Genomic DNA, 57671 nt, shown 5'->3' with positions numbered 1-57671 from the left:
GCCGAGCTCGCCAACCGCGTTGCGACTGCAGCACCCGATGCGCACAACGCCACGCCGGCGATTGCCGCTGCGATGTCGATGAACGCCGCCGCGGCCGCGCCTGCTTCATCGCGCACCGACGACCGCTTCACTCAAGCCGCGAATGCGAACGGCGCGATTGTGATTCCCGGTCCAGGGGACGCCGTCGTCGCACCCGCGATCCGGCGCGCGAGTTTCAACCCCGCCACGACGAACCAGACTGCGATCGATACGCCGCGCATGATGCGTGTGAACGTGCCGGCTTCGCGTGACGTGATTCCGGTGATCGTGACGCCGGCGCAGACTCGGCCGCAGCCGGGTGTGCGGCAGGCGGCGCCGGTTGCTTTCAATCCGCCGCGGGCGCCGACAGCGAGCATCGTCAAAGCGTCGGCGGCAGCAGCAGTTGCGACCCAAGGCGCGGCACAACCCGGCAGCGCCGCCGCAGCCCCCGCGCAGGAAGACGGCGAAGCGATCCGCAGCGCCGCGCTCGCGTATCTGCAACAGCAGTCCGCCGGCCTGCCCGGCAAGATCGAAATCACAGTGGCGCCAGTATTCCCGCGCGGCCTCGCCGCCTGCGCCACGCTTGCTCCGTTCATGCCGACGGGCATGCGCCTGTGGGGCCGCACGACCGTCGGTGTGCGCTGCGCCGGCGAGCGGCCGTGGACGCTCTATCTGCAGGCGAAGATCGCGATCCACGCGACCTACTATCTGGCGGCACGCGCGCTCGCGCCCGGCGACGTACTGAGCGCCGCCGATCTCGTCGCGCGCGACGGCGACCTCACCTCGCTGCCGATGGCCGTAGTCACCGATCCGTCACAGGCAGTCGGCGCAGCCGCGCTGACGCGCGTCGCGGCCGGCTTGCCGCTGCGCCAGGACATGTTGCGCAGTGCATCGTCGGTGACGATCGGGCAAACGGTTCGGGTGGTCGCGCAGGGCCAGGGTTTCGCGATTTCCGCCGAGGGCAGCGCGATGAACAACGCGGCGCCGGGCCAGCAGGTGCGGGTGAAGACGGCCGGAGGGCAGATCATCAGCGGAATCGTCAAGGATGGCTCGACAGTGGAGATCCAGCTATGAACGGCCGCACGGGCCGCCGCGCGGAACTGCAGACGGCGTGCGCCGGTTGCGCTAAAGTTTTGACTCGTGCATGCCGTTATCACGATCAAATCGTTCAGGAAGCCAATCGTGAAAGTCGATTCCACCACCAGCACCAATCTGCAGACGTTGAAAGACGGTCTGTCGCGTACCCAGCAGGGCGAAGCCACGCCGACCGGCGCGGGCGCGCAGGGCACGGCCGCCGCCCCGCAGGCATCGACCGGCGATGCGAACGTCAACCTGTCGGGACTGTCGGCGCATCTGCGCAGCCTGGCGGCGTCGGGTTCGGCGGATATCGATACGGCACATGTCGAGTCGGTTCGTCAGGCGATCAAGAACGGCACGCTCACCATCGATTCCAGCAAGATTGCGGACGGCGTGCTGAACACGGCGCGCGATCTGTTGCAGAACAAGACGCCGTCTACGGGCAGTTAAGCACTGCGTCGTCCGACGACGCAGCGGCGGCCCGTGCCGCCGCCGTGAAGGTTTCCCCTATCCCGGCCCGCGTGTCTCACGCGGGCCGTTTTGCGTTTACCGCGCGTCGGTTGTGCGCGCCCACGCCCTCTCATTCTGTTAGCGAGTTGCGATGAAAGACGCCCTCCTTGCCAGCCTGATCGACGAGCACGCAGCCGTCGAAGCGTTCGCCTCGGTGCTTGCGCTCGAAGAACAGGCGCTCACGGTTGCACAACCGCTCGAACTGCTGCCGCCTGTCGTCGAGCAGAAAACCACGTTGATCGGCAAGCTCGCCGAGCTGGAAACAGCCCGCGATGCGCTGCTTGCGGAAATGGGTTTTCCGGCGGGCTCGCGTGGGGTGGAACTGGCCGCGGATGGCGATACGCAGATTGCAGCTCAATGGTCGCTGTTGCGTCAGGCGGCGCAGCGGGCCTGGCACGCCAACACCACCAATGGCACATTGATCCGCATGCGGATGGACTACAACCAGCGGGCGCTCGCGGCGCTGCAGGTTGTCGTGCCGGAGAAGCCGGCGTTTTATGGGCCGGATGGGCGGATTCCAGCGTATGGGGTTTAGGGGAGTGCGCTGACGGTTGGTTGGGATGGGTGGTTAGTCGTCAGGCTTCGTCAGGCTTATTGATTGGTGTTGATTCGGCTCGTCTTTGGACGGGCCGTTTTCGTTTACATGCACGCATGCCATTTCAACGATCGAGTGAAGACGCGATGCCAGCACACTGGCGCCGGATCCACCCGACAAGCCACCCTATTTCCGGGGATACAAAAAACATTACTCCTTGTGTTTTTTGGGGATACAATAATTTGCATGGAAATAACGTTCGACCCAGCCTGGAGAAACCCCGCCTTCGAAGAGCCCGCGCTCGCATTCGAAGACGCCGCTCTCGTTTTCGAGGGGCGGACTTTGGATTGGGTTGATGACCGCTTCGACTACCCCGAAGAACGGATCATCACAGTCGGTCACCTGGCGGATCGCATAGTGATCGTGATATGGATTCAACGCGGCGAAGCTCGCCACGTGATCTCAATGAGGAAAGCAAATGAACGCGAGAAAAAGCGGTTTACAAAGCGACTTGGCCAAGATGGACGCGAAGGGCATCGGCCGATCCGACTATGACGAAATCCCGGAGCTTGGTGATGAATTCTTCCAGGAAGCGGACGAACATCGCGCGGGCGTGCTCGTAAAACGAGGGCGCGGCCGACCGGCAGGTTCGAACAAGATTCAGATGAATCTGCGCATCGACATTGACGTGATCGAAGCTTATAAGGCGCAGGGGGAAGGCTGGCAAACGCGCATGAATGACGCGCTGCGCGATTGGGCGAAGTCGCACGGCATGATGCGTTAGTCAGGTTGTCGGCACTGCTTTGAGTAGCGTTTTCTCGCGAAGCTTCGGACAAAGACAAACATGAGCGCCACCCTTGATGAAATAAGAGCCTTTCATGCAAAGCTGATGGCCGCCGCCAGCAACTCCGACGATCCTCGTCTCGAGCGAGTCTTCGAACTTGTTCCTCGCCATGCGTTCCTTCCGCCAGGTCCGTGGAAGATCATGGTGAACACACGCTACTGCGAGACCCCCAGCGACGATCCCGCCTACGTTTACCAAAATCATGTGGTGGCACTCGATGCGGGAAAGGGCATCAACAATGGAGAGCCTTTTCTGCATGCTGCGTGGATCGGCGCGACCAATCCACGGCCCGGCGACAGGATATGCCACATCGGCACAGGCACCGGTTTTTATACCGCCATCCTTTCCGTCCTGGCATCGCCGGGAGGCAGCGTCGAAGCTTTTGAAATCGATGCAGCTCTGTCAAAAGCAGCACGACAAAATCTTGAACCGTACGAGGGTGTCCGCGTCACGCATGGAGATGCAACACAGATCGACGTGCCCCCGGCAGATCTAATCTATGTGAATGCAGGCGTTCTTGCGCCCCCGCAGTCGTGGTTACAAGCGTTGCGCCCGGGAGGCCGCATGATTTTCCCCTGGCGCCCCGCAAACGATGTCGGACTCGCCATGCTGATCACGCGAACCGAGGGTGGTTTTGATGCCAAGCCTCTTATGACCGCGTGGTTCATTCCTTGTGTCGGCGGAGCCTTGACGAATGATCGCTTTGCGACAGAGCCCGATTCCCGCGCGGCATGGTCAGTCCGATCTGTGTGGCTAACGTCCGAGCGAGCACCAGATGAAACAGCCGTCGCTAAATACAAACACGTCTGGTTTTCCTCGGCATCGGCTGCCTGATTCCGGCATGAACGCTGCGGCCGCGCCTTTACCGTTTGCCAGACAGCCTCTGGTCGGCCATTTATTGTCCCCTGTCGACACGGATACAACCGCGATCATTGCTAGCAGTCCGGCCGGCACTCTACAAAACTAGCGCGTCGAAAACACCGAAATACCGCCGTTCGGAAATCCCGCCGCACCGGGCTGAAACGGCACATACACCTGCCCAAGCGTGCTGTCGATCGCAACAGAGTGCGCCCCCGTGCCCACCGGAATCTTGACGAGCACCTGCCGTGACGTGCCATCTATAACAGCCATCTGTGGGCTGAATCCTGACGCGGCGGCGATACCACTCGTGACGTAGTGCCGGGCCGGCAGAAAATAACGATTGGAAGCCGGATCGTAACCCACCTGGTCCACCCCGCCAAACGGCAGGCTCGCTTGAATTGCGCCACTCGTACGATCGAGGATCAACGTGATGAGCGGGTCGCCAGCCGGCGGATCGCATCCAATGAGCACGTCATTATTCGGGCCAAGCACGATACCCGCCGGTGCGCACTTCCCGAGCGGAAACGACTTGCTGACAGAAGGATTTCCCGCCACCACAGAGCTGGCCGTGATGACATCAAGCTCGCCTTCGGGATTGGCGGCGGTTCCGTCGTTGTTGATCAAGAAGCTCTTCGAAGCAGGATCATAGGCGCACGCTTCGAGCCCGGACGAACCGTTGAAAGAGAGCTTTGTCACCACCGTTTGCGTCAGCGTCGAAATTAACGTGACGAACGGCGGTGAATCTCCGGGGTTCGCGAACATCGCGAGATGATCGTCAGGATCGTAGCAACCCTCATCGACGCGCGATCCGGAATTACTGATAGCAATTGTGTTGACCGTCTTTTGCGCAGCCGTATCGATCACTTTGACCGAGTCCACGTCACCGACATAGATCGTGTTCGTCCCGGTGATACCTACAATTCCATCGGGACCAGACTCGTTTGTCGTGGCACCGGCACCGATAAACGGCCCCACGATCTGTGCGGTCAACGTATTCGATTGAGTGTCTACGACATCGACTGCCTTGTTATTGCGGTCGGAGAGAAAGTACTTGCCGGCCTCGACGTAGCCAATGTCAAAACTGAATGGCGGACTCGAAGCATTGGGCACGGCGATGTTCGTCAGCAGCTTCGGTGGTGTCGGTGCGCTGATGTCGTCTCCCCCTCCGCAGCCAGTCAATGCGGTTACGGCGAGCAGCATCAAGGTAATCAGGCGCTTTTCCATGTCTTCGTCTCCATTTCGTTTATTGGTCTGACCGTCGGTACATGGAGCGGCGTGAGTCCTCAAGCTTCTTCCGCGCTCGATCGGCGACTATCAACCAACGATTCCTTAAGAAACCTTAAGAAATCGCCATCTGATCCGCTTTACGGCTCACACAATGGCGGTGCGATGGAGAATCGAAAAGTAAAACTTATTTATGGTCCGCATTGAGTTAACGCTATACGTGTAATGAAATTGAATTTCCCATAGACGTACGGCGCGCAATCTTGCACTGCGTGTTTTAGCTACGCTGTGCGACGTCGCAGCGTTTAGTACGCAGGAGATTGAACCAGGAAGATTGATGTGACTGACTACTGCCTGTCGACGTGGAAACATTCGAAGGCAGCATATCGAGTACTAACCTGTACGACAGATTATTGATTGACGAGTCATTCGCCAGGCGCGGGAACACCTGCTTATTGCACAACGACGCGGCTTAGCTACCCCTCACCCCGCCTCCGCATTCGCCCACGCCATCTCCCGCAACCGCGTGCGCAACCGCGCCACCGCCTGGCTGTGCAACTGACACACCCGTGACTCGCTCACCTCCATCACCGCCCCAATCTCACGCAGGTTCATCCCGCGTTCGTAGTAAAGCGACATCAGCAGCTTCTCGCGTTCGGGCAATCGATCGATGGCCTCGATCAACGCCGTGCGCAAACTGTCGTCGAGCAACGCCGACAGCGGGTCCGAATGATCGACGCAATAGCGATCGAGAAACGGTTCATCCTCAGCGGAACGATCGAAGTCTTCGTAGTAAATCAGCTGGCTGCCGTGCAGGTCCTGCAGCATCGACTGGTATTCGTCGAGCGGCATGTTCAGGTGATCGGCGATCTCCGCCTCGCTGGCCGAGTGGCCCAGGCGTTGTTCCACGCGATGCACTGCCGCCTCGACTTCGCGCGACGTACGGCGCAGGCTGCGCGGCAGCCAGTCGTTGCTGCGCAGCTCGTCGAGCATCGCGCCACGAATCCGCTGGCTCGCGTAGGTTTCGAACTGCGCGCCCTGATCCTCCTTGTAACGGCCCGCCGCATCGAGCAAGCCGATCATGCCGGCCTGGATCAGATCGTCGAGATCGACACTCGCCGGCATCCTCGCGACGAGCTGCAGACCGAGCCGCCGCACGAGCGGCGCATATTTGGTCAGGACGTCGGCCTGGGAGATCTTTCCCTGCGCGTTGTACATCGTGCTCCCCTTGTCCGTGGCGCCTTCAGGCGTGCTGCGCGGACGGTTGGTCGGCGTGTTGCGCCGCTGTTACGGTCGCGCTCGCCAGCCACGGCGCGCGCGACGACATCGCTGGCCGCATCGGCCAGTACTGCAATTGCGCGGCAAGGTGCCGGTAGCCGCGCGCCGCCGGCGTCGATGGAAATGCATCGACCACGCAGCGCGACAGTTCGAGCGCCCGCACGATCCGCACATCGGCGGCGATGCAGCCGGCCGCTTCCAGCGCCACCGACAGATAACGCCCCGCCACACCCGCAAGGTTTTCGAACGCAGTGCGCGCATCGTCGATGCTTTGCACGTGATTCACGACCACGCGAAACTGCGCGATCGCATGTGCGTAGTGCAGTCGCTTCATGCACGCATAGGTCTCAGTGATCGCCTGAGCGGCAACCCGCATCACGATCATCACGTCGTGCGCCTGCAGCGCCAGCGCCGACAACGCGCCCTGGCGATCGAGCTGCGCATCGATCAGCACGATGTCGGCGGAACCCTCGAGCACCGCGGCAAGCTGCGACGGCGTGCAGCCCTCGCGATTCGCACGCGATGCAGCCAGCACGCCGAAGCCCAGTGGATGTCGCATTACCGCGCGCTCAAGCGGTAACTCGCCGCGCGCAACGTCGATAAAACTGCCTGCACTGCGTATCCCACCGAGGCCAGCGCTAACCGAGCCCGCACCCAGACACTCGTCGATCACGAGCACGTCCTTGCCCTGCTCGGCGAGTGCCGTCGCGAGATTGAGGACCGTCGTCGTGGCCCCCGCGCGCGGCGAGCCGCCGGTCACCGAAATCACCCGCGCGCCGCCGCGGGCGAGCAGTCGCCGCAGCCCTTCCGCCTGATCGGGCACACGTTTATCCAAAGCGGACCTCGTGCATGTCGGCCGTCGAACGCGCGGACAGCGCCGACAGCAGCGGCGGAATGTCGTCGTCCTGCGGCACGAAAGGCGAACTGTCGCGCGGAATGCAGAACGCGCTCTTGATCAGGAATTTCTTCGTTGCGACGTAGAGGTTCTCCGGCACCTTCTGTCCCGTCGACACGTAATGCACCGGCAAGCGGTAGCGAATCACCGTATCGAGCGTGCTGCCCAGGTTGGTCGCTTCATCGAGCTTGGTCAGGATGCAACCGGCGAGCGGTTGCTGATCCGGCGCGCTCTGATACGCCTGCACGACTTCGTTCAGCGTGTCGCCGTGGCAGGTCGCGTTCAGCAGCAGCAGGCGCTGCACCGGTTGTCCGGCACGGCACAGCATCGCGATCTGGTCGGAGACCTGCCGGTCGCGCTGGCTCATACCGATCGTGTCGATCAACACAATGTGCTTGTTGCGCAGCTCGGACAGTGCGAGTTGCAGATCGGCGCTGTCCTTCACCGCATGCACCGACACGCCGAGAATCCGGCCGAAAATCCGCAGTTGCTCGTGACCGCCGATCCGGTAGCTATCGGTGGTGAGCAACGCGACCTTGCTCGCGCCGAAGCGCATCACGCAGCGCGCGGCGAGCTTCGCGGTCGTCGTCGTCTTGCCGACTCCAGTCGGTCCCATCAGCGCGAACACGCCGCCGCGCTCCATCAGCTCGTCTTCGTTTTCCATCACCGGCAGGTTCGTCGCGAGTACCGAGCGCACCCAGTTCATGCCGGCTTCCATGCCGTCGGTCTCCGGCATGTTGTCGATCATCATCTGCACGAGTTGCGCCGAGAAGCCGGCGGCGAACAGGTGCTTGGTCAGCGCGGCGTGCGTCGGCCCGCGGCGCTGGCGGTCCGCCCACAGCAGGCCGGTGAACTGTTCTTCCATCATGCCGCGCATCGACGCGAGTTCGTGCATCACGGTGTCGTTGACGATCTGCTCGACGCGTCGATTGATCGCCTCGGTCATCGATGCTGCCGTGCCGGCGGGGAGCGTGGCCGATGCGGTGGATGCAGTCGATGCAGCGGATGGGTTCGACGCACGGCGTGCTTCGTCAGCGGGCGCCGCAGCCTGCGTATTGGCACGTTGCGCAGCGCGGCGCGCGGCCAGCTGTGCGCCTTCGCGAGCCCATTCCGGTGTGTCCGCACGCGATGTTTCGGGGGTCTGCAGTTCGCCCGGTGCGCCCAGACCCTTCGCCATCGCGACCGCCGGTGTCATCGCGCCATGGCCGGCCTGAACGGCGACCTTGCGCGCGTGGTCGATCAGCCAGGGGTTCGATTCGGCGAGCGTGCGCGGTGCGGCAGCAGCAGCGTCCTTGCTACGCGTAGATTCACCGCGCGCGGCCGGCTCTCGCGTTGCCGCAGCGGCCAGCTCTTCGGCGCCGTTGTTCGACATACGCTCGGTGCCCGCTTCTGGGCTCGCGCCAAATACCGACGAGAACACATCCGGCATGCCGCTCGCGTACGGGTTCGCCACTGCGGCGCCTGGTGTCGTGCCATGGGTCACTGCCGCACGCGGAGCCGATGCCGCTGCGGCAGCCGGTGCTGTAGCGCCAGGCTTGATCGAAGCCAGTTCGCTGTCGGCCAGCGCGACGATCTCGACGGTGCCGTCGTCGACCGTGCGATTCGACAGCACGACGGCGTCCGGACCCAGCGCCTCGCGCACGAGACGCAGCGCGTCGCGGGTGGTGGCGCCGATAAATTTTCGGATGTTCAAGCTGGACTCCCGGCGAGATGAACGGAGCGGCCACGTACCCTCACATACCGCTACCCATGACAACGATTATTGCCAAAGGCGTCGAGCGACGATCGATGGATAAGGGAGGGGAAAGGCGGGCAATTCGACTGATCGGCGGCGGCAGCGGCAGCAACGCCGCCACCGCGCTCAGCCGTGCGCGCCGATCAGGTTGACGACCTTGATAGTCCGGGTGTCGGGCACTTCCGCGTACGACAGCACCTTCAGCTGCGGCAGGCTGCGGCGCAGGAAGCGCGCGAGCATCGCGCGCAGCGAATGCTGGACGAGCAGCACCGGTGCGAGCCCGAGGTTCTGCTGGCGTGTCATCGCCTTCTGCGTTTCGGTGAGCAGCGTGTGAGCAAGGCCCGGTTCGAGGCCGGGGTTCGCACCGGTCGCGAGCGCCTGCGACAGCACCCGTTCGAGGTTCGAATCGAGGCCCATCACCTGCATGTCGCCGCTACCGGGGAACCACTGCTGCGTGATCGCGCGACCCAGCGCGAGTCGCACGACCGCCGTCAGATCGTGAGCGTCGGGCATTTTCGCTGCGTGCTCGGCGAGCGCTTCGAGGATCGTGCGCATGTCACGGATCGGCACACCCTCTTCCAGCAGGCTTTGCAGCACCTTCTGCAGCGTGGTCAGCGAGATCGTCTTCGGCACGAGGTCTTCGACAAGCGACGGCGTGTCTTTCGACATCCGCTCGATCAGCGCCTGCACTTCCTGGCGGCCCAGCAGTTCGGATGCGTGCGTGACGACCAGATGGTTCAGATGCGTGGCGACGACGGTGCTCGAATCGACGACCGTGTAGCCGTACACCTGCGCCTGTTCGCGCATGTTCGTATCGATCCAGATGGCGGGCAGGCCGAACGCTGGGTCTTGCGTCGGCGTGCCGGGCAGCGCCGCGGTAACCTGGCCTGGATTGATCGCGAGCCACTGGCCCGGATACGCCTCGCCGATGCCGACCTCGACACCCTTCAGCGCGATCCGGTAGCCGTTGGGGCGCAATTCCAGGTTGTCGCGGATATGGATCACCGGCGGCAGGAAGCCAATTTCCTGCGCGAATTTCTTGCGGATGCTCTTGATCCGCTTGAGCAGTTCGCCGTCGGAGTTCTTGTCGACGAGCGGGATCAGCCGGTAGCCCACTTCGAGACCGAGCGTGTCGATCAGCGTCACGTCTTCCCAGCTCGCTTCGCTGTTTTCGACCGGCGTCATCGCAGCCGGTATGACATCCACCAGCGCCGATGCGCTCTTGCGGTCCACCGCGCGCTTGCTCATCACGCGGCCAAGCTGGATCGCGCCGCCGCCAAGCAGCAGGAACGCGAAGTGCGGCATGCCGGGAATCAGGCCCATCAGCACGAGAATGCTGCCGGTGATCATCAGCACGCGCGGGTTCGTGAACAGCTGGCCGGTGAGCTGCGTGCCGATGTCTTCGTTGGTCGCGACGCGCGACACGATCACGCCGGCCGCCGTCGAAATGACCAGCGACGGAATCTGCGCAACGAGGCCATCGCCGATCGTGAGCAGCGTGTAGGTCTTGCCCGCCGACGCGAAGTCCATGCCGTGCTGCGCCATCCCGACGATCAACCCGCCGAGAATATTGATCACCATGATCAGCAGCCCGGCGATCGCATCGCCGCGCACGAACTTGCTCGCCCCATCCATCGAACCGTAGAACTCGGCTTCCTGCGCGACTTCGAGGCGGCGCTTGCGGGCCTGTTCTTCGTTGACGAGACCGGCGTTGAGGTCGGCGTCGATGGCCATCTGCTTGCCGGGCATCGCATCGAGCGTGAAGCGCGCCGACACTTCGGCGATCCGGCCGGCGCCCTTCGTGATCACCATGAAGTTGATCACCATCAGGATGATGAACACGACGATACCGACCGCGAAATTACCGCCCACGAGGAAGTGCCCGAACGCCTCGATCACCTGCCCGGCCGCGTCGGGACCGGTGTGACCTTCGAGCAGCACGACGCGCGTCGAGGCGACGTTCAGCGACAGTCGCAGCAGCGTCGAGAACAGCAGCACGCTCGGGAACGCGGCGAAATCGAGCGGCTTCATCGTGTACATGCTGACGAGCAGCACCATCACCGACAGCGCGATGTTGAACGTGAACAGCAGATCGAGCAGGAACGGCGGCAACGGCAGGATCATCATGCCGAGGATCATGCAGATCAGCACCGGCCCGGCGAGCGCCCGCAGGTTGGTACCGGCCAGCACGTCGGGCCGCCGCGAGAGGAAACCGGCGCGGGTGTTCATGCGCGGCCTCCGCGTCGAGCGTTGTCTTCGTCTTCTTTAGCGAGCGCTTCGGCGGCTTCTTCGGCGGCTTCGTCGTCGGAGATCGCGCCCTTGTCGAGATCGGCAGGCACGTCGAAGCTCGTCGGCACCGACGGTGCGATCCCGCCTTCGGTATTGAAGCGGCGCAGCTGGTAGACCCACGCTAGCACCTCCGCGACCGCGCCGTATAGCGCACCTGGAATCTCGCGGTTCAAATCGACGTTGTGATAGAGCGCCCGCGCGAGCGGCGGCGCTTCGAGCAGCGGCACGTTGTGTTCGGCGGCGATCTCGCGGATGCGCAGCGCGACGAGATTCACACCCTTCGCCACCACCTTCGGCGCGCGCATCTCGCCGTCGGTGTACTTCAGCGCGACCGCGAAGTGCGTCGGGTTCGTCACGACGACGTCGGCCTTCGGCACCTCGGACATCATCCGGCGGCGGGCCAGCGCGCGCGCCTGCGAACGGATGCGCCCCTTCACCAGCGGGTCGCCTTCGTTCTCGCGGTGTTCGCGCTTCACTTCATCCTTGGTCATGCGGAGTTTTTTCTGGAACTGCCAGAGTTGATACGGCACGTCGAGCGCGGCCACGAGCAACATGCCCGCCACCGTCATGGCGCAACACACGGCGATCAGATGACCCGCGTTGGCGAGCGCCACATCGAGCGGCTGCGTGCAGAGCGCGATCACCTCGTCGCGCCGCTGCCAGACCGCTATGCCGCCCACCAGCCCCACCACCAGCGTCTTCGCCAGCGACAACCCAAGCTGGATCGGACCATTGATCGAGAAAATACGGCCAAGGCCGGCGAGCGGATTCAAGCGGCCGAAATTGGGTTCGAGCGATTTGCTCGAGATCAGCCAGCCGCCCAGCGCCATCGGTGCGAACAATGCTGCGGCACCGGTCAGTCCGAGCACCGGCGCGAGCGCGTACAGGCCCTCGCGGCCCGCCACGGCCGCGCCGCTCATCATCTGGTGCGAATCGAAAACGGCCGTGTGGTCGAACGTGAACGAGTTGCGCAGCATTGCGCGCAGATGTGTGGCGATCGGCCCGGCCATGCCCCACACGCCAAAGAAACCCGCCGACAGCAGCGCGAACGAAGCCAGCTCACGCGAGCGCGCGACCTGTCCTTCCTCGCGGGCCTTGTCGACCCGCCGGGGAGTGGCTGCTTCGGTTTTTTCGAGGTCGCTGTCCTCTGCCACCAGGCTCTCCAGACGAGACGGCACGATGCCGTTTTCCAGTGACAGCGATTATTCCCGCAGACGTCGAGACGCCATCGGCGGATAAGGACGGGGAAACGGGGGTATTTCGGAGGATGGGGAAGCGGCGCGGCGGGCGCGGGTTGTGGACACGGGTTGTGGACACTTCAGGCCGCGCGGCAGCAGTTGCCGCGCGCCAGATCGGGCTGGCGCGCTAGCTCAGGATTTCGACCCAGCGCGCCGGCCCGGACAACTCGTCGCCCAGGGTCAGCGCGCCGTCATACACCTAGAACGCGACGTACGGCGCCGCGCCGCCGGTCGCCGTGCGATCCATGCCGAAGAAGATCGTCCGGCCGTAGAAGAACGGCAAACCGAGATCGAGCTGGCCCAGGTTGCCGCTGCCAGCAAGATCGTTGAACGCGTAGTTGTTGCCGTTGCCGAACAGCGTCGCCGCATTGGTGACGTTCATCGTCACCGTACCGACTGCACCGTTCAAACCGACCAGGGTAGCCGTACGGGACGTCGGCGACGACGGGCAGTAGAAGCCGGTGTAGTTGCTATTGGTACACGGCGTCAGTGTCTGGTCGGACAGGAAGTACGCGTTCGAGCCCGAGTCGAGGAACGCCGTCACCGTATTGCCGTTGAACGTGCTGCTAACCATATTGCCGGCGCTATTCGTCGTAAACGTCTGGCTGGCCGTCAGCGTGTTGTTCGACTGCGTGCCGATACCGAACGTCAACGTGCCGGACGCCGATGACGCACCGGCGCCGGAGATAGACGGCATCTGCAGCACGACACCGTTGTTGTCGACCGGGAAATGCGGCACCGGGTTCGCGACCTGCTGCGTGGCCGGCAGCGTCGTCCGCGTGCAGTTAGCGCCGCTCGGGCACGCGTAATAGATGCTGTTGTTGGCGGAGGTTGCGCAGGTCGTGCCGCAATCGTTGGGCGCCACGCCGATACCGAGAATGCCGTTTGCGCCGAGGTTGCTCGCCGTATTTTGCGCCGGGCCATTGGCGCAGCCGGTGGCCGGCACCGTCGACGACGCGAGGTCACCGATGATCTGCACCGGGATGCTGCTGGCCGTCTCGCTGCCGATCGTCACATTCGCGGTCCGCACGGTGCCCCACGTGTAGCCGATCGCGAATTGCGCGCATTCGGCGATCTGCGAGCTGCCCACCGTCGTGACCGGCAGCCCACTGGACAACGACGAAGTGAGCGCCGAGCTGAGCACCCGCAACCCATATGAGCCCGTATCGACCTGGATGTTATTGATCGTCTGGCAGTTGCTGGTCGAACCCGGCGCGCACACCGTGACGCTGACGGTCGGAATGTTCACGACATTGGCCACACCCGAGTTGACGGTCAACGCAACCTGGTTACCTCCGACCGGTGTTATCGGCGTACCGCCACCGCCGCCGCTGCTACCTCCGCCACCGCCGCATCCGCCGATGCAGGCCGCAGCGATGGCCAGGCCCGCGGCCTGGACCCAGCGAACCCACTGCGTCTTGATCCGCACTGTCGATTGGACTGTCTGCACTGTCTGTCTCCCGCCGGTCACTGGATGTCGGAGCCGCTGACGCCAGCAGGCAGCGCCTGCGGCAGCCACGCGTTGCCTGCGAACGCGCCCATATGGCCGCCCGATTGCACGACGAGATTGTCGCTCTGCACCGACGCCGGTCCGCGGCCGCCGCGTGCGGCGCGCGCTGCCGTCAGGCCATCGACATACTGTGGGAAATAAGTGCCTAGCAGGCTGTTGAGATCGGGCATCTGCGGTCCGCTCCACGCGATCCCGAAGACCGTGCCCGCCTGCGACAGATACTCGCGCACGACCGTACCGCTGCCGAGCGTCGTCTCACGCACGGTGTACGACGCAACCGCAGTGGACGACACCGAAGACGAAGCTGCCGACGCCGCCGACGATGTGGAATGCATGACCCGCGTGCTAACGGTCGAACCGTCGGGCGGGGTCATGGGACTGCCGCCCAGCGCTGCGTGCGCGGCAGGAACGGCGGACAGCACAAGGCTGGTTCCGAGCGTCGTCACGATGACGGCGCGGAAAATACGGCTCGACATGGCCAGACTCCTCCTGATCGTCTGTCGCGGGGCCGTGTCATCGGCGCGTGCGCGACGTGAAAACCGCACCGGTCTCTCAGCCCCGGTGCGCGTGCCCGTAGTATGCCTGTGCCTGAGCGGATTACGCAGTAGTGCAGCGCGTCGGTAAGGAATCGTATGGACGTCAGAAGCCGAGGCTCGCGAGCAGATCGTCGACCTGCGCCTGATCCTGCATCACATCGGGCTTGCCTTCCGGATTGATCTGCGGACCGTTTACCAGCGTTTCGGTCGGACCGGCGGCGCCTGCGTGGTCTGCCGGGTGCGCCGCGACCAGCGCGGCGGCCGTCGCCGCGAACTGCTCGCGCCGTTCAGGTGCGATGTTCTCGACCAGCACACCGAGCAGTTGCTGCTCAATCAGATAGACCACGTCCATGATCTTCTTGATCACCTGGCCAGTAAGATCCTGAAAGTCCTGCGCGAGCATGATTTCCAGCAACTGCGCGTTGGTCGCGCCGGTCGACTCCGGCAACGCGCTCAGAAAGCCACGCGTATCGCTCATCAACGCGCGCACTTCATCGCGTTCGATCGGTGCGGCGTACCACTCGGCCCAGCGCGCATCGAGCTTGCCCGCATCGCGCTGCAGTTGCTCCTGAATCGGCTTGGCGACTTCGATCGCGGTCAGCACGCGCTCGGCGGCCTGTTCGGTCATCGTGGCGACGTACTTCAGACGGTCGCGTGCGTCCGGCACCGCTTCGGCCGCGCGCTCGACGTGCTTGTCGAGCCCCAGCTCGCGCATCGAGTCGCGCAGCGTGCGCGTGAGCTGCCCGATGCGGGCCAGGATGCGGTCGCTTGCGAAGTCGCCGCCGCTGTCTTCTTTCAGGTCGAAGCCTGACGCGTTGCTCGGCTGGTTCAAGTCAGCTCCCGGCTTTGGCCATCTTTTCGAGGATCTTGTTCACCTTCTCATCGAGCGTCGCCGCGGTGAACGGCTTCACGACATAGCCGCTCGCGCCGGCCTGCGCAGCCGCGATGATGTTTTCCTTTTTCGACTCGGCGGTCACCATCAGCACCGGCAGGTGCGCCAGGCCCGCATCGGCGCGGATCGCCTTCAACATCGCGAGGCCGTCGAGGTTCGGCATGTTCCAGTCGGAGATCACGAAGTCGTACGTGCCGCTGCGCAGACGGGCGAGGCCCGCCATGCCATCCTCGGCTTCGTCGACGTTGCCGTAACCGAGCTCCTTGAGCAGGTTGCGCACGATCCGGCGCATCGTCGGAAAGTCGTCCACGACCAGAATCTTCATTCCCTTATCCATAGCCATTCCCTTTCGCAAATCCAGTTCGTGCGGCACGCTGCCGCCGCTTCAATCGGCCCGCATCATACGCGCTGCACACGCTCGCCCATCGCAGCGAGACACGCCATCACGCGGCGGCTCATGTCGGTCAGCGCGGCGACTTCGTCGGCGGCGCCGAGCGCGATCGCTTCGCGCGGCATGCCGAAGACGATACAGCTCGCTTCGTCCTGGGCAAATGTGTACGCGCCCGCCTGTTTCATATCGAGCAGCCCGGCCGCACCGTCGCGGCCCATGCCGGTCAGGATCACACCGACCGCATTCTTGCCCGCATGCTGCGCGGCCGAGCGAAACAGCACATCCACCGACGGCCGATGCCGGTTCACTGGCGGCTCGTCCGACAGATGCGCGATGTAGTTCGCCCCGCTTCTCGCCAGCAGCAAATGCGCGTGGCCGGGCGCGATATACGCATGACCCGGCAGCACGCGTTCGCCGTGCTCTGCTTCTTTAACGGTAATCCGGCACAAACCATTGAGCCGCTGTGCAAAAGATTTCGTGAAACCGGGCGGCATATGCTGCGCGATCAGCACCGCGGGCGCATCGGGCGGCAACGGCAGCAGCACTTCGCGGATCGCTTCGGTACCGCCCGTCGATGCGCCAACGATGATCAGCTTCTCGGTACTCACCAGCGGATTGTTGAAGAGCGGCGCGAGTTTGGGCGCCTGTGCGGCGCTGGTTGCATCTGAGGGGTTCGTGCTTGCAGGCGTCTGCACCACGCGTTGCCGCACGCGCGCACGTGCCGCTGCACGCACCTTGTCGGCGAGTTTTTCCGCGTAGTCGAGCATGCCGTCGCGGATACCGACACGCGGTTTCGTGACGAAATCGACGGCACCGAGTTCGAGTGCGCGCAACGTGATTTCCGAACCGCGTTCGGTCAGCGACGACACCATTACCACCGGCATCGGCCGCAGACGCATCAGCTTTTCGAGGAAGTCGAGACCATCCATGCGCGGCATTTCAACATCGAGCGTCAGCACGTCCGGGTTGTGCTGCTTGATGAGTTCGCGCGCGACGAGCGGATCGGGCGCCGTCGCGACGACCGTCATGTCCGGCTGGCCGTTGATGATCTCCGTCATCAGGCTGCGAATCAGCGCCGAATCGTCGACGCACAGGACCTTGATCTTTTGCACAGCGCTCACGCCTCCTCGGCCGTTCTGGCGTTGCTGGATTGATCGGGCTTGCTACCGCTGCTGCCGAACAGTTCGATGCGCGGTTTGGTGGTGCTGCCCGGATTGCCGCTCTGAGTGCTGCCTGCTGCGTTGCCAAACAGTTCGACACGCGGTCGCGGTGCCGGGCTCGCAAATAGCTCGACGCGTTCGCGCGCCCGCGCGAGACGTTCGGCGCGTGCCTCGGCGGTCTGCCGCGCGAGTACCTGTTCGCGCTCGGCGACGCGCGCCTCCTGTTGCAGCCGCAGCTTCTTCACCATCACCTGGCCCGTGCGCGGCATGAACGCCACCTTGCGCGGATGCTCGCCCTGCAGGTCTTCGGCAAGAATTGGAATCTTCTCGAGTGCAAGGTAGCGGCGCACGAAGGCCGAATTGCGGTCGCCGATGTTCATCGTCGTCATGCCCGCCAGCACGGCCGCGCCGCCGAACACCTTCGCCTCCAGCCGTTCGCGCCGGCCGCCGGCCTTGATCATTTCGTTGATCAGCACTTCCATGGCGTAGGCGCCGTAGCGCATCGCATCCGAGGCAGCCTGCGCGACGTCGGCGCCGTCGTCGGGGAGCATGAAGTGATTCATTCCGCCGATGCCCGCGCTGCGATCCTGAATGCACGCAGCGACGCACGAGCCGAGCACGGTGACGAGCACCATGTCCTCGCCTGTCATGAAGAACTCGTTCGGCAGCAGCTTCACGCCGGGGCGCTTGAAATGGTTGTCGTAATAGAGGTTTGTCGCGATCGGCAGTGCGGTGCTCATGCGCTCACCCCGCTTGGTGCAGCATCGGCGGAACCTGCGGCGTGGTCCAGACGACGATGCGTAGCGGCCCGATGCGATGCACCGCCGTCGCGGGTCAATTCGTAGACGGTCTGGCCGCGCAGGCGGAACGCCTGGCTCACATAGGTGAAGTTCTCCGAGTGGCCGGCAAACAGCAAACCGCCCGGCTTCAACAGCGGCTCGAAGCGGGCCAGTACCTGCGCCTGCGTCGGTTTGTCGAAATAGATCATCACGTTGCGGCAGAAAATCGCATCGAACGGCGTGCGCAGTGCGTAATCGCGATCGGTGAGATTGAGCCGTTCGAAGCGAACCATCGCGCGCACTTCCGGGCGCACCTTCACGAGGCCCGCATGCGCGCCGGTGCCTTTCAGGAAGAAACGCTTGAGCCGCTCCGGCGCAAGATGCGTGACCTGCTCCAGCTGATACACCGCAGCCTCGGCCTTGGCGAGTACCTGCGTATCGACGTCGGTGGCGAGCACGCTCGCCTGGCGTGCGGCCTGTTCGCCGAGCGCTTCGATCAGCGTCATCGCAATCGAATACGGTTCCTCGCCGGTCGATGCGGCCGAACACCACACCGAGACCGGCGCCGGGCGCTGCATCGCGAAGTCGGCGAGGACCGGAAAGTGATGCGCTTCGCGGAAGAACGCGGTGAGGTTCGTCGTGAGTGCGTTGGTGAACGCCTCCCATTCGGCGGGATCGGTATCGGACTCCAGTAAGTCGAGGTATTGCCGGAAGTTGCCGAAGCCGCGCGCGCGCAGGCGTCGCGCGAGACGGCTGTACGCCATGTCGCGCTTGTGGTCGGACAGCGAGATGCCGGCGCGCAGATAAATCAGCTCGCGAATGCGTGCGAAATCCGCGGAGGTGAATTCGAAGTCGCGTGCGGACTCGGCGGTGCGCGGCGCTTCGCTGGGATCGGGGCGGGACGGTGTGCGCGTCAGTTTCATCGCGTGGTCCGCCTGCGTTGCGATGCGCGGACCACTACGCAAACCGCGCGCAGACGGCCGACTCCCGGCATGCTGTATGAGCATGCTTCGGTGAGCCGCCCATCATCGGGTGAGGTGCGTGGGGTCCGCATACCGCTTCATCCTGTCCTAGAACGTTTCCCAGTCTGCGTCTGCGCTGGCCGTCGAACCGGCCGGAGCCGGGCGCTTCAGTGTCTCCGCGGGCAGGCTCTTCGGTCTGAGCGCGGGCTCGCTACGCGATGCGCCGTCCGGTTTCGTCGATGCGGTTGTGCTCGCAAACGCAGCCGGTGCGCTTACCGGTTTCGCTGCGGTTCCGATTGCGTGCGTCGCGCTCGCTGCTGCCGATATCGCCGGCGTGCCCACATGGCTCGCCAACGCCGGACGCACGCCGCCGTGAGCCGGCCCAGTTACTGCGGCCACCGTGTGACTGCGAATGGCGCTTGTGGGGCGCAGCGTTCGTTCGCTCCCGCTCCCACCCACACGCCAGCCACCGACGACGGTCTGCAGTTGCCGCGTCTGCTCCTCGAGCGATGCAGCGGCAGCCGCGGCCTCTTCGACGAGCGCCGCGTTCTGCTGCGTCACTTCATCCATCTGCGTGACCGCGCGATTGACCTGCTCGATACCTGTCGATTGTTCTTCGGACGCGGCGCTGATCTCGCCCATGATGTCGGTGACCCGGCGCACGGCCTGCACGATCTCTTCCATCGTCGTGCCGGCACGACCGACGAGCGCGGAACCGCTCCGCACCTTGTCGACCGAATCGCCGATCAGCTCCTTGATCTCCTTCGCCGCGCTCGCGCTGCGTTGCGCGAGGCTGCGCACCTCGCCGGCCACCACGGCGAAGCCGCGTCCCTGTTCGCCGGCACGCGCCGCTTCCACTGCGGCATTCAGCGCGAGGATGTTCGTCTGGAACGCGATCCCTTCGATCACCCCGATGATGTCGACGACCTTGTTCGAACTCGACGCGATGTCCTGCATCGTATGCACGACCTGATTCACGACGTCACCGCCGCGCGTCGCGATATCCGACGCATTGACGGCGAGCTGGCTCGCCTGCCGCGCGTTCTCCGCGTTCTGCCGCACCGTGCCCGTCAGTTGCTCCATGCTCGACGCAGTCTCTTGCAGCGAGGCCGCCTGCTGCTCGGTACGCTGCGACAGGTCGGTGTTGCCCATCGCGATTTCGCGTGCGCCGGTGTCGATCGATTCGGTGCTCGTATGGACCGCTTTCACCATCGTCACGAGGCTTTCCTGCATCTGCTTGATTCCGCCGAACAGACGCCCGATCTCGTTGCGGCTGTACACGTCGACGCGCTGCGAGAGATCGCCGGCAGCGATTCGCTCGAAGCAGACAGTCGCGTCGTTCAGCGGTTGCACGATCAGTCCGCGCAGCGCAAAGCGGATCACGACGACCATCACCAGTGCGAACACCGTCACACCGATAATCAGCATCTTCATCAGCCCGATCTGCGCGGCGGTGTCGGACTGCTGCCGTTGCGCATGATCCTGTAATGCCTTGACGACCGGCGTCGCGGCGTTGTCGTAGTCGACAAACATCGGGCTGATCTTCGTGTCGGCGATCGCGTGGTAGCTGGTGGTGTCGCTGGCACGCAGCGCGACGAACTCCGGCTCGACGCCGTCGTGCAGCAGCGTCGCGCGACGCGCACTGACCGCATCGATCAGCGACTGATCGGCACCTCGGCGCGGCGTGGCGAGAAACGCCTGCCAGTTTTCATTCGATTTGCCGAGCAGATCCTGCCCGCGGTCGAGCGCGGTCTTGGCCTGCTCCATTTCACCGGCGGCGATCAGGCCGGTGACGCGATCGAGCGTCACGCGCGAGCGCAGCAGGTAAGACGACGCGTCGTTCAGCGAACGCATCGCGACCAGATCGCTGCCGGCGATCTGCTCGAGCGACTGGTTCGCGCGTTGCAGCGCGACCAGTCCGAGTGCGCCGACGGCAACCGTCAGCGCAACGAGAATGACGCCGACCGCGGTTAGCGTCGTGCGGATCGACCATCTGCCCAGCATCGTCGTTTCTCCTTTGTGTGTGTCTTATGCGTGCTTCAGCTGCGAGGTCTGCTTACTCGCTCAGTGCGTCGGTGAGCGCCATTTCGCGGCTCGTCATCAGCTTTTCGATGTCCATCAGGATCAGCATGCGGCCGTCGACCGTGCCGAGCCCCGTCAGATACTCGGTGTTCAGCGTCGCGCCGAATTCGGGCGCGGGCATGATCTGGTCGGCTGCGAGCGTCAACACATCGGACACGCCGTCGACCACCATGCCAAGCACGCGGTGCGCCACGTTCAGGATGATCACCACCGTCTGATGGTCGTACTCGACGCGGCCCAGATGAAACTTGATGCGCATGTCGACGATCGGCACGATGATGCCGCGCAGGTTGATCACGCCTTTGATGAATTCCGGCGCGTTCGCGATGCGCGTCACGTTGTCGTAGCCGCGAATCTCCTGCACCTTGAGAATGTCGATGCCGTATTCCTCGGCGCCGAGCGTGAAGACCAGAAATTCCTGACCGCCCGCGTCGGCCTGCTGCGCGTGCCGTCGGCTCGCTGCGCTGTTCGACTGGCTCGAATGAATGGATTGGACTTCTGCCACGTTAGCCCCCAAGCAGTTGGGAAAAATTGATTAAGGTTCGCTCTGTCGTTTTGCCGCTTTGTCGCTTTACTGCCGCATTCATGCGAGTGCGGCAAGGTCGCTATGTGCGCCATGCGCGGTGCGCTTCTCGCGGTTCAATGCGGCCACGTCCACGATCAGTGCGACGCTGCCGTCGCCGAGAATCGTGGCAGCGGAAATGCCATGCACCTTGCGGTAATTCGTTTCGAGGTTCTTCACGACGACCTGCTGCTGTCCGACCAGTTCGTCGATCAACATCGCGAAGCGACGCCCCTCCGCCTGCATGATCGTGACGATGCCCTGAGTCGGATCGGTGCGTGCGTCCTCGACGGTGAATACCGCATGCAGTGCGACGAGCGGCAGGTATTCGCCGCGCACGCGCACCACGCGTTCGCCGTTCGCGATCGTGTAGATATCTTCGGCGCGCGGCTGTAGCGACTCCATCACGAAGTTCAGCGGCAGGATGAAGATCTCGCTGCCGACCTTGACCGACATGCCGTCAAGAATTGCCAGCGTGAGCGGCAGCACGATCCGCGTCGTCGTGCCGCGGCCCGCGTACGACGTGATCTCGACGTGGCCGCCCATCGCCTGGATGTTGCGCTTCACGACGTCCATGCCGACGCCGCGACCCGATACGTCGGTGACCTGCTCCGCCGTCGAGAAGCCCGGCATGAAGATCAGGTTCCACACTTCCTCGTCGGTCATCGACTCGCTGACCTGCATGCCCTGCTTCATCGCCTTCGCGAGAATCTTGTCGCGGCGCAGACCGGCGCCGTCGTCGCTGACCTCGATCACGATGTTGCCGCCGTGATGCGCCGCCGACAGCACCAGTTGACCGGTGCCGTCCTTGCCTGCGGCGCGACGTGCCTCGACGGTTTCGATGCCGTGGTCGAGGCTGTTGCGCACGAGGTGCGTGAGCGGATCGATGATGCGTTCGATCAGACTCTTGTCCAGCTCGGTTGCCTGACCGAAGGTGACAAGCTCCACTTCCTTACCGAGCTTCGCCGCGAGATCGCGCACAAGACGCGGGAAACGGCTGAAGACGTAATCCATCGGCATCATGCGGATCGACATCACCGCTTCCTGCAAGTCGCGCGCGTTGCGCTCGAGCTGCGCCATGCCGTTGAACAGGCGGTCGTGCAATGCCGGGTCGAAGGTGCTGGTGGTTTCGGCGAGCATCGCCTGGGTGATCACCAGTTCGCCGACGAGGTTGATCAACTGATCGACCTTCTCTACGCCGACGCGGATCGAGCTGCCTTCGGCGCTCGAAGCTGCGGCGGGGCGGGCGGCTTTGCGGTCGGGTTCTGCGGAAGCTGTTGTGTTGGTGGCTGCGGCCGGCGCGCTTGCTTGAGTCGCTGCTGCCGCGGCTACGGCGAGCATGGAGGCGACTGCGGCTTCGGTCGTAGCGGCCGGCGCGGCAACCGGTGCCGGTTCATCGCGCACAGCCTGCGGCGCGATAGCGGTGCTATCGGTTGCATCGGCCGCCGGCGGCGACGTGACAGCGGCGGGCGTTCCAGGTTCGCCCAACTGCACGTCGTCCGCCGGCATTTCGCCGCGACCGATCGTGATCTGACTCTCGTCGATCACGAAGCAGCACACAGCGACGATGTCGTCGGAGGGGACGTCAGTGTCGAGCCACAACGCAAGTTCGCTGCCGCTCTTCACCTGTCCGACGATACTCCCCAGGTTGCCGAGTTCTTCGATCAACAATGCCTGGTCCTTCTCCCCCACGCCCCGCAGCGTAATTTTCAAATGCGATCCGGCTGGTGTGTCTGCTGGCACGGCGGTAGACGATCCGCCGGCTCCGTTGTAGACGGCATTGATATCCGTGTTGTCACCTTGCGCTCCGGGCGACATTTCTGTCGTGGTCGAGGCCGGTGCTTCGACCCACGCTCCCGCCCATTCGCCAGCGGCTTCTAGCGCCTGGTCGACGACGTGTTGCGGCGCGTTCGCACCGTCCTCGGCGACGGGCTGTGCCGCTGCGTTTAGCGCGGACGGGTCCACGGCAGTTGCATCGACCGCAGCAGACTCAGACTGTGCATCGCCCTCGCGACTCTCCGCGTACAACCGGTCGAGCTTCGCGCAGATCGCCGCCGCCGTCGCCGCATCGGGCTCGGCGCTCGCGCGATAGGCCGCGAGCTGGCCCGACAACACGTCCTTGGTTTCGAGGAACGTGTCGATCATGTCCTTGCGCAGCACGAGTTCGTTATTGCGCGCGCGATCGAGCAGCGACTCGAGAATGTGCGTCGTCTCGGTGAGTGCGGTGAAACCGAAGGTCGCCGCGCCGCCCTTGATCGAATGCGCCGCGCGAAAGATCGCCGCGAGGTCTTCGGGGTCCGGATGCGCGATGTCCAGATCGAGCAGCAGTTGCTCCATCTGTGCGAGCAGTTCGTCGGCCTCGTCGAAGAACGTCTGATAGAACTGAGTGATGTCGAGTGTCATACGTGGCTCACCACGAGAAATCGTGTCTGGACTGTGCAGCGGTACCGTCGATGCGCATCACGCCTGCCCCGGTTCGGCGAGTGCCGCGACCAGTTCGGTCAGCAGGTCCGGGTCGAGCGGCTTTTCGATCCAGCCGGTCGCGCCGGCCGCACGCGCTGCCGCCTTGAACGGCTCGCCCGATTCGGTCGTTAGCAAGAGGATCGGTGTCGCGCGATAAGCCGGGTTGCCGCGCAATGCGGTAATCAGATCGAGACCGGTCTTGCCCGGCATGTGCTGATCGGTCAGCACGAGATCGAAGCGGATGGCGAGCGCATTCTCGAGGCCCTCGTTGCCGTCGGCGGCGAGCGTCACCTCATAGCCGGCCGTCGTCAGCGTCGCGGAGAGAATCTCCCGCATCGCGGCCGAATCGTCGATTGCCAGAATGTGCCTGATCATTGAAAACCCTCGCTGCACTTGCTTTTGTCTTGTTGCCGGGTGGTTGCCTCGTGCCCCGACGCGTCGTTATGCGTCGTTATGCGCCGTTACGTCACGGCCCCGCCGCTACCGGCGGCGGGATCTTCTGCAACAACGGCCGCGCAGAACCCGCTGCATCGTCGGACAACGTGGTGGTCGTCGTGTCGTCGCGCATCATGGCTTCCTCCGACTTCTTGTTCAGCACGATGATGCTGATCCGGCGGTTCTCCGGATCGAGCGGGTCGGCCTTGTTCAGGTTCTGCGTCGACGCGAGGCCGATCACGCGCAGCACCTTCGCTTCGTCCATCCCGCCGGCAATCAGCTCGCGCCGCGATGCATTCGCGCGATCCGCCGACAGCTCCCAGTTGCTGTAACCCTTCTCGCCGCCCGCATACGGCACGGCATCGGTGTGTCCCTGCACGACGATCCGGTTCGGCACGTCGTTCAGCGTGTGGCCGATTTCGCGCAGGATGTCGCGCATATACGGCTCGACCGTGTCGCGTGCGGTCGCGAACATCGGCCGCTTCTGCGAATCGACGATCTCGATGCGCAACCCGGTCAGCGTCGAATCGATACGGATCTGCTGCTTGAACTGGCGCAGCACCGGGTTCGCTTCGATCGCGGCCATCAGCTTCACCTGCAGATCGTGCAGACGCGCCTGCTCGCGCCGCTCGAGTTCGCCCTGCAGCGTGTTCAGCGCCTGGTCGTCAGCGCGGCTCTCGCTGCGATCGGCGCGCTTCGTCGTGCCATCGCTCGAACGCGTCACACCCCAGTTATCGCTCGTGATGTCGCGCCCGCCGCCCCGCACCACACTCGATTCCTCGGCACTGCGCACGCCGCCCCACAACGACACCTTGAGCGGCTGGTTGAAGTAATCGGCGATGCCTTTCAACTGTGCCGTGCTGGCCGAACTCAGCAGCCACATCAGCAGGAAGAACGCCATCATCGCGGTCATGAAGTCCGCGTAAGCGAGCTTCCACGCGCCGCCGTGATGGCCTTTCTTCGCCGGCGCCGAACGCCTGACGACGATTGCACGGTCTTTGTCTTTGCTCATCGCTTCCTCGGTCGCCTGGCGTCGCCGTTATCTGGCCTTAGCGGGCCTTACTTCGCCTTGACCCGGCGCACGTGCTCTTCCAGCTCGGTGAACGACGGGCGTTCGGTCGAGAAGAGCACCTTGCGGCCGAACTCGACGGCAATGGCCGGCGCGTAGCCGTTCAGGCTCGCGAGGATCGTTACCTTGATGCACTGGAACATCTTGGTCGACTCGGTCACGCGCTGTTCGGCGAGACTCGAAAGCGGACCGATCAAACCGTACGAAAGCAGGATGCCGAGGAACGTGCCGACCAGCGCCTGCGCGATCATCTCGCCGAGCACGGCGGGCGGTTTGTCGGCGGAGGCCATCGTGTGAACCACGCCCATGACCGCCGCGACGATCCCAAATGCCGGCATCGCATCGCCGACCTTGGCGAGCGCATGCGCCGGCGCCTCGCCTTCCGCGTGATGGGTTTCGATTTCCTCGTCCATCAGGCTTTCGATCTCGAACGCGTTCATGTTGCCGCCGACCATCAACCGCAAGTAGTCGGTCAGGAATTCGACGATGTGCCGGTCGGCCAGGATCTTCGGGTACTGCGTGAAGATCGGGCTCTGCTCCGGGTTATCGATGTCGGCTTCGAGCGTCAGCGTGCCTTCCTTACGGGCCTTCGCGAGCAGGACGTACAGGAGCGCCATCAGCTCCATATAGACGTCCTTGTTGTACTTCGAGCCCTTGAAGAGCGTCGGGAGCACACGCAGCGTGGCCCGGATCGTCTTCATCCCGTTGCCAAGGATGAACGCGCCGAGGCCCGCGCCCGCGATCATCAGTATTTCGACAGGCTGCAACAGCGCGCCGAGATGGCCGCCCGCCAGTGCATAGCCGCCGAAGACGGACAACAGCGTTACGAGTGTTCCCACGAAAATCAGCACTGCCGGGCCCTCACAAAAAAATCGACGTGGACCGTCGTTAATTGGGTTTACGGCAGCGGAGCGGAAAACTTTGGCCGAAAAGCCGTCGAGTGTGCCCGCTTGAGCGGTGGGTGCGCGGTGGCGTGGACAGGCGGGCGAGCCGCGCCGGATGACGCCTGTCCTGGGCGCCTCGGGCCTTTAGCGCATAGCCGCTGAGCCGACGCGCGGGAGCGCGGCAGCAGCGCGGGCGGAACGCGGGAATTCAGGCAGGGAACTTCACGCAACCAACGCCGGCACCGGCACCTCGCCCGCGCGCGCCTTCGCATCGGCGGATTTCCTCGTCTTGCCGGCCCGCGACGGCGGCTGGCACAGCCCGCAGACGAAGCCCTGCCGCGGATCGTGTGCGTGCGCCACGAAATGGCCACCGCAACGCGAGCACGCGGTGATCTGCAGCATGTCGGAATCGAAGAAGCGCACCAGCGTCCACGCCCGCGTGAGGCTTAGCACCGGCTCGTCGCCGTGCATCTGCACGTGCTCCAGATACAGCCGGTAGCTCTTGACGATCGACTCGATCGTCTTGCAGCCGCCGTGATCGGTCATGAACCGATAGATGTTGTAGAACAGCGAGGAATGGATGTTCGGCTGCCAGGTCATGAACCAGTCCGCCGAAAAAGGCAGCATGCCCTTGGGCGGCGAGACACCCTTCAGCTCCTTGTAGAGCTTGATGAGCCGGTCGCGCGACAGGCTGGTTTCGGCTTCGAGCAACTGCAGACGCGCGCCGAGTTCGATCAGTTCGATGGCGAGAGTAATCTCCCGCACCTCGAGCACTACGCTTTTATGTGCCATCCGCTCCGGTTCCCGCGTCCTGTGGGTTTCCTCGTGATGCAACAGCGGCATCAGCCAAGCTGTTCGACCGGCTGGCCGGCCATCAGGATCGCGGAGTGCGCCTGGGCGACGGCGCTGGTTTTGCCCTTGTCTGCGAGCGAGGTGAGGATCGCGTGATCGTCGAAGCGGAAGCGGCACAGCACCTGGTTCGACGCGGCAAGCTTGACGGTCTGGGCCAGCGACAGGCTGGCGAGCACATCGGCGAGCTGGTCGGAGATGCCCATCCGGAACATGCCGGTCTGCTTGTCCTCGCGCAGCAGGCGCTGGGCGAGCAGCAGATAAGACAGGTTCACTTCCCTGATCTCAGTCAGCATTTCACTGTTGGCGCTCATGATTCCCCCGAGTCGATCTGGCTGGTCAGGCCGTTCCGGAAACGTTTGCTCATTCGCGCGCATCGATCCACGCGGAATGGCCCGTTTATGGTCATGCATCAATTGTGGCTAAAGGGGAAGGGAACGAAAATCGGACAGACACCCCGGCAGGTGGCCGGAAAAATCCCTTAATGCTGTCAGAATTTTTCCTACAGACGAACGGCTGGGGGAAATGGAAGGCGGGCTGTTCTAAACAGTGCCGAATGGCACCTTCGGTGGGCTGGCCGAATTATAGAGGCTTTTCATCGACTCGTAATGCACTGCTGCTACCTCGCCGCAAACCCTTGCTGAGCACGCTTCTGCGCTTGATCCGATGCGGTGTGCGCCTTGCCGCACAAGGCTTTAAGGTCCATCGGAGAACCCGTTATGCATCATGTTTCTCGCTGTAACAACATTAAGCGTTTGAAAAATAGCTCGAATTGCGACGCTCGATCCCGATAATGAGACGTAAGGAGAAACCCCAACCGGTTTGATCGGGGCACCCCTCGGGCGGCGGCCTGCCGCGCCCTTCCGTCCGACGGGCACTCGCCTTGCTACGCTGCCTCGCAGCGTCCCACCCGCGAAGCCCCTGAACCTGGAGATTACGCATGCGAATCGCACAAATCGCGCCGCTATACGAAGCTGTTCCGCCGAAACTCTACGGCGGCACCGAGCGCGTCGTGTCCTACCTCACGGAGGCGCTGGTCGACCTCGGCCATGACGTGACGCTGTTCGCGAGCGGCGATTCGGTGACGTCGGCGCAACTGGAAGCGGCATGGCCGCGCGCGCTGCGACTCGACCCGACCATCCGCGATGCGATGGCTCCGCACATGCTGCTGCTCGAGCGCGTGCGCCGCGTTGCGCACGAGTTCGATGTGCTGCACTTCCATCTGGACTACCTGCCGTTCCCGCTGTTCACAACGCTCGACACGCCGTTCGTCACAACGCTGCACGGCCGTCTCGATCTACCCGAGTTGCAGCCGGTCTTCGCCGCGTTCTCCAATGTGCCGGTCGTATCGATTTCGGATTCGCAGCGCCTGCCGCTGCAACAGGCCAACTGGCTCAACACGATCTATCACGGCCTGCCCGACCAGCTGCTCACGCCGCAGGCTCACAAGAAACCCGAATACCTCGCGTTCCTCGGTCGCATCTGTCCGGAAAAACGCGTCGATACAGCTATCAAGATCGCTGCGCAAAGCGGTCTGCCGCTGAAGATCGCCGCCAAGGTGGACAAGGCCGATCAGGATTACTTCAAGGCGGAGATCGAGCCGTTGCTGTCGCAGGCGCATGTCGAATTCGTCGGCGAGATCAACGAAGCGCAGAAGCCGGAGTTCCTGTCGGGGGCGAAGGCGTTGCTGTTTCCGATCGACTGGTCGGAGCCGTTCGGGCTCGTGATGATCGAGTCGATGGCTTGCGGAACGCCGGTCATCGCGTTCAACCGCGGTTCGGTGCCCGAGGTGATCGATCACGGCGTGACCGGCTTTATCGTCGAGGATGTGCAGGGCGCCGTTGCTGCGTTGCAGCGCCTCGACGAGCTGTCGCGCAGCGCGATCCGCGCGCAATTCGAGCGGCGCTTTAGCGCGAAGACCATGGCGCAGAATTATGTCGATGGCTATACCGCGCTAATCGAAGCGGCTCGCCGCCCGGTACTGCGCCGCGTAGCGGCGGGCTAACCCGCAGAGGATTCATATTGCGTAAATCTGCAATGTGAATCGTTTGCGCGGACGCAAAAGTGGGTTAACCATCCCGGTCAAAAAAGGCCGCCCTTTACGGGCGGCTTTTTTATTTACCAATGGCATGAACCATTGCTGTGCACGTACCGCCGATTCGGCATGAATCGGGGTAAACGCCGCCATCGACGTCTATCCCGCATTCACCCTTGTCATTGCCTTCGGAACGCTTTCGTCAACCGGACGATTACGCTTGTTCGATCAAAAACCGGTCGCGATTTTTGCCTGCAATCCATTTAGGCGGCTTACCGCGGCCACTCCATGTACTGCCCGTTTTTGGGTCGTGATACTTCGGTGGAAGCGGTGCCTTTTTCGGCGGACGCCCCCGCCGGGCGGGTGCCGCGAAGCCGAGATCCTGGGCTGACAACCCGTACTCGACAATCTTGCGTTTGATTTCCGCAATCACATTGATCACTTCGGTGCGCCGGGCGTCATCCGCCTGGGCTTGCAGGCGGACGATCTGCGCCTTGAGATCCGCATATTGTGACATTCTGGTTCCCCCTTTGTAGCACTGAATGGCCGGAGATTAGCTGTAACTAAAGAAATTCGCAATGGACAATAATACTGCTATAACAGGATTACGTCTGATAATTATTAAAGGAACCCAAATTGTTAAATTGAAAAGAGTCTTGCCTTCAGTAATTGTTTCACTTCGTGGAGATTGACAATTGTTGACACCCGCGTCTGTTGCATTTGCCTAAAAATACGCGTTCCGCGGCCTGCATCGCTCATTCCGACGATGTCTCGCCTCTTACCGGTCTTTTTCAGGAGCCACATATGCCACTTTCCAAACGCCTTGCCGCCGAGTTCTTCGGCACCTTCTGGCTGGTACTCGGCGGTTGCGGTAGCGCCGTGCTAGCCGCCAGTTTCGCGGGACCCGTCCACGGTCTCGGCATCGGGTTTCTCGGAGTCGCGCTTGCCTTCGGCCTGACGGTCCTCACAATGGCCTTTGCGATCGGGCATATCTCGGGGTGTCACCTGAATCCTGCAGTCAGCGTCGGTTTGACCGTGGCCGGCCGTCTTCCGGTTCGCGACCTCGTCCCGTACATCGTCGCGCAGGTGATCGGCGCGATTGTCGGCGCGTTCGTGCTGTCGGTGATTGCCTCGGGCAAGCCGGGCTTCGATCTGGTCGCAAGCGGCTTTGCGACCAATGGCTACGGCGACCACTCACCGGGCCACTATTCGATGATGGCGGCGTTCGTCTGCGAAACGGTAATGACGGCATTCTTCCTGTTCGTGATTCTCGGCTCCACCGACCAGCGCGCGCCAGCCGGCCTCGCGCCGATCGCGATCGGGCTGTGTCTCACGCTGATCCACCTGATCTCGATCCCGGTGACCAACACGTCGGTCAACCCGGCGCGTTCGACGGGGCCTGCGTTGTTTGAGGGCGGGGCCGCCATCGATCAGTTGTGGCTCTTCTGGGTGGCGCCGATTATCGGCGCGATCATCGCGGGCGTGATCTATCCGCTCGTGGCCGGGCAGCAGCGTAACGCTCAGGCGTAACGCGGACGCTTCTTCGATTGAGCATGACAAAACGGGTGCTGAGGCGCCCGTTTTGCTTGCGATGGTGGGATTTCGTTTGCGTTCTCCGACCTGCAGCCTGTGATCGGTCCGCTTAGCGACCCGCGTGCACCGTGCTCACGAAGTGAGTTCACCGTCGAGCGTGAATAGCTTGCGCAGTTGATGCGCGACGCCCGCTTCGAAGTTGTTGCCGATGCGCGGCACATCCGGAAGCCTCGCGATCAGATCCGGGTTCGCGTTATTCATCATGAATGGATGCCCGGCTGTTTCGAGCAGATCGATGTCATTCATGTTGTCGCCGAACGCGACGCAGTGCGAGGGCGCCACGCCGAGACGATCGAGCACGAAGCTCAACGCCCGCCCCTTCGATACATTCGACGTCATCACCTCGAGACAATCGGACGCCGAGTACGTCACGTACAGCGAGTTGCCGAACGCCCGCTGCAGGTTCACCGCCACGTCTGCGAGGTCGGCGGCCCGGCCGATGTACAGAACCTTCGCAATGTCAGTGCCGTCGTGCTGCGGCATGTCGACCACGGAATAGCGGAAACCCGAGTCCTGATGAAAGCTCAGCAGCTCCGGTGCATCGCGATCGATCAACCATGTCTGGTCGGCAAACAGATTGACGATGATGCGCCCATGCGAACCGGCGATGTCCGGTCGCACGAGGCGCCGTACGGTGACGGGCGGGAGATCGTCGGCGTAGATCTTCGTGTCGTCGGGTGCGTGGATTCGCGCACCGTTCGACGTGATCAGATACGGACGGATGCCGAGCAGGTCGCGAATGCCGGCTGCATCGCAATAGTGACGGCCGGTCGCGATGATGAACTGCACACCCTGCGCTTCGAGTCGCCGCACGGTTTCGATAGTGAGGGGATCGAGCTGGTGGTCGCTGTTGAGCAGGGTTCCGTCTAGATCCGTCGCGATGACTTTGTACATGGTGTGGTTCGGTGGACGACTTGAGTGAGCAACATCAAGCGGCATATTTTATCGCCTGTCCACTACACCAGCCGCCTATTTTCCGGCGAGGCGTGCGGCTTCGCGCTGGGCGAGCTGCAAGCCGCCATGCGCTGAATCGGCCAGCGGCGTACGCAAACGATGCTGATATGCCGACGGTACGCACGGACGCAATGGTTCCGCGAGGCCGCCGCATAAGGCCACCGGCATCGTATGTGAAGGGTCGAGCGCGGCGATCATCTTGCCGATTTCCGCTCCCGCATGCGCGAGCAACTGCGCGGCGAACGGATGCTCACGATGCGCGAGGATCACGGGCGCGAGCGTCGCATAGGCGGTCTGGTTCGCTTCGCATAGCCAGACGATCAGCCCTTCGGTGTCGGTTGCGCCGGCGTGCGCGAGCAGCGCCTGCGCGAAGGCGTCGACGGGCACGCGGCCATCGGCCGCCTGTTGCGCGTGAACGATCCCGCGCACGCCGAGCCATGCGCCGCTCGCTTCATCGCCCGATGGAAAACCAAAGCCGCCGACGATCCGGCATGCGCCCTCACGATCGAGCACGGCCGCAATGCTGCCGGTGCCGATCGCGACAATCACGCCGGACTCGCCGCCATGCGCACCGAGCAAGGTCGTGTACGCGTCGCTCTCGACCGCGAGACCGGCAAGCTGCGGCGCCGCGGCGTGGAAGGCTGCGAGCCAGTCGCGGTTAACGGTGCCCGCGAGGCCACACCCAAGCACGCAACGCGATCTGTCGTACGTCAGGCCGGCGGCAGCGAAAGCGCTGGCACAACCGGCTTCAATCGATTCCCACGCGCGTTCGACGCCAAGCCCGAGCCCCGATGGGCCGCTCGATGCCTGCGCCAGCACGCGGCCGTCTGCATCGCCGAGGATCAGGCGAGTCCCCGTGCCGCCACCGTCGATGCCGAGCAAAAAGATGTCTGTATTCATGCGCTAAAGATTCGTGAAGGGATGCCGCATAGCGTGGCAGGTCCACTGCAATCCGGCAATCGACCAAAAGGCCAGGTGGCGGCGCCAGTCCATTCCGCTATGCTTGACCAACCTGAACAAACGGAGCCGGACCGTGACACAGCGATGCACCTGGGCAACGAGCGAAGCGCTCGCACACTACCACGACACCGAATGGGGCGTGCCTTCGCGCGACGATCAGCATCTGTTCGAAATGCTGGTGCTAGAAGGCGCGCAGGCCGGGCTATCGTGGTCGACAATCCTGAACAAGCGGGAAGGATACCGGCGGGCATTCGCCAACTTCGATATCGACACCGTCGCCCGCTTCACCCCAAAGCAGCTCGAACCGCTGATGCTCGACGCGAGCATTGTCCGTAATCGCGCGAAGATCGAATCGGCGGTGGTCAATGCGCGCGCCGTGCAGCAGATCCAGGCGGAACATGGTTCGCTCGCGAACTTTGTCTGGTCGTTCGTCGATCAGACGCCGATACAGAACGCATTGACTTCGTATCAGCACGCCCCGGCCTCGACCGAGATATCCGACGCGCTCAGCAAGGCGCTCAAGAAATATGGATGCAAGTTCGTCGGCACGACGATCTGCTATGCGTTCATGCAGGCCGTAGGGATGGTCAACGATCACCAGACCGATTGCGTGCGTCACGCGCAATGCGCGGCGCTCGGCAGGAAGGGACGCAAGCGCAAGGCGGGCTGATAGCTGGGTTTTCGCTGGCGGCGTGAGTGTGAGCATGCGCTCACTTGCCGCTTTTTCGGCATTTTTGCAACATAAGCGGCCGAAAAGCGCGGCACTCCGGGAAAGTCCCGAATCTGCTGATATCGGCGGCTGTCAGCCCCGCGGCTAAAGGCTTTGCGCGACGCTCATCGGGCTCGCACTCGTCGACCTGCGGTCAACGTTGCGCTTCGATGCCCGTCAAATTCCATTTTTACCGCCTGGGCCCGTTATAACGGTTAACAAGCGGCTGGGTCGCGTCGTGCAAACAGACGACACACCATCGGCACCCGGGACTAAGGTGCCTCGCTCGAATAACGAACGACCGCTGCGCGCTGCGCAGAGGAGAAACACCTTGAAAAATCCAGACTTCCTGAGCCATCAGGAGATATTCGACCAGGCTGTGGGCCATCTTTTCGGCCAGGGCCGAACCGCTCTTCTTCCGCGGGGCGGCGGCGCCTATCGGGGCTATTGCGGCGGTTGTCCAGTTGGCAGCTTTATCAAGCCGCGCGACTACATGACCGCGATGGAAGGGATTCCGGTGCGCTACATCGGTAAGCCGCCGGTCGACGTGCCCGCGTATATGGACGTCGGTGTTCTCGCCCTGAAGAAAGCGCTGCTGCGCGCGCGCATCAATATCTACGATCCACTCACCGTCGAACTGCTCAGTTGCCTGCAGAACGTTCACGACGTTTTTGCCCGGCGGGAATGGGATGAGCGGCTTGCGTCGATCGCCCGCCAGTTCGGTTTATCCGCGGACTGCATGAAGCGCGTTGCTTAAGCACCTTCAACCCCACCCCGTCTCCCGAACCGATTACCGCTACAGACGAAAAACGGCGGGGTGGCTTCTTTCGAAGCCCCCCCGCCGTTAAGGCCATCCGTAAAAGCGTGCTTAGTGCAGCTTTTTCGGCAGCATCTGGCTACGCAGGCGCTTGTGCAGGCGCTTCACAGCTGCAGCCTTCTTGCGCTTACGAGCCGTGGTCGGCTTTTCGTACGATTGGCGTTCACGCAGTTCGGCGATCAGGCCATTTTTTTCGATAGCGCGACGAAAGCGGCGGATCGCCACTTCGAACGGCTCGTTTTCTTTCAGAAGAATCGTCGTCATGTAATTCCTAACTCAAATCGCTTGATACGGTTAACTGCGTGGCGGTAAGCCGCTCACGCGCCGGCCCTCCGGGCGCTTCAATTCATGGATGAACCACGGATGAAACGAGAGGTAAAGCGGCCGCGGAGGCCGGAAAAGAGAGGTGGGGAGTTCACCGCTTAACACGGGCAGACGCATGTTGCAGCCCCGCGTCTGATCGCCGCCCTGGCGCCGGAAACGACGTCAAAACGGCAAAAATCTCAATTCACTCTCGATCATATCAGGAAAGCAGCCGGCAGACCACCCTTTTAACGATTCCGCTCAGGCACTTGCGTCATTCAACGTACTAATGTCGTCGTCCGTAAGGGCCAGATGTACCGCTGCCACAAGGCTTTTCAACTGCTCAAGCGAGGTCGCGCTGGCAATCGGCGCCGTGACGCTGGGCCGTGCGATCAGCCACGCCAGCGCTACCGTTGCGGGTGTCACATCGTGGCGACCGGCGACTTCGTCGAGCGCTGCCAGAATGCGCAGCCCCCGCTCGTCGAGGTACGGCTCCACGCGGCTGCCGCGGGCGCTCTTTGCGAGATCCGCCCGTGACCGGTACTTGCCCGACAGAAAGCCACTTGCAAGGCTGTAGTACGGCACGACGCCCAGGTGTTCCGCCGTTGCGACCGGCTCAAGGTCCTGCTCGTAGGGGCCCCGATCATACAGGTTGTATTCGGGCTGCAACAGCTGATAACGCGGCAAACCATCCGCCCGGGCCACATCGAGCGCTTCCTTGACCCGCGCGCCGCTGTAGTTCGAGGCGCCGATCACTCGCACCTTGCCCGCTTCGATCAGCCGTTGATAGGCGCCGAGCGTTTCCGCGAGCGGCGTATCGGGCAAATCGTAATGCGAGAAATAGACGTCGATGTAATCGGTTTGCAGGCGACGCAATGAGTCTTCGACGGCGGTCTGGATGTTGTCCGCGGAGAGGCCCTTGCGCCGCTCCAGCTTGCCCACCTTGGTCGCAACGACGATCTGATCGCGCTTGCCACTGCGCTTGAACCACTTGCCGATGATCGTTTCGGACTCCCCGCCCTGATTGCCGGGAACCCATGCGGAATAGACGTCGGCGGTATCGATGAAATCGAGGCCCGCATCGGCGAACGCGTCGAGAATCGAGAACGAAGTCGCTTCGTCCACGGTCCAGCCGAACACGTTGCCACCGAACACCAGCGGCGCGACTTCCACCGAAGAATTGCCAATCAAGCGTTTCTGCATGACACCTCCATGAGCGCGATGTGCGGGGAGCCATCGAGAATACGCTCCCGCGTCCACCCTCGCAGCGAGCACGCCGCGTGCCGCGTCTCCCGGCGACGCCCCTAAAGTTTTCACGCAGATGCGCCGACAACCAGGAAAGGCGGGCAGCGCCGCTCGTCAGAAGCGCTACGCCGAAACTGAACCAGCCTATATCCGAGGCGTTTTCCAAACGAGGGAAAAAATGCTGAATATCAACACGAACATTCTTTCGCTGCAGACTCAAACGAATCTGTCCGGCTCACAAAATGCGCTGTCGCAAGCCATCAACCGCCTGTCGTCGGGCAAGCGCATCAACAGTGCAGCCGACGATGCAGCAGGCCTCGCGATCGCCACGAGCCAAACCGCCGCCATCAACGCGCTGAACCAGGGCGTGGCTAACGCGAACAACGGGATCTCGATGGTGCAGACCGCCGCCGGCGCGATCTCGTCGACCGTCGACAACCTGCAACGTATCCGTCAGCTCGCTACCGAATCGGGCGACGGCTCGCTCGGCACCGCCGCTCAGGCGAACCTGCAGACCGAAGTCAGCACGCGTCTGACGGAAATCAACCGGGTCGAATCGCAAACGACGTTCAACGGCCAGGCCGTGCTCGGCGGACTGGGCAACGTGCAGTTCCAGATCGGCGCGAACGCGAACCAGACCGTGACCGCGAACTTCGGCACCACGGTGTGGAACACGGGCGGTCTCGGCGTGTCGGGTCTGGACATCTCCACGACCTCGGGTGCACAGGCTGCGATCACGGCGATCGACGCCGCACTCGCTTCGGTCAACAACTTCCAGGCAACACTCGGCGCAACGCAAAACACGTTCTCGTCGGCGATCACCAACACGCAAACGACGTCGACCAACCTGAGCGCCGCGAAATCGCAGATCACCGACGCCGACTTCGCAGCGGAAACGGCCAACCTGAGCAAGGCACAAGTGCTGCAACAAGCCGGTATCTCGGTGCTGGCCCAGGCGAACTCGCTGCCGCAGCAAGTGCTGAAGCTGCTCCAGTAAGGATTAACCGATGGACACGGCATCGCAGTATGATGCCGTGCCGCCGGAGCCGTCGCTTCATTTGCATCATCGGTTCCGGCAAGCCATACCCGCAGTTTTCAAAGCATCGGCAACACCGCCGGGAGGCACGCCTCCCGGTACGCGTTTGTCATCGGGTAAAGACCCGATGTCGTAGCCACGAATGGAGCATTCCGCATGAGCTCGACGACGTCCTCGACGACAGGAACCAGTCCCGCCGACGTAAGCAATCTGCTTGCGCAGGCCGCACAGTCCATTATCAGTGGCTCGACGAAATCGACGCTCGACGTCAATTCGCTCGTCTCGGCGCTCGTCACCTCGAAGACTGCTGCGCAAAACGCGACGATCACCAACAAGCAGACGCTCGATAACACCCAGCTCACCGCAATCGGTCAGCTCAAGTCGGCGCTGTCGGCCCTGGAGACGGCTGTAAGCGGTCTTGCCGACGGCACGTCGCTGGCGGCGTTCTCGGCTACCGCGAGCGGCAACGGCATCACGGCGACGACGGCCACCACCGGCGTGAACGCCGGCAGCTACAACGTCAATGTCAGCTCGATTGCGACCGCGGACAAATATTCATCGTCGGCCTTCACGAGTTCGACGAGCGTGGGCACCGGCACACTGACGCTGTCGCTGGGCACGAGCGGCTCGATGACGGTCAACGTCGACTCGACGGACAATTCGATCACCGGCATCGCCGCCGCGATCAACGCATCGTCGAATAACCCCGGCATCACGGCAACGGTCGTCAATGCCACCGACGGCCAGCATCTCGTGCTCATGTCGAATTCGACCGGCGCGGCCAACACGATTTCGATGACTGCCAGCTCGGGCCTGAACAGTGCGCTCAACACGTCGAACATGACGGAGCTGCAGAAGGCGCAGGACGCGAGCCTGACGATCGATGGCGCGCAGGTCACGAGCCCGACCAACTCGATCAGCAACGTGCTGCCCGGCGTGACGATCAACCTGACCGCCGCCGCCGTCAACACGCAGCAGACACTGACGGTTGCGACCAGCACGACTGCGCAAACCACCGCGATCACCAGCTTCGTCACCGCGTACAACAACTACGTGACCACGGCCGCGTCGCTGTCTTCGTACAGCTCGACGGCGGCATCGGGGACGCAGGCGGGCCCGCTGCTCGGCGACGCGATGTTGAACTCGATTACGAACGGGCTTGCGTCGATCATCAGCGGCGGGGTCACCACCGGCAGTGGTACGTTTAGTCTCTCTTCGATCGGTCTGAACCTGCAGGACGACGGTACCATCGTGACTGACTCGGCCGCGCTGCAGACTGCGCTGACGGCGAACCCGGGCACCGTGGCAGCGCTCTTCAACACGACCAACGGCATGGGCGTGCAGCTCAACAATTTCGCCAACACCTATGTGCAGACGAGCGGCACGATCGACCAGCGCACCGCGTCGATCAACTCCGATCTGACGAGTCTGTCCTCTCAGGCCACGGCGCTGCAGACCTATTCGAGCACGCTGACCGCGCAGTACAACGCGCAGTTCACCGCGCTAAACAATCTGATGGCGACGATGCAGAACAACACGCAGTATCTGAACCAGCTGTTCGGCGGCAACGGCGCGGCCGGTACGCTGAACAAGGCGTCGTAAGCAGCGCTCTACGGGGGAATGCAGCATGTCACACGAATCGTTGTCGCGCGCATACGAACTGACCCAGGCGATGAACGCCGCGGCCACCGAAGGCGACTGGCTGTATGCAGCGGAACTCGCCGACAAGCGCTCGCCGCTGCTGATGTCGCTGACCGCCGATCAAACCCCGGACGCCCTCGCGACGATCCGCGCGATCCTGGACATCGATGCGGAGATCGAGCGCATTGCGCAGCGTGGTCGCGACGCGCTGATGAGCGACATGCATGCTTCGATGCGACGTGTCGAAGCGGTGAGCTTCTATCAGGCTACCGGGCAGCTCTAGTTACATCTAGTCGGACATAGTGACCGAACACCGCAGTGGTCGAATGCGGGGTATTCAGGTAACACTCCATGCCGCAGCGATGCGGCTTTTTTTCGCCTCCCAGATCACGCGGAACGCCCGGTACACCCGCACTGTTCCAGCGTTTTCGCCGATCTCTGTACATCGACACCACGAATCGGCCCTCACATAATCCGGCAACCCATTCCCGGTTGCCTGACATGAAAACATTCCCGGCCTTTCGCGCTGCAGCTTGCCACGTGGCGCCCTGTTATTTCGATTCCGCCCGCACGATCGACAAGGCTTGCGCACTCATCGCGGAAGCGGCGCATCACGGCGCGGAACTGATCGCGTTCCCGGAAGCGTTCGTCTCGGCGTTTCCCGTGTGGTCCGGCGTGTATGCACCCGTCGACGTGCACGATTTCTTTTTCAAGCTCGCGGCCAGCGCCGTCGAAGTCGACGGCGCGGAGGTCCGTCGCCTCCAGGACGCGGCACGCCATCACCGTGTGTTCGTATCGATCGGCATCAACGAGGTGTCGCCGGTGAGTCCCGCCTGCATCTGGGACACGAACCTGCTGATCGGCGACGATGGCAAGCTGCTGAATCGCCACCGCAAACTGGTGCCGACCTACTGGGAAAAGCTCACGTGGGCAAACGGCGACGGCAGCGGCCTGCGCGTCGTCGATACCCGCATCGGGAAAATCGGTGCGCTGGTGTGCGGCGAAAACACCAATTCGCTTGCGCGCTTCTCGCTGCTGGCGCAGGGCGAAAACGTGCATGTCTCGTCGTTCTCACCGCGCTGGCCGACCCATCCGCCCGGCGAGGCTGGCTACGATCTCGAGGCTGCCATCCGTCTTCGTGCCGGCGCGCATGCATTCGAAGGCAAGGTATTCAACATCGTCGCCTCGGGTTTCCTGCCGCCGGACGCCATCGATCTGATCGCCCGGGACAACAGCCGCGCGAGGCAACTGCTCGAAGAGTCGCCCAAAAGCGTGTCGATGATTTTTGGGCCGGATGGACGCGTGATCAGCGATACGCTGCGCGATGACGAAGGTATCGTGTATGCGGACATCGACCTCGCTAAGTGCGTCGTGCCCAAACAGTTTCAGGACGTCGTCGGTTACTACAACCGCTTCGACGTGTTCCGCCTGAGCGTCAATCGTCGCCCGCTTACGGCGGCTGAATTCGACGACGGCGACACGCCGGTTTCGCTTCCCGAGCGTTCGCTCGATGCGGGTCTACTGGACGACGTCGCGCTTCGACCCGGTACGGAGCGCTGAATCATGCGCGTCATCGATCTATACAGCGACACGAAGACGACACCGACCGACGCCATGCGCGCCGCGATGGCGCGGGCCGAGGTCGGCGACGAGCAGGCCGACGAAGATCCGACTACGCGCGCGTTGTGCGATCGGGTGAGCGCCGAACTGGGTTATCCGAGCGCCGTATTCATGCCGTCCGGAACGATGTGCAATCTCGTCGCGACACTGGTTCATACGCGTCCCGGCGACGAACTGATCGCCGACGCCGAATCGCACATCTGCACGACGGAAGCAGCGGGCGCTGCGGCAATCGCCGGTGCGGCCGTCAATCCCATCAGGACCGCGGATGGCGTTTTCACCGCCGACGAATGCCGCGCCGCGATCCGCGCACCAGGCAGAACCGCACCACGTTCCGCGATGGTCTGCATCGAGCAGACCACGAATTTCAGCGGCGGCGCCATCTGGCCGCTGGACACGTTGCGGCAGGTGCGCGATGTCGCGCTCGATGCCGGACTCAGAACCCATATCGACGGAGCGCGGCTGTTCAATGCGAGTTGCACGACAGGCATTGCGCCGCGCACGTACACGGAGGGCTGGGACTCTGCGTGGATCGATTTCACCAAAGGACTCGGCTGCCCGGTCGGCGCGGTGCTCTGCGGCAGCGAGTCGTTCGTGCGTGACGCGTGGGTCTGGAAATACCGGCTGGGTGGCGCCATGCGGCAGTCCGGTGTGCTGGCGGCCGCCGCGCTCCATGCGCTCGATCACCACGTCGAACGTCTTGCTGACGATCACGCGAATGCCCGACTGCTGGTCGAACGCCTCGAAGCGGAACCGTACTTCTCGTTTTCCGCGGTGAAGCCGGCCACCAACCTGATCCTGTTCTCCCTCCGCGGTCTGTCGGTCGACGCCGACCAGTTTGTCCGCCACGCGACGCAGGCAGGCGTGCGCATCCGTGCGCTGCCGAACGGCAAGCTGAGAGCAACCACCCATCTCGGCGTGACAACCGACGATATCGCCTGCGCGGCAGCGATCCTGATCGCGACCGCGTGGCGCTACACGGCATAGCTAGCGCTAGCGATTGGCGCCGGTCGCTACGCCAGGTGCCCGTTACCGTTTCATGCAAAGGATCGACCACGTGAGCACTTCCGCCCAGTTGTTTATCGTCGACGTATTCACTCAGCACGCTTTCGCAGGCAATCCGGTGGCCATCGTGATTCCGGACATCATGCCGACCGACACGCGCATGCAGGATTTCGCGCGATGGATCGGCATGCCGGAAACGGTGTTCGTGTCGCCCGACACGCAGGACGAGCGGGCAGCCTATAGCGTGCGGATCTGGTCGCCGCGGCGTGAGCTGCCGTTCGCCGGTCATCCGTCGATAGGCACCGCCCATCTATTGCTGGATCACGCCCGCATCGATGTCAGCCACGGCCGGTTTATCCAGGCGTGCCCTGCGGGGCTGATCGACATGCGCACGGAGGAGATCGTCGGTGGGAAACGGCGCGTGTGGTTTACGACGCCGCCCGCCACGGTGCAGCCTTTGAGCGACGACGACGCGGAGGCGATTCTCGCAGCCCTCGGTCCTTTTGCGGAGTCATCGCGTGTGTTCATGGTCGAAGCCGGAGCGAAGTGGCTGGTTCTGGAGCTACCGGATGTCGCCGATATCGATCGGCTCGCTCCTGTACAAGACGAACTGGACCGACTGAGCCGGCTACACGGCGTGATCGGCGTCACCGCCATCGGCAAAACGCGATTCGATGCCGACACTGATTACGAAGTCCGTTCGTTCGCCCCATCCATCGGTGTGCCGGAAGATGCGGTGTGCGGCGGCGGTAACGCGTGTGCTGCCGCGCTGCGCTCATGGTTGAACAACTGGCGCCCCGGCTCTGCAACGCAGGTTGCAAGCCAGGGCAAACATCTGGGGAGATCCGGCCGCATCTTCTGGAAAGGCCCAGATGTGGCACACCGAGTTGAGATCGGTGGCTGTGCCGTCATCGTTTCGGACGGCAGCGTCCGGTTATGACCCAACTGGCGAACGACCAGCAGATGTCGCGCACCGGGTACGATGCGAAACTATCGCTCAACCTAGCCCATGCTCCTCCGCCATGCTTCCAACGGAACCGTTCCTCCATGTGTCGCTGGCCGCCACGCTCGAAGCAGAAATCGAGCGCGGCATGTGGTCGCCCGGCCAGCGCTTGCCGTCGGTCCGGCAACTCAGCCAGGCACAGCGCGTCAGCGTCACGACCGCGCTGGCGGCCTATCGTCTGCTGGAGGACAAACGGCTCATCGAAGCGCGTCCTCAGAAAGGCTTTTACGTCCGCGCCGAAATCCATCCGCTGAGCGCCCCTGAACGCATCGCCCTGCACGTCGAGCGCGCGGATGAGTCGCTGACGCGCGAGACGCTGAACTGCCTCGATACGACAGCGAATCTGGTGTCCTTTGGCACTGCGCTGTGCGGCAAGGAGCTGTTCCCGATCGAAGCGCTCTCGCGCTGCATTTCATCGACCGCGCGCAAACATCGCGAACTGCTCGCCGAAGTTTCGTTTTCTCCCGGCTCGAAGCGCTTGCGTGAAAGTCTTGCGAGCCATGCGTCCAGCTGGAACTGCCAGTTGAACGCCGACGAAGTTCTCGTCACCAACGGTTGCGTCGAGGCATTCGGCCTGTGCCTGCAAGCGGTTGCGAGAGCGGGAGATGCGATCGTTGTCGAATCGCCCGCTTACTACGGCTTCCTTTCGACCATCGAGTGGCTTGGCATGATCGCGCTGCCGCTCGCATTCGCGCCCGACCCGGCGCGTGCTTTTTCCGACATCGCCCGGTTATCGAAAGAACGTCGCATCGGTGCGTGCCTGATGTCGACCTGTGTCAGCAATCCGGGCGGGACCGGACTGACGCTCGATATGAAACGCGAACTGGTCGAGCTGCTCGAGCGTACCCAGATTCCGTTGATCGAGGATGCGACCTTCAGCGATCTACATTTCGAATCGACGCAGCGCGCGGCCAGATCATACGATCGCACCGGCAATGTGCTGCTATGCAGTTCGCTGTCGAAGACGTTGTCGCCCGGATTGCGCATCGGCTGGGTTTCCGGCGGCCGTCATCACGACGCGCTCGTATCGCTCAAGCGAACCATGAGCATCGGACAGCCACTGCTGATCCAGGAAGGCGTGGCCGAGTATCTGTGTAGCGGCGGCTACCACCATCACTTGCGTCAGTTGCGCAAGCACTGTCAACGTCAGGTCGAGCAGACTGCGCAGATCGTTCGGCGGCACTTTCCGGCGGGCACGCAGTTCTCGTTACCGAATGGCGGCTACCTGCTGTGGGTTCGTTTGCCGGACATCGTGCTGAGTAGCGCGCTCTATCGGCGCGCGTTCGACGCAGGCATTACCGTTGCGCCCGGGCCGATGTTTTCGCCCGACGGAAAATTTGAAAATTTCATCCGGCTGAACTGTGGTGAGCCGCTCGATGCCAGTAGACGGAGAGCGTTGCTGCGGCTGGGGGAGTTAGCGCATGAGCTGGTCGGCAGTGCCCCTGGATAAGGCGACTTACAAGCGGCGCCACATTTCCATGAAGGCCGCTTCCAGTTGCCTCGCGAAACGCCGCGCGTCGCATAGCGGCGATTGCAGCACCTGCGCCCGCAACCCCGCACGCAACGCGGCAAGCCGCGGCAAATCCTGAGCAAACGCAATCGCTTTCGCGACGTAGTCTTCATCATCGGTGGCGATCCAGTCGGAGAGGCCCACCGTGTGCAACACCGTCTCGCCGAGATGCGACAGGAAGCGATCGCCGCGACGGCTCAGCACCGGCACACCCATCCACAGTCCTTCGACACTCGTCGTGCCGCCAGGGTACGGAAAAGGATCGAGCGCCAGGTCGACTCGATTGAACGTCGCGAAGTACTGATCGCGCGGCGACGGCCCTTCGAGTACCAGACGCTCCGCTGCGATACCGTGCGCAGCGAAGCGCTCGAGCGTCACGCGCTGGGTCCACGGCTCGTTCAACTGATGGTTCTTCAGCAGCAGACGCGATTCTGGCAATGCATGCAGAATGCGCGACCACACGGCGATCACACCATCGTTGAGTTTCTTCTGGTTGTTCAGGTTGCCGAACGTGATCGCACCGCGCGTGAGCGCCGGCAGCGGCCCGATGTCGATCTCGCGCTCGGGCAGCGTGAAGCACAGATAGCTGTCGGGCAGACGCCAGAGTTTCTCGACGAAGTGCCCTTCCTCGTTCGCCGGCAACACGTGCCGGTCGCCGAGTACGTAGTCGATCTCGGCGATGCCGGTCGTCGCGAAGTACCCGAGCCAGCTCACCTGCACGGGAGCCGGCTTCCATGCGAACACCGGCAGCCGGTTGCGTCCAGTGTGTCCGGACAGATCGACGAGGATGTCGATGCGATCGTCGTGAATCCGTTGTGCAACCGCTTCGTCGCTTTGATCGACGATGTGGCGCCACGCCGAGAAACGCGGGCGCAGACGCTCCGTCACTTCGTCGTGCAGAAGCGCATTCGAATACGCAATTGGTTCGATGCGCGTGCGATCGAGATGCGTCAACACGCTTTCGATGAAGTAGCCGACCGGATGCTTGCGCAGATCCGCTGATACGAATCCGATGCGCAACGGTCGCGTGGTGAGCGCATCGGTGCGTGTGTGCACGAAAGGCGTCGCGCGGGCCGCCATGCGCTCACCGAAATAGCGTGCATCGCGCAGATGTGCATCCGGTGACCAGCCGCTCGCATACGACTGACCAAACAGCACGCACGTATGCGACTCCGCGTAGTCTGGATCGAGTGCAAGCGCCTTGCGGTAGCACTCGACGGCCGCATCGAAGTCGTTCAGATCCGCCAGGATCGTGCCGAGATTGTTGTGAAACGACGGCACGTCGTCCTTCAGCGACAGCGCTTTGCGGCTCATCGATAGCGCCTGCTGCGCGCGGCCCATCCGGTTTAGCGCATTCGAAAGATTGTGATACGCGTCCGCGAAATCCGGTTCGACCGCGATCGCGCGTTCGTAGGCAATCACCGCGTCCTCGAGACGGCCCTGTCCGTTCAATGCGTTGCCGAGCGTGTTGTGTGCGTCGGCGCGATCGGGCTGCAGCGTCGCGACCGTCGTGAACGATGCGATCGCCTCGCGATACGCGCCGCGCTCTGTCAGTGCGATCCCGAGGTTGTTATGTGCGACGACCAGTGCCGGCGACGCTGCGATGCTCGCGCGATAGCATTCGATCGCCGCATCGAGATGCCCCTGCTGCTTCAACACATTGCCGAGGTTGTTATGCGCCTCTGCAAAATCGGGCCTGGCATCGATTGCCTTGCTGTAGCTCAGCGCGGCCGCTTCCAGTTGCTGCAAGTCCTTCAGCGCGTTGCCGAGGTTGTTGTAGGCCTCGGCATAACCTGGTCGCAGTGCGATAGCCTGCGCGCAGCTTTCCATCGAACCGGCCGCGTCACCCGATTCGCGCAGCGCATTGCCGAGGTTGTTGTGCGCTTCGGCGTAGTCGCCTTTCAGCGTGACGGCGCGGCGGTAGCAGTCGATCGCATCGGACAACGCGCCACGGTCCTTCAGCATGTTGCCGAGGTTGTTGTAGTAGATCGCGTTCGGATTCGCTGCGATCGATTCGCGCATCAGCGCGATGCCCGCAGCGGATTCGCCGATCTGGCAGGCGAGCAGCCCGGAGAAGTGCAATGCGTCTGCGTGTTTCGGCAGCACGGCAAGGATGCGCTGATAGCGTGCGTGTGCCTCTGCGAACCGGTTCGCCTGATGATGTGCCAGCGCTTCTTCAAGCAGGCGCTGGATCGTCTGTGCATCAGGCACGCGGCGCGTTGGTGTCGAATCTGCGCGCTGGCGGTACATGTCTGCAAACGCCGCTTCGAGACACTTCGCGAAGCGCGGTGCGTCGCATAACGGTGAGGCGAGTATCTGCGTCCGCAAGCCAGCGCGCAAAGCGGTGAGGCGTTTGTGATCCGCGGCGAATGCGACGGCCTTTGCGACGTAGTCGTCGGTATCGGCGGCGATCCAGTCGGCGAGTCCCGCCGATTGCAGCAGGCTTTCGCACAGATGCCCAAGGAACCGATCGCCGCGACGACACAACACCGGTACGCCCATCCACAGTCCTTCGACGCTCACCGTACCGCCTGGATACGGAAACGGGCTCAACGCGATGTCGACGCGGTTGTACGCATCGAGATACTCGCTACGCGGCGAACGGCCTTCCAGAATCAAACGTGCGCCTTCGATACCGAGCGCCGCGAAACGCTGCAGCGTTGCACACCGCGCGAACTCATCGTCGAGTTGCTTCGTCTTCAGGAAGAGCCGCGATCCCGGCACCGCGTTGAGAATTCGCGCCCATGCCGACACGACCGTGTCGTTCATCTTCATCAGATGATTGAAGCAACCGAACGTGATCGTGCCGTGCGCGAGCATCGGCAGCGGACCTATGGCGATTGCTTCGGTGGGCGGTGTGAAGCACAGGTAGCTGTCCGGCAGGCGCCATACGCGCTCGACGAACTGCTGTTCCTCTTTGGGGGGGGCGACATGGCGATCGGCGAGTATGTAGTCGATCGAGCGCAGACCTGTGCTCGCGAAATAGCCGAGCCAGCTCACCTGTACTGGCGCTGGCCGCCATGCGAACACCGGTAGCCGGTTGTGGACCGTGTGCCCCGCCAGGTCGACGAGGATGTCGATGCGATCGTCGCGGATGCGGCGCGCGGCGGCTTCGTCGGTGAGACCCGCGAGCGGTGTCCACGCGGCGAAGCGCGGCTTGATGCGCGCGGTCAGTTCGTCTTCGACACGACGCGTCGGGTACGCGATCGCTTCGATCCGCTGCGAATCGAGGTGCGCCAGGATGCTTTCGAGAAAGAAACCGACAGGGTGTGTTTTTAGATCGCCGGAAACGAAGCCTACGCGCAACGCCTTCGATGGCGCGTGATGGTGTGTGCGATCGTCCGCGGGCCAGTCGGTGAATGGTTGCGCGCCTGCCGTTGCCTGTTCGCCGAAGAGCAGCGCCTGCGCCAGATAATCGGCAGGCGGCGTGGCCTCGCGGTAACTCAAGATGAACAGCAAGTTGCTGTACGGCTCCATCAGATCGGGCTGCAGTTCGATCGCCTTGCGATAGTGATCGATTGCGCCTTCCAGATCGCCGAGATCCACAAGCGTATTGGCGAGGTTGTTATAGGCCTGCGCATAGCCCGGTTGCAGCGCGATTACCGTGCGAAAGCTCTGTACCGCCGCATCGTATTGGCGCAGTTCGCGCAACATGTTGCCGAGATTGTTGTGCGCGTGCGCGTAGTCGGGTTGCAGTACGAGCGCCTGCCGGTAGCTTTCGATCGCCGCCGCGTGGCGGCCCATACGACCGAGTGCATTGGCGAGATTGCTGTAGAAGATCGCGCTCGGGCCTACGGCGAGCGCGCGCATGATCCAGTCGACGGCTTCTTCGAGTCGCCCTTCGTGATACGCGATCAGGCCGAGTAGATGCAATGCGTCGGCGTGGTTGGGCTGCGCTTGCAGGATCTGTTGATAGATCGCCGCGGCCTCGGCGAAACGGCCGGCGTGCTGGTGTGTGAGGCCGGTTTCGATTGGTGTGGGCAGAAGTTCGGCGCCTGGAGAACCGGTCGCGTTCACTCGGCGGACTTCTGTGGATAGCGTTGGTTGTCGATGCGACGGGGCGGTGTGCCGGGCGCCGGGTTTGGGTTACTGACGGTAGCCATGAGGTGAATCCACCTTTCTCTCGATTGAACTGTGCGCGCCGCGGACGCAGGACCGCACTGTGCGATGACGGTAGCTTAGCGTTTGCGGTGGTGGGGCAATTGGGGGAATAGGGGGTGGTTTGGGGGGTATTTTGAGGGGTCGTGCTCTACTGTCGCTGGTCGACCCAAAGCGGCTGGCCGGGGCGCCGTCCTGCAATAACTTCAGCGGCCTCGGGCTCTACCGGTGGAATCAAATATGGGTCGGCACTGACAACAGTCAGAACCACTTCCTCTCCCAGTTAGCCCAGGTCGTCACCAACAAACAGGTGATGAGCAATGCGTTATATTCCCATCCCCCATTCGCATGTCCGCCAACGACAAAAAAACCGCGTTGCCAGTTAAACATCACGACGCCGACGAAATAAATGGCTGACAAAATGAGGGAAATTGGGAGCACCAGGATGCGCAAGGCGAGTAGCACCGTACCAACGGTTTCAGCAATACACACCAGCCAGGCGACGAGCAAACCTGCGGGCACGCCTGAATCTTGCAAAAGGCCGCCAAAGCCGGAGACTTCACCCAGATAAATACGGTAGGAACCGTGGGTGAAGAGGATTGCACATACGACTACACGCAACAGATCAGTTCCCGCCGTTTCTCTTGAAACTACTCTGTCAAACCATGTCATCACTCACCCCCAATCACTTTGTTATAGAGAATTTCATTGGGCTTTTCTTTCGGGACGAACACATTGGATATTCGCAGGTTTGTCGAACGATTGTCTATGATCTCGAAGTCAATGTCGACCGACCGTTCCTGGCCGGACAGAACCGAATAACGATCCTCTCTGACCGACCCAATTCGACCGGTCCAATATCCGCCATCCGGCCATTCGTTCATCGTGGCATGCAATAGGCTACTGTCCCGTCGCAAGAACAAACCGAAGCGATAAAAAACAAACCCCTACGCCACCCGCAGATCCCACAACGCATCAAGCACATGTTGCGTCGAACGCTCGACATGCCCCGCACGATGCGCAATACCGAGCCGCCGCCACAACGCCGGGCGTAGCGGACGCATGACAATGCGCTTGTCGGGCGATGGCGTAGTGGCCTCATGAGGCAACAGCGCCGCACCATAACCTGCCGCTACCAGGCTCTTGATCGCATCGTTGTAATTGAGCTGAATGCGCGGCGCGGGATGGTGCCCCGCGGTCGCAAACCACTCCGTAGTCAGACGCGAGAGACGCGTGGTCGCGTCATTAAGAATGAGAGGTTGAGCGGCGAGCCATTCAGGCGTAATGCGAGCCGGACTCCGCCAATGCGCCGGCACAAAAGCCATCACGGGGTCGCGACGCCAGGGCTTTATCACGAGTCCAGCCACTGGAGGCTGAGGCAGTGCGACCAGCCCAATATCCAGCGTCCCATCCGCCAATCGAGTGAGCGTTTCATGTGAGGTGAGTACCGCGATCTGAATATCGATCGCGGGATGGTGCTGACGCAGCACATCAAGCGCTTGCGGCAAAAGATGCGCAATCGCGCCGGTCGACGCTCCGAGCCGACAGCGTCCGACAAGCCCTTGAACCTGGCGATGAACATCGTCTAACGCCTGTTCCGCGTCGTCCAGCAGCCGACGCGCGCGCTCGACCAACAACTCGCCTGTTGCCGACGGCCGAACATGTCCACGCTTGCGCGACAGGAGCGGAGCCCCGATGCGCTCTTCCAGTTCGGCGATGTGGAGGCTGACCGTTGGCGGCGCCAGATGCAACGCACGCGCCGCGTCGGCGAATGAGCCACGGTCGACAATAGCGACCAGAGTGCGCAAGCGGTCCAGGCTGATCTCTCGCATGTCGGCGTCCTGATTCAGAAAAGCTGAATATCACGGTTATGAAATTCAACTTTCACTATTCTAGCGCTGCGCCGAAGATAACAACCTCGTTCCACTTGTTACCAGTCACCGGAGTATCGCGCGCATGAGCTCTCCCCTTGTTTTCATCGACGGCGACCAGGGCACCACCGGGTTGCAGATTCACGAACGGCTTCGCGGCCGGACTGATCTGCAACTGGTCACGCTTCCCGCGGCGGAACGCAAGGATTCCAGGCGTCGCGCGGAAGCCATCAACGCCTGCGACATCGCCATCCTCTGCCTGCCCGATAGCGCCGCGCGTGAGGCGGTGGGCGCCATTGTTAATCCCGCTGTCAGAGTAATCGACGCAAGTTCCGCCCATCGCACACAGCCGGACTGGACATACGGCTTTCCGGAAATGACTCCGGGGCAGGCTGAGCGCATTGCGACCGCACGTCGGGTAACCAATCCAGGTTGCTATCCGACCGGTGCAATTGGCTTGTTGCGCCCGCTGCTGCAGGCTGGGCTCATACCACGCAGCTACCCGGTCAGCATTTACGCGGTGTCTGGTTACTCCGGAGGCGGGCGTGCCGGCGTGGAAGAACACGAGGGGCCGGGTGCTGCCAACGCACCGTCGTACCAGGTGTATGGTCTGGAGCTCGCGCACAAGCACACCCCGGAGATTCAGCAGCACGCGGGACTCACGCGGCGTCCGATCTTCGTCCCTTCATATGGTGCGTACCGCCAGGGCATCGTGCTGACGGTGCCCCTGGATGTGCGGATGCTGGCACCCGGCGTAGAGGGCGCTGCGTTACATGCGTGCCTCGGACGCCACTATGCTGAGGCAGCCCACGTACATGTCTTGCCGCTGCACGAATCGGGCGCTTTAAAGCAGTTGGATCCGCAGGTACTGAACGGTACCGACGATATGCGCTTAAGCGTGTTTTCTAACCTGGAACACGGGCACGTTCTGCTATCGGCGGTTTTCGATAATCTCGGCAAGGGTGCAGCCGGCGCTGCGGTTCAGAACCTGAACCTGATGCTCGCGCGGTAGTGGTGGCCGATGGTTTGCGCTGGTGTTTGGCTGCACCTATATGCCAACGAATGTTGGCGATCTGGTCGTGGCAATCGAATGTCTCAGACTGGCCGGCTACCGCGCGACGCGACTGGCTGAGTCCGACCCAAACCAGCCGGTGGCGAATGGCCGCTTCCGGGGGGGGGTGCGAAAGCAAGAGCGCGATCAAATCCTCGGAACGAGCATCCTTGGTTTTGAGCTCGGCAATGATGTTGACGCTCATGTTGTCATGTCCTTTCTTGGTCCGGCTCGGTCGTGGGAACCGGTCGCCACCGGCTGAAATGACCTCATCGCTCGCAGGCAATCCTGCTTTGCGCGCAGCGCTCCAGGCGATCCGATCAGATCGCAGGTTCGGCGACGGCCGTGTTCAGCATGATGACCAACTGGGTGATCAGCCCGTCCTGAATGTTGAAGTAGTAAGTCAGCACGACGGGATCGGGCAGCTTGCTCCTGTCGAAGGTGCCGTCGACCTTGCATCGGACGATGATGCTGCCGTACTGCTCATAGGCAACCTGCGGGTCTAGCGTGACCTTGTCTCCGAAAATCTCCTTGTCGGCCCATTTACGAATGGCCTCGTGGCCGAGGAATTCGCGCCGGTTATCGTTGAGCAGGGCGTCGGGCGCCAGAGTTGCCATCAACAACTCGGGGTCAGGCGCATTGTGAGCCCGGATGTGGTCCTTGACGACCAGCGGCAGTTCGTTAGTGATGTCTTTCATTGCATTTTCCTTCTCACAGTGGGCCCGTCCCTGTGACGAACTCGATGCCATTCAATCTATCAATTCCCGTTGCGGCATGGTACTGAGTCATCTGGAATACAATCAATTCCAGTTTGGAATGAATTAGGAGACGCCTATGGATCGTCTGGACGCGATCGACCTGTTCGTTCGAGTGGTCGACTCCGGCAGCTTTTCTGCGGTTGCCCGCACACTCGGCGTCGGCCAGCCAGCGGTAAGCAAGCAGGTTGCTGCGCTTGAGGCGCACCTTGGTGCTCAACTGTTGCAACGAACCTCGCGTAGTCTGACGCTCACCGAGGCTGGGCGCGACTTCTACGAATCCGCCGTGCGCCTTGTGGGCGATATCGAAGCCGCCGAGTCCCGCGTCGGGCGCGGCCGGATCGCACCATCTGGCTTGGTGCGCGCCACCGTGGCGCCGGTTTTCGGCCGGCTCTATGTTGTGCCCCGATTGCACGAATTCTTCGCCCGCTATCCGGAGGTGACAGTCGACCTGGTGGTCGCTGACCGCCTCATCAACCTGGTCGAGGAGGGTATTGATGTCGCCATCCACAATGGCGAGCTGTCGGATTCCAGCCTCATTGCCACGAGGATCGCACAGACCCCGGTCGTCACCGTCGCCACCCCCGCTTATCTGGCGGCACACGGCGAGCCCGCGACGCCGGCGGAACTCGAGCGACACTCCTGTGTGATCTATGCCCCACAAGGCGCGCCGCGCGTCTGGGGATTCGCCGGCAGGTTCGGCGCGATCACCTATCAGCCCAAGGGCGCTTTCCGTACCAACGATGCCGAGCAAATCCGCGCCGCTGTCCTGGCCGGTCTGGGCTTGGCTCACACGCCGGGCTGGCTATTTGATTCGGAAATCGCCTCCGGTGCCGTGCAGCCGGTGTTGACTGACTTCGAACCCGCCCCGCTGTCAATTAGCGCGGTCAGGTCCGGCAACCGGTTCCTGGCCAGCAAGGTCAAGGTTTTCATCGACTTCCTGGCAGAGATCTTTGCCGAGCAGTCCGGTCTCGCCCTATAGCCAGCGAAAGATGCGAAGCGGCTACCTGTCCAGTCTGGACCTCTAGCAAACGATCCTACGCCCGCACCTTTTAGAGGCAGCTGAAATCCTCCGCTGAAGATGGAGGAATACCGTCCACGAACGACCGCTTCCGGGTGGTCAATTCGGGCTATCGAGAGGCGGGTAATGGCCGGCTACCGCCCGACGCGACTGGCTGAGTTCGACCCGAAAGAGACGTTCGACGACCCCGTAAGCGGCCGTTCCCCCCCGCACTACGCATTGCGTGGCTCGATCACGAAGTCATACAGACCATCCGCTTTAGGCCCACGGATCAACGGCTTGGGCATGTGCTTGACCAACTGGAAGGTCCTGATACGGCCTCCTCCCACCTGCACGATGATATCCACGGGGGAACCATCTGCGTCGTGGTAGCGGGCCCCGACCGGCGTGTAACCGTAAAGCCGATCTTCGTGGAAAAGTGGTGCGTCGCTGGAAACATGTAGATCAAAATCGCTGGCGTCGCCATTGAGTTGTTCGATCACGCATCCTTCGATTTGGGCGACGAATTCTTCCGCGCCGAAGGGCGAACGACGCATCATTTCGACGAGCACCTCTTTCTCATCTTGAGTAAGAGGTCGGAGAGAGTGGCGCGGATAGTTCATGGTGTATGCCGACCCGGTCAACCTGGATGCACATTTGTTGTCGATTTCGGATCATGTGTCGACGGTCCATTCATGGCCGACTACCTCCCCGTGCAACCGGCCGAGTTCACCGGCAAATGACCCGTCACCGTCTTCCGGTTTGTACCAAGGCTGCCGCTCATGCGCGGAAAACCCCTGCCTCGTCTAGCATCGTGATTAGCCCCTCTGGATAGATAGTCTCGGTAGTAGAGAACAGTTCTTCCCGGCTCCACCAGCGGTGGTCCGCCATCACTTCAATTTCGTCTACAGTCCAACCATCACGTGAAATGGATTCCGTGTCTGTGTTAACGACGAAGTATTGTTCGACCGCGAGCACGCGCTCACCATCTGGTAACTGTAAGGGCACCTCGCGCCGGTCGACCGGTCCGGATACGTGCGCCTCGTGAATGCCAGTTTCTTCGCGGAGTTCTCGTATCGCAGCGTCCATGAACGTCTCACCCTGCTCGACACCACCGCCCGGCGTTGCCCAGTAGATCTTGCCCGCTAGCACGCCAGTCCTGTGCGCAAACCGGAACAGCAGTATTTGTCGCTTTGGAGTGACGATCAGCAACCTGGCCGACGGACGATTGCGCATGGGATTCGATCTGGAATTGGTGGGTTGTCAGCGATTCAGGAGACCATGTCGAATGGCGGCACCTAGCGGGGCAGAGCCGAACGACGATCGTCGCTGATCGCCCCTGAGCAGTCGCACCGACTAGACAACAGAACAGTATTTAAACGCCTTTGCGAGGACCAGTGGGCGAGGATTGCTATCCCATTCGTTGCATTCGAAGCGAACCAGTCCCTCGTTGATTGAGACTGCGCACGACAATATCAGACCATCGGTCGCTGAATCATGGTTGTAATCAAAACGAGAAACGCCTGTAAACATCAATCTAAACCGGGCAGGAGGTTTCCCGATTTGACTGTCGATTCTCAGGGTCAATGAGGCCTGGTCGCCGAGGCCACAATACATGCTCCCGCTTTGATCAACAAAGCGGCCGTCATTGAACTCTACCGATGTGATGCACGAATCGTGTAGACGATGTGTCTCACTCAGGAAGTGGAGGATTGCAGATTCGGAGTCAACTTCCTTCATCTCATCATCAGACATAGGTTCCTCGTCCGTTTGCAACAAGCGTTCGGGAACGCTCGGATCGTCGAGCATTGTCGACACAATTTGCAATTACCTCTCACAGCGCACCCGGTTCCGTGACGAACTACCGTAGTTGAACCATCGCAGACGGACACAGCTTCCCGAAACGTTCATTCGCCATAGCGCTCGCCACAAAGGCCTGCTCTTAGAAATGCGCAGGGTCGAAGAACCCTTCGTTTCCTGGAAGAACAGCGAGACGATCCCGGAAACATCGTCCATGACAATGCCAGATTTGCCAATGTTTGCCGCCCGCCGAAGTTGTCACGCGCACCTCGCAAGGATCGGCGTCGGTTTTCTCAATTGACTGCCCGCAAAAGCAGCATGGTCCCCAAGCGACCTCCATGATTTTCCTCCTGAAGCGTTTCGCTTTTCTAGCGAGACGCGTAGCGTCATCCCGGTGTTGGACAAACAACTGTGAACGATCTCTCCTGACACGTCGAACGTTCCTTCATGGCCGACATCTACCCGACGCAGCCGGCCCGGTTCGACCCGCAACTGCCTTTCGAGTCTTCCGAAAGCGGCCGTTCAAGCTTTGATTGGCTACCTCGCATCAGACGGTCGCGGTCCTCTAAGCACCAACACACTGAGACGCCGCAGCGCAATTTATCGACGTCTGGTTACTCACCTGCCCGCGTTGCTATTGATCTTGCCGACTCAAGATTCCGGAAAGATCGAGCCCCGCTGTGGCAAGTCGCGTCGTGACATGAACACGCTCGGTGTAGCCGTATTCAAATGCATTCCGGGGAGCATCTCCGATAGCACGCGAAAACATTCCGACTACCTGTCCAGTTGAATCGAAGACCGGGGAACCACTGTTGCCCATCGAGCCGTCGACGTCGGTTGTAAAGTAGTCGGTGCCGTCGACCGCTCTAACCTCACCAGCCGATACCCGGAGTGAGCAGTTAGCGTCCGTATATCCGAGTTCGTTCAGCTTTTGCTTGGCGCGCGCGCTGCGAATTGGAAACCCGGCCATCCAGACGGCCTCACCCGGCTGCATACCCCGGTCGCTGAGGTCAAGACACGCCTCAGGTGGTGGCTCGATGCGGAGAAGTGCGGTGTCTTCTCGCAGCTCGGCCGTGTTTTCACCGGTCTTGCACAACGCTCTTGCCTCTGGAGGATTGGATACTAGCCATAATGCCCGCGCTTCCTGCCACTCCCACTCCCCGGTCGCCGCTCGCCTGGCAATCTGAGCCTTGAGTGATTTACAAAGGGTCTCGACTGCGTTGAGGCCACTCTCTCGCTGGTAATTCGCTATTTCGGCAGTGACAAGGTGATAGTTCGTCAGAACGTATCCGTTCGACGTTATCGCGAAGCCAGTTCCACCGCCATCCAGTTCAATTCGCGCTGGCCACTCCGCATTGCGTCGAACGAGTTTTGCGAACTCGTGCCGGACCATTCCCATGGCAAATACTGGATCGTCCACCTTCTTCACGTCGTCAGGAGTGAAATAACGATGCCAGCATTCTGACCCGTCCGGCAATGACTCATTTCGCGCGAGAGCAGCAGCTTCTTCGCGACTGTTCGCGATGTCGATCTGCAGGATCGTCTTTGGCATGATGCGTACCATCGATGCTATCAACCTGTCTTCGCTCACTCGTGGCACTGCCAATTGAGACGGGTCGAACATTCCTTCGGGCATGTCTACCTCATGACTTTGGTGGTTTAGGTGAGTAACTGACCGACATCTGCCTGGTCTACGTACCGTTCCGGTGATAAAGAACCACCATCTCAGTAGCAGGCTGGCGATAACCGCAGGCAATAAAGAAGTGCTTTGCCTCCCCAAGAGGCTTTACGTAAACGGGAACGCCGTGGAACTCCTGCTCAACCATATTGAGCAGAGCGCGCCCGATACCCAATCGTCGCGCGTCCGCGTGCACCACCAACTCGCCAAGCATCGTGGTGAACGTCCCGTCGCTAAATGCGCTCACGTATCCCCACAGTTGCCCCGTATCGGATCGTGCATGCGCAACGAATGGGTAAGCCTCAAGCGACTTGCGAACCTTGGGCTCCGGATAGTCAGAGCCCCATCCCGCTGAAGACATCAGCGAAGAGTATTCCGACGCTGTAATAAGTTTGTTTCGATGAAGCGACCATCCACCTGAATTTTCGGCCATAAGCTGCTCGCAATTTTCCAGCGCTAGTAGTAGCCCGACGTTACAACGATCGTCAACAACCTGAGACGCCGTCTCGAAGGACTGTTCATGGCCGAACCTTACCCGTTGCCGATGGCCGACGAGCAAGCCGCTAGCTTGCGACCAACTATCGACTCCAACCGCGCCAATGAGAACACGCCCACAGCCAGGCGCCCGATACAGCGCCCGACCGCAGCCAATCCTGCACACCTACCCGCGCGTTACACCTCACCATCCCGCCGATAAAGCTTGATCACCGCCGAAAAATCAAGCCGCCCCGCCCCCTTCGTACTCATCGTCTGATACAGCTGCTGCGCGAGCGCCCCCAGATAAACCGGCTGACGCGCAAGCTTCGCAGCATCGGTAGCAAGCCCCAGATCCTTCAGCATCAGATCCGTACCAAACCCACCGGTATAACCGCGCGACGAAGGCGCCGTCGCGATCACACCCGGAAACGGGTTATACGTATCCGAACTCCAGCATCGCCCCGTCGACGTATTGATGATGCCGCCAAGCACATTCGGATCGATACCCAGCGCCTCACCCAACGACATCGCTTCGGCAACCCCCGCCATCGTGATACCAAGCACGAGGTTGTTGCAGATCTTCGCGACCTGGCCGGTCCCGGTGTCGCCGCAATGAACAATGTTCTTGCCCATCGACGACAGCACCGGCTTGACCTGCTCATAAGCCTCCGCGCTACCGCCCACCATAAACGTGAGCGTGCCCGCTGCCGCGCCGCCCGTGCCGCCCGACACCGGCGCATCGACAAACGCGTTGCCCTGCTGCGCGGCCAGTTCGGCAAATGCCTTGACGCTTGCTGGATCGATGGTGCTCGAATCGACGATCGTCACGCCCTTCGCGATGCCGGCCAGTACACCGTCGGCAGCGGTAAGCACGCTGCGCACGTGCGCGGCCGCGGGCAGCATCGTGATCACGCATTCGGCATCGGTCACCGCCGCCTTCGGTGATGCCGCAGCTTTCGCGCCCGCATCGACGAGCGCCTGCACAGCCTGTACGTTCAGATCGAACACATTGACCGCGTGACCCGCTTTCAGCAGGTTGTGCGCCATCGGCGCGCCCATGTTGCCCAGTCCGATGAAACCGATCTTCATAGTGCTATCTCCCGTTATGCCGCTCAACGCAGGCTGATGGTCGTATTAACACCGTCATTCACGGTCGCATCGTCAAACCAGCGCGCGGTAACGGTCTTCGTCTGCGTATAGAACTGCACGACCTGTTTGCCATAGGGACCGAGATCGCCAAGCTTCGAACCGCGCGAGCCAGTAAAGCTAAAGAACGGTACCGGCACCGGAATCGGAATGTTGATACCGACCTGGCCGATATCGATCTCGCTCTGGAACTTGCGCGCCGCCGCACCGCTTTGCGTGAAGAGCCCGACGCCGTTGCCATACGGATTGCGATTGACCAGAGCGATCGCTTCATCGAGTGTCGGTA

General features: G+C 62.2%; 56 protein-coding genes (2 of these 56 cut by a window edge). 19 read left to right on the top strand and 37 right to left on the bottom strand.

The window, feature by feature from the left end; all coding sequences use genetic code 11:
* From flgA to BWP39_RS17470, 6 genes are all read left to right on the top strand, one after another.
* Positions 1-1092, top strand: partial view of a flagellar basal body P-ring formation chaperone FlgA gene (gene flgA / locus BWP39_RS17495; protein WP_096722180.1) — the 3' portion only. 189 nt of this gene lie to the left of the window's left edge; only the last 1092 of its 1281 coding nucleotides appear in the window; its start codon lies beyond the left edge, outside the window; it ends in the stop codon at positions 1090-1092.
* A gap of 108 nt (positions 1093-1200) precedes the next feature.
* A complete protein-coding gene (flgM, locus tag BWP39_RS17490) occupies positions 1201-1545 on the top strand; it encodes a flagellar biosynthesis anti-sigma factor FlgM (RefSeq protein ID WP_096722706.1) in 345 nt (114 codons plus the stop codon).
* 151 nt (positions 1546-1696) lie between these two features.
* Positions 1697-2140 (top strand): flagella synthesis protein FlgN, encoded by a 444-nt coding sequence (locus tag BWP39_RS17485; protein ID WP_096722178.1) that lies wholly within the window; start codon positions 1697-1699, stop codon positions 2138-2140.
* Between the two features lie 108 nt (positions 2141-2248).
* The gene (locus BWP39_RS17480) at positions 2249-2695 is read left to right on the top strand and encodes a BrnT family toxin (RefSeq protein WP_328590123.1); all 447 of its coding nucleotides are present in this window, start codon (positions 2249-2251) and stop codon (positions 2693-2695) included.
* Positions 2619-2924 (top strand): BrnA antitoxin family protein, encoded by a 306-nt coding sequence (locus BWP39_RS17475; RefSeq protein ID WP_407944795.1) that lies wholly within the window; start codon positions 2619-2621, stop codon positions 2922-2924. The genes BWP39_RS17480 and BWP39_RS17475 overlap by 77 nt, the downstream gene beginning before the upstream one ends.
* 60 nt (positions 2925-2984) lie before the next feature.
* Complete coding sequence (locus BWP39_RS17470; RefSeq protein WP_096722174.1) at positions 2985-3818, top strand: protein-L-isoaspartate O-methyltransferase family protein; 834 nt, start codon at positions 2985-2987, stop codon at positions 3816-3818.
* A gap of 129 nt (positions 3819-3947) precedes the next feature.
* Here the strand turns inward: BWP39_RS17470 and BWP39_RS17465 are convergent, their stop codons facing one another.
* From BWP39_RS17465 to flhD, 21 genes are all read right to left on the bottom strand, one after another.
* Positions 3948-5069: a YncE family protein gene (locus BWP39_RS17465; protein ID WP_096722172.1), complete on the bottom strand. Its 1122-nt coding sequence runs from the start codon at positions 5067-5069 to the stop codon at positions 3948-3950.
* A 483-nt stretch (positions 5070-5552) separates the two neighbouring features.
* Positions 5553-6287, bottom strand: coding sequence for an RNA polymerase sigma factor FliA (locus BWP39_RS17460; protein WP_096722170.1), 735 nt, complete (start codon positions 6285-6287; stop codon positions 5553-5555).
* A 25-nt stretch (positions 6288-6312) separates the two neighbouring features.
* The gene (locus BWP39_RS17455) at positions 6313-7182 is read right to left on the bottom strand and encodes a MinD/ParA family ATP-binding protein (RefSeq protein ID WP_096722168.1); all 870 of its coding nucleotides are present in this window, start codon (positions 7180-7182) and stop codon (positions 6313-6315) included.
* Positions 7175-8935 (bottom strand): flagellar biosynthesis protein FlhF, encoded by a 1761-nt coding sequence (gene flhF, locus BWP39_RS17450; protein WP_096722166.1) that lies wholly within the window; start codon positions 8933-8935, stop codon positions 7175-7177. The genes BWP39_RS17455 and flhF overlap by 8 nt, the downstream gene beginning before the upstream one ends.
* 168 nt (positions 8936-9103) lie before the next feature.
* Positions 9104-11206, bottom strand: coding sequence for a flagellar biosynthesis protein FlhA (gene flhA, locus BWP39_RS17445; protein ID WP_096722164.1), 2103 nt, complete (start codon positions 11204-11206; stop codon positions 9104-9106).
* Complete coding sequence (gene flhB / locus BWP39_RS17440; protein WP_096722162.1) at positions 11203-12420, bottom strand: flagellar biosynthesis protein FlhB; 1218 nt, start codon at positions 12418-12420, stop codon at positions 11203-11205. The genes flhA and flhB overlap by 4 nt, the downstream gene beginning before the upstream one ends.
* A gap of 283 nt (positions 12421-12703) precedes the next feature.
* Positions 12704-13954 carry a DUF3443 domain-containing protein gene (locus BWP39_RS17435; protein WP_096722160.1) on the bottom strand — a complete coding sequence of 417 codons (1251 nt, stop codon included), beginning with the start codon at positions 13952-13954 and terminating at the stop codon, positions 12704-12706.
* 17 nt (positions 13955-13971) lie between these two features.
* Entirely contained in the window at positions 13972-14490 is a 519-nt protein-coding gene (locus BWP39_RS17430) for a DUF2844 domain-containing protein (RefSeq protein WP_096722158.1), read from the bottom strand.
* Between the two features lie 163 nt (positions 14491-14653).
* Positions 14654-15382 (bottom strand): protein phosphatase CheZ, encoded by a 729-nt coding sequence (gene cheZ, locus BWP39_RS17425; protein WP_096722156.1) that lies wholly within the window; start codon positions 15380-15382, stop codon positions 14654-14656.
* Between the two features lies 1 nt (position 15383).
* Positions 15384-15779 carry a chemotaxis response regulator CheY gene (cheY, locus tag BWP39_RS17420; RefSeq protein ID WP_091017234.1) on the bottom strand — a complete coding sequence of 132 codons (396 nt, stop codon included), beginning with the start codon at positions 15777-15779 and terminating at the stop codon, positions 15384-15386.
* 62 nt (positions 15780-15841) lie between these two features.
* Entirely contained in the window at positions 15842-16945 is a 1104-nt protein-coding gene (locus tag BWP39_RS17415; protein ID WP_170043876.1) for a protein-glutamate methylesterase/protein-glutamine glutaminase, read from the bottom strand.
* Between the two features lie 5 nt (positions 16946-16950).
* Positions 16951-17733, bottom strand: a complete 783-nt coding sequence (gene cheD, locus BWP39_RS17410) for a chemoreceptor glutamine deamidase CheD (RefSeq protein ID WP_096722152.1) — start codon at positions 17731-17733, stop codon at positions 16951-16953.
* Positions 17730-18695 (bottom strand): CheR family methyltransferase, encoded by a 966-nt coding sequence (locus tag BWP39_RS17405; RefSeq protein ID WP_096722150.1) that lies wholly within the window; start codon positions 18693-18695, stop codon positions 17730-17732. The genes cheD and BWP39_RS17405 overlap by 4 nt, the downstream gene beginning before the upstream one ends.
* A 147-nt stretch (positions 18696-18842) precedes the next feature.
* Positions 18843-20738, bottom strand: coding sequence for a methyl-accepting chemotaxis protein (locus BWP39_RS17400; protein ID WP_096722148.1), 1896 nt, complete (start codon positions 20736-20738; stop codon positions 18843-18845).
* A 52-nt stretch (positions 20739-20790) separates the two neighbouring features.
* Positions 20791-21321: a chemotaxis protein CheW gene (locus BWP39_RS17395; protein WP_091017223.1), complete on the bottom strand. Its 531-nt coding sequence runs from the start codon at positions 21319-21321 to the stop codon at positions 20791-20793.
* A gap of 78 nt (positions 21322-21399) precedes the next feature.
* The gene (locus BWP39_RS17390) at positions 21400-23781 is read right to left on the bottom strand and encodes a chemotaxis protein CheW (RefSeq protein ID WP_096722146.1); all 2382 of its coding nucleotides are present in this window, start codon (positions 23779-23781) and stop codon (positions 21400-21402) included.
* Between the two features lie 57 nt (positions 23782-23838).
* Positions 23839-24216 (bottom strand): response regulator, encoded by a 378-nt coding sequence (locus tag BWP39_RS17385; protein WP_096722144.1) that lies wholly within the window; start codon positions 24214-24216, stop codon positions 23839-23841.
* A gap of 91 nt (positions 24217-24307) precedes the next feature.
* Positions 24308-25288, bottom strand: coding sequence for a flagellar motor protein MotB (gene motB, locus BWP39_RS17380; RefSeq protein ID WP_091017214.1), 981 nt, complete (start codon positions 25286-25288; stop codon positions 24308-24310).
* 47 nt (positions 25289-25335) lie between these two features.
* Positions 25336-26196, bottom strand: coding sequence for a flagellar motor stator protein MotA (gene motA, locus BWP39_RS17375; RefSeq protein ID WP_096722142.1), 861 nt, complete (start codon positions 26194-26196; stop codon positions 25336-25338).
* A 255-nt stretch (positions 26197-26451) separates the two neighbouring features.
* Complete coding sequence (gene flhC, locus BWP39_RS17370; RefSeq protein WP_096722140.1) at positions 26452-27021, bottom strand: flagellar transcriptional regulator FlhC; 570 nt, start codon at positions 27019-27021, stop codon at positions 26452-26454.
* Between the two features lie 50 nt (positions 27022-27071).
* The gene (gene flhD / locus BWP39_RS17365; RefSeq protein ID WP_096722138.1) at positions 27072-27392 is read right to left on the bottom strand and encodes a flagellar transcriptional regulator FlhD; all 321 of its coding nucleotides are present in this window, start codon (positions 27390-27392) and stop codon (positions 27072-27074) included.
* Positions 27393-28018: 626 nt separating this feature from the next.
* Between flhD and BWP39_RS17360 the strand changes: the two genes are divergently transcribed.
* Complete coding sequence (locus BWP39_RS17360; RefSeq protein WP_096722136.1) at positions 28019-29083, top strand: glycosyltransferase family 4 protein; 1065 nt, start codon at positions 28019-28021, stop codon at positions 29081-29083.
* 12 nt (positions 29084-29095) lie between these two features.
* Here the strand turns inward: BWP39_RS17360 and BWP39_RS31760 are convergent, their stop codons facing one another.
* Complete coding sequence (locus BWP39_RS31760) at positions 29096-29266, bottom strand: hypothetical protein (RefSeq protein WP_157915153.1); 171 nt, start codon at positions 29264-29266, stop codon at positions 29096-29098.
* A gap of 61 nt (positions 29267-29327) precedes the next feature.
* On the bottom strand, positions 29328-29630 hold the full coding sequence (locus tag BWP39_RS17355) for an H-NS histone family protein (protein ID WP_091017205.1): 303 nt from the start codon (positions 29628-29630) through the stop codon (positions 29328-29330).
* A 287-nt stretch (positions 29631-29917) separates the two neighbouring features.
* On the opposite strand from BWP39_RS17355, the gene aqpZ reads away from it, so the two are divergent.
* A complete protein-coding gene (gene aqpZ / locus BWP39_RS17350) occupies positions 29918-30643 on the top strand; it encodes an aquaporin Z (RefSeq protein WP_096722134.1) in 726 nt (241 codons plus the stop codon).
* 135 nt (positions 30644-30778) lie between these two features.
* Here aqpZ and BWP39_RS17345 read toward each other — a convergent pair whose 3' ends face one another.
* Together BWP39_RS17345 and BWP39_RS17340 are read right to left on the bottom strand one after the other, a co-directional pair.
* Positions 30779-31600, bottom strand: coding sequence for a Cof-type HAD-IIB family hydrolase (locus BWP39_RS17345; protein ID WP_096722132.1), 822 nt, complete (start codon positions 31598-31600; stop codon positions 30779-30781).
* Between the two features lie 75 nt (positions 31601-31675).
* On the bottom strand, positions 31676-32560 hold the full coding sequence (locus BWP39_RS17340; protein ID WP_096722130.1) for a BadF/BadG/BcrA/BcrD ATPase family protein: 885 nt from the start codon (positions 32558-32560) through the stop codon (positions 31676-31678).
* Between the two features lie 133 nt (positions 32561-32693).
* Here BWP39_RS17340 and BWP39_RS17335 point away from each other — a divergent pair, with 133 nt between their 5' ends.
* Both BWP39_RS17335 and BWP39_RS17330 read left to right on the top strand, forming a co-directional pair.
* Positions 32694-33290 (top strand): DNA-3-methyladenine glycosylase I, encoded by a 597-nt coding sequence (locus BWP39_RS17335; RefSeq protein ID WP_096722702.1) that lies wholly within the window; start codon positions 32694-32696, stop codon positions 33288-33290.
* A gap of 370 nt (positions 33291-33660) precedes the next feature.
* On the top strand, positions 33661-34086 hold the full coding sequence (locus BWP39_RS17330; RefSeq protein WP_096722128.1) for a hypothetical protein: 426 nt from the start codon (positions 33661-33663) through the stop codon (positions 34084-34086).
* Between the two features lie 111 nt (positions 34087-34197).
* Here BWP39_RS17330 and rpsU read toward each other — a convergent pair whose 3' ends face one another.
* Together rpsU and BWP39_RS17320 are read right to left on the bottom strand one after the other, a co-directional pair.
* A complete protein-coding gene (gene rpsU, locus BWP39_RS17325) occupies positions 34198-34410 on the bottom strand; it encodes a 30S ribosomal protein S21 (RefSeq protein ID WP_006050883.1) in 213 nt (70 codons plus the stop codon).
* A 300-nt stretch (positions 34411-34710) separates the two neighbouring features.
* On the bottom strand, positions 34711-35652 hold the full coding sequence (locus BWP39_RS17320) for an aldo/keto reductase (RefSeq protein ID WP_096722126.1): 942 nt from the start codon (positions 35650-35652) through the stop codon (positions 34711-34713).
* A 220-nt stretch (positions 35653-35872) separates the two neighbouring features.
* Between BWP39_RS17320 and BWP39_RS17315 the strand changes: the two genes are divergently transcribed.
* The 7 genes from BWP39_RS17315 (at position 35873) to BWP39_RS17285 (ending at position 43449) form a co-directional block, all read left to right on the top strand.
* Positions 35873-36691, top strand: coding sequence for a flagellin domain-containing protein (locus BWP39_RS17315; protein ID WP_096722124.1), 819 nt, complete (start codon positions 35873-35875; stop codon positions 36689-36691).
* Between the two features lie 195 nt (positions 36692-36886).
* Positions 36887-38332: a flagellar filament capping protein FliD gene (gene fliD / locus BWP39_RS17310; RefSeq protein WP_096722122.1), complete on the top strand. Its 1446-nt coding sequence runs from the start codon at positions 36887-36889 to the stop codon at positions 38330-38332.
* 25 nt (positions 38333-38357) lie between these two features.
* Positions 38358-38654, top strand: coding sequence for a flagellar protein FliT (locus tag BWP39_RS17305; RefSeq protein ID WP_096722120.1), 297 nt, complete (start codon positions 38358-38360; stop codon positions 38652-38654).
* 218 nt (positions 38655-38872) lie between these two features.
* The gene (locus tag BWP39_RS17300) at positions 38873-39931 is read left to right on the top strand and encodes a carbon-nitrogen hydrolase family protein (RefSeq protein WP_207556874.1); all 1059 of its coding nucleotides are present in this window, start codon (positions 38873-38875) and stop codon (positions 39929-39931) included.
* 3 nt (positions 39932-39934) lie between these two features.
* Positions 39935-40978, top strand: coding sequence for a threonine aldolase family protein (locus BWP39_RS17295; RefSeq protein ID WP_096722118.1), 1044 nt, complete (start codon positions 39935-39937; stop codon positions 40976-40978).
* A gap of 70 nt (positions 40979-41048) precedes the next feature.
* Positions 41049-41936: a PhzF family phenazine biosynthesis protein gene (locus BWP39_RS17290; protein WP_157915152.1), complete on the top strand. Its 888-nt coding sequence runs from the start codon at positions 41049-41051 to the stop codon at positions 41934-41936.
* 82 nt (positions 41937-42018) lie between these two features.
* Positions 42019-43449: an aminotransferase-like domain-containing protein gene (locus BWP39_RS17285; protein WP_207556873.1), complete on the top strand. Its 1431-nt coding sequence runs from the start codon at positions 42019-42021 to the stop codon at positions 43447-43449.
* 6 nt (positions 43450-43455) lie between these two features.
* Here the strand turns inward: BWP39_RS17285 and BWP39_RS32125 are convergent, their stop codons facing one another.
* The 3 genes from BWP39_RS32125 to BWP39_RS17265 form a co-directional block, all read right to left on the bottom strand.
* Complete coding sequence (locus tag BWP39_RS32125) at positions 43456-47526, bottom strand: O-linked N-acetylglucosamine transferase family protein (RefSeq protein WP_207556872.1); 4071 nt, start codon at positions 47524-47526, stop codon at positions 43456-43458.
* 342 nt (positions 47527-47868) lie between these two features.
* Positions 47869-48279 (bottom strand): DoxX family protein, encoded by a 411-nt coding sequence (locus tag BWP39_RS17275; RefSeq protein WP_096722112.1) that lies wholly within the window; start codon positions 48277-48279, stop codon positions 47869-47871.
* A 275-nt stretch (positions 48280-48554) separates the two neighbouring features.
* Entirely contained in the window at positions 48555-49439 is an 885-nt protein-coding gene (locus BWP39_RS17265; protein ID WP_096722108.1) for a LysR family transcriptional regulator, read from the bottom strand.
* A gap of 124 nt (positions 49440-49563) precedes the next feature.
* On the opposite strand from BWP39_RS17265, the gene argC reads away from it, so the two are divergent.
* Complete coding sequence (argC, locus tag BWP39_RS17260; RefSeq protein WP_096722106.1) at positions 49564-50490, top strand: N-acetyl-gamma-glutamyl-phosphate reductase; 927 nt, start codon at positions 49564-49566, stop codon at positions 50488-50490.
* A gap of 359 nt (positions 50491-50849) precedes the next feature.
* Here the strand turns inward: argC and BWP39_RS17250 are convergent, their stop codons facing one another.
* Positions 50850-51227 carry a nuclear transport factor 2-like protein gene (locus tag BWP39_RS17250; protein ID WP_096722102.1) on the bottom strand — a complete coding sequence of 126 codons (378 nt, stop codon included), beginning with the start codon at positions 51225-51227 and terminating at the stop codon, positions 50850-50852.
* A 136-nt stretch (positions 51228-51363) separates the two neighbouring features.
* Here BWP39_RS17250 and BWP39_RS17245 point away from each other — a divergent pair, with 136 nt between their 5' ends.
* Positions 51364-52266: a LysR family transcriptional regulator gene (locus tag BWP39_RS17245; protein ID WP_096722100.1), complete on the top strand. Its 903-nt coding sequence runs from the start codon at positions 51364-51366 to the stop codon at positions 52264-52266.
* Between the two features lie 251 nt (positions 52267-52517).
* Here BWP39_RS17245 and BWP39_RS17240 read toward each other — a convergent pair whose 3' ends face one another.
* The 6 genes from BWP39_RS17240 to BWP39_RS17210 all read right to left on the bottom strand — a co-directional run.
* On the bottom strand, positions 52518-52907 hold the full coding sequence (locus BWP39_RS17240) for a hypothetical protein (protein ID WP_133116893.1): 390 nt from the start codon (positions 52905-52907) through the stop codon (positions 52518-52520).
* Positions 52908-53064: 157 nt separating this feature from the next.
* Positions 53065-53520, bottom strand: coding sequence for an NUDIX hydrolase (locus BWP39_RS17235; protein ID WP_096722096.1), 456 nt, complete (start codon positions 53518-53520; stop codon positions 53065-53067).
* A gap of 1198 nt (positions 53521-54718) precedes the next feature.
* Positions 54719-55720 (bottom strand): S1 family peptidase, encoded by a 1002-nt coding sequence (locus BWP39_RS17225; RefSeq protein ID WP_096722092.1) that lies wholly within the window; start codon positions 55718-55720, stop codon positions 54719-54721.
* Between the two features lie 55 nt (positions 55721-55775).
* On the bottom strand, positions 55776-56195 hold the full coding sequence (locus tag BWP39_RS17220) for a GNAT family N-acetyltransferase (RefSeq protein ID WP_133116892.1): 420 nt from the start codon (positions 56193-56195) through the stop codon (positions 55776-55778).
* 239 nt (positions 56196-56434) lie between these two features.
* Positions 56435-57328: a 3-hydroxyisobutyrate dehydrogenase gene (gene mmsB / locus BWP39_RS17215; protein ID WP_096722088.1), complete on the bottom strand. Its 894-nt coding sequence runs from the start codon at positions 57326-57328 to the stop codon at positions 56435-56437.
* A 23-nt stretch (positions 57329-57351) separates the two neighbouring features.
* Positions 57352-57671 carry the 3' portion of a CoA-acylating methylmalonate-semialdehyde dehydrogenase gene (locus tag BWP39_RS17210; protein WP_096722698.1) on the bottom strand. 1207 nt of this gene lie beyond the right edge of the window, so 320 of the gene's 1527 nt are visible here — the last part of the coding sequence; its start codon lies off the right edge, out of view; its stop codon occupies positions 57352-57354.

Source organism: Paraburkholderia acidicola (genome assembly GCF_002362315.1).
Lineage (GTDB): Bacteria > Pseudomonadota > Gammaproteobacteria > Burkholderiales > Burkholderiaceae > Paraburkholderia > Paraburkholderia acidicola.
Note: the sequence above shows the minus strand (reverse complement) of the source record. Positions and strands in the feature narration are given on the sequence as shown.

Bases quoted from the DNA above. Each gene is read 5' to 3' on its own strand.
- BWP39_RS17225 (WP_096722092.1), bottom strand. From the start codon at position 55,720: ATGCCCGAAGGAATGTTCGACCCGTCTCAATTGGCAGTGCCACGAGTG.
- fliD (WP_096722122.1), top strand. From the start codon at position 36,887: ATGAGCTCGACGACGTCCTCGACGACAGGAACCAGTCCCGCCGACGTA.
- BWP39_RS17305 (WP_096722120.1), top strand. From the start codon at position 38,358: ATGTCACACGAATCGTTGTCGCGCGCATACGAACTGACCCAGGCGATG.
- BWP39_RS17405 (WP_096722150.1), bottom strand. From the start codon at position 18,695: ATGAAACTGACGCGCACACCGTCCCGCCCCGATCCCAGCGAAGCGCCG.
- BWP39_RS17300 (WP_207556874.1), top strand. From the start codon at position 38,873: ATGAAAACATTCCCGGCCTTTCGCGCTGCAGCTTGCCACGTGGCGCCC.
- BWP39_RS17285 (WP_207556873.1), top strand. From the start codon at position 42,019: ATGCTTCCAACGGAACCGTTCCTCCATGTGTCGCTGGCCGCCACGCTC.
- BWP39_RS17265 (WP_096722108.1), bottom strand. From the start codon at position 49,439: ATGCGAGAGATCAGCCTGGACCGCTTGCGCACTCTGGTCGCTATTGTC.
- BWP39_RS31760 (WP_157915153.1), bottom strand. From the start codon at position 29,266: ATGGCGGCGTTTACCCCGATTCATGCCGAATCGGCGGTACGTGCACAG.
- BWP39_RS17355 (WP_091017205.1), bottom strand. From the start codon at position 29,630: ATGTCACAATATGCGGATCTCAAGGCGCAGATCGTCCGCCTGCAAGCC.
- cheY (WP_091017234.1), bottom strand. From the start codon at position 15,779: ATGGATAAGGGAATGAAGATTCTGGTCGTGGACGACTTTCCGACGATG.
- BWP39_RS17480 (WP_328590123.1), top strand. From the start codon at position 2,249: ATGCACGCATGCCATTTCAACGATCGAGTGAAGACGCGATGCCAGCAC.
- motB (WP_091017214.1), bottom strand. From the start codon at position 25,288: ATGAGCAAAGACAAAGACCGTGCAATCGTCGTCAGGCGTTCGGCGCCG.
- flhA (WP_096722164.1), bottom strand. From the start codon at position 11,206: ATGAACACCCGCGCCGGTTTCCTCTCGCGGCGGCCCGACGTGCTGGCC.
- BWP39_RS17245 (WP_096722100.1), top strand. From the start codon at position 51,364: ATGGATCGTCTGGACGCGATCGACCTGTTCGTTCGAGTGGTCGACTCC.
- BWP39_RS17250 (WP_096722102.1), bottom strand. From the start codon at position 51,227: ATGAAAGACATCACTAACGAACTGCCGCTGGTCGTCAAGGACCACATC.
- BWP39_RS17315 (WP_096722124.1), top strand. From the start codon at position 35,873: ATGCTGAATATCAACACGAACATTCTTTCGCTGCAGACTCAAACGAAT.
- BWP39_RS17360 (WP_096722136.1), top strand. From the start codon at position 28,019: ATGCGAATCGCACAAATCGCGCCGCTATACGAAGCTGTTCCGCCGAAA.
- flhD (WP_096722138.1), bottom strand. From the start codon at position 27,392: ATGAGCGCCAACAGTGAAATGCTGACTGAGATCAGGGAAGTGAACCTG.
- BWP39_RS17340 (WP_096722130.1), bottom strand. From the start codon at position 32,560: ATGAATACAGACATCTTTTTGCTCGGCATCGACGGTGGCGGCACGGGG.
- BWP39_RS17430 (WP_096722158.1), bottom strand. From the start codon at position 14,490: ATGTCGAGCCGTATTTTCCGCGCCGTCATCGTGACGACGCTCGGAACC.
- BWP39_RS17320 (WP_096722126.1), bottom strand. From the start codon at position 35,652: ATGCAGAAACGCTTGATTGGCAATTCTTCGGTGGAAGTCGCGCCGCTG.
- BWP39_RS17240 (WP_133116893.1), bottom strand. From the start codon at position 52,907: ATGAACTATCCGCGCCACTCTCTCCGACCTCTTACTCAAGATGAGAAA.
- mmsB (WP_096722088.1), bottom strand. From the start codon at position 57,328: ATGAAGATCGGTTTCATCGGACTGGGCAACATGGGCGCGCCGATGGCG.
- argC (WP_096722106.1), top strand. From the start codon at position 49,564: ATGAGCTCTCCCCTTGTTTTCATCGACGGCGACCAGGGCACCACCGGG.
- rpsU (WP_006050883.1), bottom strand. From the start codon at position 34,410: ATGACGACGATTCTTCTGAAAGAAAACGAGCCGTTCGAAGTGGCGATC.
- cheD (WP_096722152.1), bottom strand. From the start codon at position 17,733: ATGAGCACCGCACTGCCGATCGCGACAAACCTCTATTACGACAACCAT.
- BWP39_RS17400 (WP_096722148.1), bottom strand. From the start codon at position 20,738: ATGCTGGGCAGATGGTCGATCCGCACGACGCTAACCGCGGTCGGCGTC.
- BWP39_RS17485 (WP_096722178.1), top strand. From the start codon at position 1,697: ATGAAAGACGCCCTCCTTGCCAGCCTGATCGACGAGCACGCAGCCGTC.
- BWP39_RS17235 (WP_096722096.1), bottom strand. From the start codon at position 53,520: ATGCGCAATCGTCCGTCGGCCAGGTTGCTGATCGTCACTCCAAAGCGA.
- BWP39_RS17385 (WP_096722144.1), bottom strand. From the start codon at position 24,216: ATGATCAGGCACATTCTGGCAATCGACGATTCGGCCGCGATGCGGGAG.
- BWP39_RS17220 (WP_133116892.1), bottom strand. From the start codon at position 56,195: ATGGCCGAAAATTCAGGTGGATGGTCGCTTCATCGAAACAAACTTATT.
- BWP39_RS17470 (WP_096722174.1), top strand. From the start codon at position 2,985: ATGAGCGCCACCCTTGATGAAATAAGAGCCTTTCATGCAAAGCTGATG.
- BWP39_RS17345 (WP_096722132.1), bottom strand. From the start codon at position 31,600: ATGTACAAAGTCATCGCGACGGATCTAGACGGAACCCTGCTCAACAGC.
- BWP39_RS17295 (WP_096722118.1), top strand. From the start codon at position 39,935: ATGCGCGTCATCGATCTATACAGCGACACGAAGACGACACCGACCGAC.
- BWP39_RS17475 (WP_407944795.1), top strand. From the start codon at position 2,619: ATGAACGCGAGAAAAAGCGGTTTACAAAGCGACTTGGCCAAGATGGAC.
- BWP39_RS17275 (WP_096722112.1), bottom strand. From the start codon at position 48,279: ATGACATGGTTTGACAGAGTAGTTTCAAGAGAAACGGCGGGAACTGAT.
- BWP39_RS17390 (WP_096722146.1), bottom strand. From the start codon at position 23,781: ATGACACTCGACATCACTCAGTTCTATCAGACGTTCTTCGACGAGGCC.
- aqpZ (WP_096722134.1), top strand. From the start codon at position 29,918: ATGCCACTTTCCAAACGCCTTGCCGCCGAGTTCTTCGGCACCTTCTGG.
- BWP39_RS17460 (WP_096722170.1), bottom strand. From the start codon at position 6,287: ATGTACAACGCGCAGGGAAAGATCTCCCAGGCCGACGTCCTGACCAAA.
- flhC (WP_096722140.1), bottom strand. From the start codon at position 27,021: ATGGCACATAAAAGCGTAGTGCTCGAGGTGCGGGAGATTACTCTCGCC.
- BWP39_RS17465 (WP_096722172.1), bottom strand. From the start codon at position 5,069: ATGGAAAAGCGCCTGATTACCTTGATGCTGCTCGCCGTAACCGCATTG.